Source organism: Acinetobacter sp. UBA1297 (assembly GCF_002307755.1).
GTDB lineage: Bacteria > Pseudomonadota > Gammaproteobacteria > Pseudomonadales > Moraxellaceae > Acinetobacter > Acinetobacter radioresistens.
Genome location: NZ_DBUF01000016.1, coordinates 12,376 through 70,046, shown reverse-complemented (window position 1 = coordinate 70,046; position 57,671 = coordinate 12,376). Strand labels below are relative to the sequence as shown.

The following is a 57,671-nucleotide window of genomic DNA, read 5'->3' as shown; positions in this document are numbered from 1 at the left end:
GGCCTGCTCAATAATAGTTGAAAGCTGAGTCATGATATTCCTTCCTGAAAAAATTTATGAGAGTTTACACTATTTGTGTATAAAAACAGCCAAAAACTAGCAAACTTTTCATCTATAAAGGTCTCTGGTATGGGTAAAGTAAATATGAAGCTTTTTAGAAATATTTTTACAAAAAAACATGTAAAAACAAGAAAAAACGTTAAATGTATCAAAAAATAACAGAAACCACGTAATTTGTGTCTAAAAACCCACTTAGGTTTTATCTAACATACAAGACACGAAACAATTATAGATTAAAAAACAAACTCTTCTGAGGAGATTAATAATGAAAGCTTTAAGAGTTTTAGCGACCGCTACAGTTTTAAGTGCTATTGCAGGTTCTGCATTGGCAGCTGATGAAATAATTGTCACTGAAGAAGGGGTTTCAACGTTCTCTTTCTTTAAACCAGCTTCAGTACGTGCAGAAGTTGGTACTACTGGTTACGGTGGCGCGATTTCATATAATGCCAATCCATATGTTGGTGTAACTTTAGGTTACAACGGTGGAGATATCTCTTGGTCAGATGACTTATCTGTAAATGGCTCAGATTATGACATCGATATGGATAACAATAATGTTTACTTAAATGCTGAGATTCGTCCTTGGGCAAACTGGTTCTATATGGCTGCTGGGGTAGCTTATGTAGATAATGATTACGACTTGGATCGACGCATAGGTGCTAGTGAAGGCTTCACTGTAAATGGAACTGATTTTGTTGCTGGTACTAGTGGTGCACGGATTAATGGTCAACTTTCTTATAAAAATAATTTAGCACCGTATGTAGGTATCGGTTTCTCTCCAGCAATTACTAACCGTTGGGGCGTATTTGGTGAAATCGGTGCATTTTATAATGGTAACCCAAATGTCAACTTGACAGCTTCTGGTACAGCTATCACTACTGAGCCTGGTACTGACTTTGCTACAGCAGTTGAACGTGAAGAACGTGATATTGAAAATGATAACAAATATGAATGGTTACCAGTAGCTAAACTGGGTGTAAGCTTCCGCTTCTAATCCAGTCAGCAATAAAAAAACGGACTAAGGTCCGTTTTTTTATTGCTTTTATAATTATTCAATCAAATTTAAAAATTGTCTTAAAAACTTACTCTTCTGGATAGGCCACTTTCTTGAGTGCTTTTATGTCAGCTTCAGGTGAACACAACGAAATAAACTCGTAACCATAACCACGTAACAAATGTCCCTTACGAACTGCTAACCAAGTGGTATTTAAACCAAAAATATCAGTTTGAATTTGTTTTAAGCGATAGTCGCGTTCCGCATCATAAGCGACGTTATTAACGATGCCTACCCCCATACCGAGTTCTACATAAGTTTTAATAACATCTGCATCAAGTGCAGACATTACTATATCAACTTCAATATTGGCTGCTTCAAAAGCCTTGTCAATTTTAGAGCGTCCAGTAAACCCGCCATGATAAGTAATGATTGGATAGTTAGCCAGATCTTCTAGACGAATATTTTCTAGTTGGGTTAAGGGATGATGCTGTGGAGTAATAATGCTGTGTTCCCATGTATAATATGGAACACTGGCCAGATTTTCTTCTGTTGTCAATGATTCTGTAGCAATACCAATATCAGCTTCCCCCTGTAAGAGCATTTCTGAGATCTCTACCGGACTGGCTTGTTGCAGGATGAGATGAACTTTGGGAAAAGCTTTTTTAAACTGGTTAACAATTGGTGGGAGAACATAACGCGCTTGGGTATGAGTGGTAGCAATAGTAAGTGTACCTTCATCAACTTTGTTGAAATCATCAGCCAACCGCTTGATATTTTCTGCATCGACCAGCATACGCTCAACAATATTCAAAAGAGATTGGCCAGGTTCTGTCAGACCTAGCAGACGCTTACCTTTACGAATAAAAAGCTGTACTCCCAGTTCATCTTCAAGATCTTTAATATGTTTGCTAACACCTGACTGTGATGTATAGAGTGCCGCTGAGGCTTCAGTCAGGTTAAAATTCTGTCTTACCGTTTCCCGAATAATTCTAAGTTGCTGAAAGTTCATCTGGATTACCTCAAAAAAGAGTGGGGCATATACAGCCCCTTTATTATATTTACGCGACCTGATCTTCAAACAGGTGTAGGGCAGAAGCACTGATCCATACATTCTGCTGTGCCCTGAACTGATGCTGTTTTACTTCTTCTGGTGAAAGCGTGATTTCAATCAGATTACCATTGCGGTCCTGCAATTCTGCTACAACATTACCAGCAATCCAGATTTCACGCAGAAATGTTGCCTGAATCGTATTATCTTGCGGTTGAGCGTGAATACGTAATTCATCAGGACGGGCAAACGCAACAACTTTTCCCTGCGCAATTTCTACACTATGAGGGAGCTGGATACGGTCTTGTCCAATCTGGATAATGCCTTGCTGATATTGCCCTTCAAAACGGTTGGCCTGACCCAAGAAGTCAAATACAAATGGCGTAGCTGGTTTCTCATAGACTTCCCGAGGTGAACCAATCTGTTCAATATTACCTTTATTCATCACCACGATTTGATCAGCAACTTCAAGCGCTTCTTCCTGATCATGGGTAACAAAGATGGAAGTGATATGAAGTTCGTCATGTAAAGTTCGTAACCAGCGACGTAACTCTTTACGAACTTTCGCGTCAAGCGCACCGAAAGGCTCATCTAGCAATAAAACTCGCGGTTCTACTGCAAGCGCACGCGCTAAAGCAATACGCTGACGTTGTCCACCTGAAAGTTGGGCTGGATAACGGTCTGCCAGAAATCCTAATTGCACCAGATCTAACAGGCGGGTTACCCGTCTTTTAATTTCAGCTTCCGATGGTCGCGTACTGCGGGGACGTACACGCAAGCCAAAAGCAATATTGTCAAATACGCTCATATGTCTAAATAGCGCATAATGCTGAAATACAAAGCCTACCTGGCGTTCACGAACATGTACATCGGTCGCATCGCTACCTTCTAGCAGAACCTGTCCGCCGTCTGCCGATTCAAGACCGGCAATAATCCGGAGTAAAGTTGTTTTACCACAACCTGAAGGGCCAAGCAGGGCAACCAGTTGACCTTCAGGAAAATCGAGTGAAATATTTTTTAGTGCATGGAATGCACCAAAGTGTTTTTCAATATTTTTAACTTGAATACTCATGGGGTCATTCCTTAAGAGGTGGTTGAATCATCATTACGCTTAGCTTGTTTTTCCTGCCCGAGTTCCACCCAGGTTTTCAGGATTAATGTCACAATTGCCAGTAATGCCAGTAGTGATGACACAGCAAAAGCGGCACTGAAGGTATATTCGTTATAAAGAATTTCGACATGCAGGGGTAATGTATTGGTTTCCCCACGGATATGACCAGATACAACTGAAACTGCGCCAAATTCACCCATAGCTCGTGCATTACATAAAATTACGCCATAGAGCAGGCCCCATTTAATATTGGGTAAAGTCACTTTCCAGAAGGTCTGCCAGCCAGATGCGCCCAGTACAATTGCAGCTTCTTCCTCTTCATTACCTTGTGACTCCATTAATGGGATCAGTTCACGTGCTACAAATGGCACAGTAATAAATATTGTGGCTAAAACAATCGCAGGAGTGGCATACAAAATTTTAATATCATTATCTATCAGCCATTCTCCCAGCCAGCCTTGAGATCCAAAAATTAGGACCAGCATCATACCGGCAATAACAGGCGAAACCGAAAAGGGCAGATCAATAATGGTGGTCAGAATAGACTTGCCTCTAAAGTTAAATTTGGCTACACACCATGCAGCAGCTACGCCAAAGACTACATTAAGAGGTACTGCAATCGCTGCTGTCAATAAAGTCAGTTTGACTGCAGATAAAGTATCCGGATGGACCAGCGCCTGAAAGTAAACCCCGACACCCTGCTTAAAAGCTTCAACGAATACCAGAATAAGAGGAAGAACCAGACAGCTTAGAAAAAATAGCAGACCGATAGTGAGTAATAGATAGCGTACCCAAGCTGCTTCCCGGGTCGCATCGCGTGACTGCAGTTTTTCTGCCAGTGCATTACTATTGGTGGTTAAACTCATCTTGCGGTTCTCCCGGTACGACGGCTGGCCCAGGCCTGCAACAGATTAATCAGAAATAAAATCGCAAATGAAATTAAGAGCATAACCACAGCAATAGTGGTCGCAGCCGCATAATCATACTCTTCTAGCCGTGAAATAATCATAAGGGGAGCAATCTCGGTTTCAAAAGGCTGATTGCCTGCAATAAAAATTACAGAGCCGTATTCGCCCACTCCCCGAGCAAAAGCAAGTGCAAAACCGGTTAAAAGAGCTGGAAATAGAATAGGTAAGATAATTTTAGTAATAGTCTGAAAACGGGTTGCACCTAATGCCGAAGCCGCTTCTTCCAGTTCAGTTTCTACATCGCTTAAAACAGGTTGTACCGTGCGCACGACAAAAGGCAGACCAATAAAAATCAGTGCCAGTGTAATCCCGATAGGGGTATAAGCGACCTGAATGCCTAAAGGCTCCAAATACTGTCCAATCCAGCCAGTGGGTGCATAAAGAGAAGTTAAGGCAATACCTGCAACTGCAGTAGGTAGCGCAAAAGGCAGATCGATCAAGGCATCTACCAGCCGTTTTCCTGGAAAACTGTAACGTACCAGACACCAAGCCAGTAGTAATCCAAAAACAACATTAATAAAAGCGGCCAGCAATGCAGTCGTAAAACTGAGCTGCAGAGATTTTAAAATACGCTCTGAACTCAGAATTTCCCATAAACCATCCCAGCCAATACCTAGCGACTTGATAAATACCGCAGAAAGAGGGATCAGAACAATTAAAGACAGATAAGCAAGGGTAAAGCCTAAAGAAAGACCAAATCCTGGCAGCACTCGGGAACGCTGCAACATGTTAACTCCTCAAAAGAGAGTATGCCCACTTAAAATAAGCAGGTGAAATAAAACTGAAAAAACTGCTCAAGCATATTCATGAGCCTTTAAATTGCAAATCTGAAAAACAACTCAGTATTATCAGTAATATTGATATTTAAGCTGTTTTTCTCTGCAATTAAAAAATCGAAAATCTCCGGAAAAGGCCCGAAGCCGGAAGCTACATTAATATGACCTACTTTACCCAAGCTAACCGGTTTTAGATTCCAGGCATTAGCAAAAAACTGGGCATCTTCAAGCTTAAACCACGGATCATTGTCACTGATGATTAGCTGGGCCGGGACACGGATTTTTAGATTCTGAAAATATTCTGCATAGTTATATTGACTGTTCCGTGCAAAACCGGCCTCACCAAAACGTTCAGGATTAGCTGGAGCGACCAGTACCAGATTTTTGATTCTGTGTGCCAGCTCCGGATATTCGGCAAGTGCGGCGATGCTGGTCAGACAGCCAAAGCTATGCGCTACAATCTGGAGAGATTCCTGATGCAAACTTACAGTTTTCACAAACTGCGCAATCCATTCCTGAAGTATTGGCATATTCCAGTCTGTTTGCTGTACACGGGAACAGGACCTGAGCTGTCTTTGTAACCAGGATTGCCAGTGTTCATATTCACTGCCACCTACGCCCGGTACAATTACTGTATGTATTGAACTCATGTCTGATCCCCCGGTTTACACAGAACTCTACTTTTGACTGTTATTGATTTTTACAATCTGGTCAAATACACCGCCATTTTCGAAATGCTGCTTTTGTACCTTATTCCAGCCACCAAATTCCTGATCAATTGTGACCAGCTTCAGCGGTTTAAAAGTACTACTATATTTTTTCAGGACTGCCTCATTACGTGGTCGGTAATAATTACGGGCAACCAGATCCTGTGCATAAGGTGAATACAAGAAGTTTAGATAACCTTTTGCAACATTCAGATTCCCTTTTTTGGCTGCATTTTTTTCTACAATCGCTACAGGCGGTTCAGCCAGAATAGATAAAGAGGGCGTAATAATTTCAAACTTGCCAGGCTGTTCACGTACTGCCAGAAAGGCTTCGTTTTCCCAAGCCAGCAGCACATCACCAATACCACGTTCAGCAAACGTTGTAGTAGCTCCACGTGCGCCAGAGTCAAGCACTTTGGTATTTTTATAAATCTGGCGAACAAACTCCTGTGCCTTGGCATCATTACCCCCTGGCTGGTGCTTTGCCCATGCCCAGGCTGCCAGATAATTCCAGCGCGCGCCTCCAGATGTTTTAGGGTTTGGAGTAATAATTCCTACTCCCGGTTTTACCAGGTCACCCCAGTCTTTTATTCCTTTCGGATTGCCTTTACGTACCAGAAATACAATAGTTGAAGTATAAGGTGTCGAATTCTGTGGTAATTTTTTCTGCCAGTCAGCAGGTAATAATTTTGCTTTTTCAGCAATTACATCGATATCAGCAGCAAGTGCCAAAGTCACCACATCAGCTTCCAGTCCATCAATCACCGAGCGTGCCTGCTTACCTGAACCGCCATGAGACTGGCGTAAATTCAGGTCTTGACCGGTACGTTGTTTCCAGTAAGCACCAAACTGCTTATTTACCTGATCATAAAGCTCACGCGTTGGATCATAAGACACATTGAGAAAATCTTTAGCTGCAAAGCTTGCAGTAGAGGCCGAAAGTAATGCTGCAATTATTCCAATTTTTACTTTTGAAAATTTCATATTTTATCCCCAATATTTTGCATAAGCATAAAAACATGAAAGCAGAATAGCGCCAGTCTTTATCCATAAAAAATAATAAAAAACGAATTCATTATGAAAAATAAAGAAAAAGAAAATATACTTCTGTTTCTAAACTAAGTTGCAGAATCAACTGGATACTTCATATCGATGCTGTTTTTCAAGAATGCTGAGAAAATAGAAAATGTTCCTATTGAAGACCGGGCTTTTCAGTATGGGGATGGCTGTTTTACGACAGTCCGACTGCGGAATAACCAGATAGAGCTGCAAGATTTACATTGGGCTCGGCTGAGGAATAGTTGTGAGCGTTTATATCTTGACGCTGATTTTGACCTGATTGATAAAACACTTGAACAGCTACAAAATCATTATCCGGTATTAAATGGTACTTTAAAAATACTGATCAGTCGCGGGACGGGGCAGCGGGGTTATAGTTTGCCTGAACATCCGGCCGATATTTATATACTGTTTTATCCTAAAGCCAGTGAAGTGATTAGACCGCAGCTGATCCGAAGTGGTGTGCTGAATCAGGCTATGGGTTTATGTATGCCGAGTCTGGTAGGTATTAAATCTTTGAATCGTCTGGAGCAGGTGCTACTTAAAAAGGAAGCCGAAATGCAGGGTTGGGATGAGGCACTGGTCACCGATGTGCAGGGAAGTGTTGTTGAAGGCGTGAGCAGTAATTGCTTCGTTTTTCAAAACAATACATGGTTTACACCGGAACTTCGCTATAATGGCGTCCACGGTGTGATGCGGGCGACAATCCTGTCACGCATGCAGCGGAAAAATATCGTCTGCGAGCAGCGTTTCATTGACATGGAAAATATTGGGCATTTTCAGAGCCTGTTTTTCTGTAATGCATTAAGCCCCATGAAAATTGTTACTCAACTTGGACAGCGGAGCCTGGATTCCCAGCCTTGTCTGGATTTATTCCGTATTTTGCAACTGGATCAGATTAGCTAGTTTATGCCGAAACCTCACTCAACTCCGAAAAAAAAGAATGCTAAACCTACGTTCCCTGCTGTAATGATGATTATTGCAGGCCTGTTCATACTTGGCTTGGTGGTGCTCTGGTCAAGCCTATTTAAAAATTATCCGGTAAATGGGCCGAAACAAATGCTGGCAATTAATCCGGGAGACACCTACTCAGGCTTTATTGACCAGCTGGCTGAAGATGACAAAATCAGTTTTTCAATTATTTTAAAGCTTTACCAGAAACTAGTCATCCATGACACATTAAAGGCTGGTGTATATGAAATCCAAAAAGGCATGAGTGTTCGGCAAGTACTTGAACTGATCTCGAACGCTGAAAATGCCCAGATGAACCGGATTTTAGTGATTGAAGGCACGACCTTTAAGCAGTTACTTGAAAATCTGAAAAAGGACCAGCTGGTTACTCATACTATTACTCATTTACCAGAACAGCAGCTATTAAAGGAATTGAATATTCCTTACAGCCATCCGGAAGGGCTATTTTCACCAGACACTTACTTTTTTGCAAAAGGTGAAACCGACCGCAAGATTCTAACCCATCTCTATACACGCCAGATGAAAGCACTGGATGAGGCATGGCAAAACCGGGCCAGTGGTCTACCGTATAAAGATAAATATGAAGCACTGATCATGGCTTCTATTATTGAAAAAGAGACCAGCATTGATAGTGAACTGCAACAGGTTTCCGGAGTATTTGTGCGCCGCCTGAAAATGGGAATGCGCTTACAGACTGACCCGACCGTAATTTATGGTATGGGGGATAACTATAAAGGTAATATCACCCGAAAGGATCTGCGTACACCAACACCTTATAATACCTATACAATTTCTGGTTTGCCGCCAACGCCAATAGCTTTGCCAAGTAAAAAAGCGATTGAGGCAGCAATGCATCCAGATAATTCAAATAATATTTACTTTGTTGCCACCGGCAATGGGGGGCATAAATTTAGCGCCAGCCTCGAAGAACATAATCGTGCAGTACAGCAATATCTATCTGTACTGCGAGCTAAAAATTAGGAGAGTAGGATGTTTATCAGTTTCGAAGGTACAGAAGGCGTAGGAAAAACTACTCTAATCCGTGAAATTTATGCACATTATGAGCAAAAGGGCGCCGGGATCATACTCACTCGTGAACCGGGTGGAACACCTTTAGCTGAACAGATTCGCGCACTGTTACTCTCTGTTAGTCATGATGAAAAGATGAGTGATGATACCGAGCTTCTGCTGATGTATGCAGCAAGAGCACAACATTTACAACAGATCATTTTACCTGCGCTTCAGGCCGGTAAAACGGTTTTGTGTGACCGTTTTACCGATGCCAGTTTTGCCTATCAATGTGCTGGACGTGGTCTGAATGAAAATAAACTGGCGCTTCTCAACCAGTCTTTTGTTTCTCGTATGCCAGATATTACATTATGGCTAGATGCACCGGTTGAGCTGGGAATGTCTCGTGCCCGTGAGCGTGGTGCACTAGACCGTTTTGAACAAGAAAAGGTCAGTTTTTTTGAAAAAGTGCGCGCAGGTTACACTAGATTATGGCAACAACATCCGGAACGGATTAAGCGCCTTGATGCTACACAAGCACCAGAAAAGGTACTTGAACAGGCGTTGGAACAGATTGGAAAACTGGCCTGAATTAAAGGCCAGTTTTAGAAAAGGATTGGATTAACCAAGTGCTGGTTCGACTTCCTCATTAACCCGTGGTTGACTAACTTTGAAATCTGGTGGCATTAGGATGGTTTTTCGAAGTTCAGGCGCCAGCTCCGGATAATCCAGCGTATAGTGCAAACCACGCGATTCTTTACGTTCCATCGCGCAGCGTACAATCATCTCGGAAACCAGTACCAGATTACGCAGCTCAATCAGGTTTTTACTGACCTGATAATCTTCATAATATTCAGTGATTTCCCGTTTAAGCATCTCAATTCGATGCAATGCACGCTTGAGGCGTTTACTGGTACGGACAATACCAACGTAATTCCACATGGTCTGACGCAGTTCGTCCCAGTTTTGCAGTATTACAACATCTTCGTCTGCATCGGTAACCTGCGAGTCGTCCCATTCAGGCACAGCAGGCAAGCTAACTTCAGGGTTAAACTGGCTCTGGATATGCTGGGCTGCACTCATGCCATAAACAAAACACTCTAGCAGGGAGTTACTTGCCATTCGGTTCGCACCATGCAGACCGGTATAGGACGTTTCCCCAATGGCATATAGGCCAGAAATATCGGTCTGGCTATACTCATCCACAATCACGCCGCCGCAAGTATAATGCGCAGCTGGCACCACGGGAATCATATCTTTGGTAATATCAATACCCAGTTCAAGCAGACGGGTATATAAGGTCGGGAAGTGTTCTTTTACAAATTCAGCCGGTTTATGGGTAATGTCCAGCCACACATGACGAATACCCAGCCGCTTGATTTCAAAATCTATGGCACGAGCCACAATGTCTCGAGGGGCCAACTCGGCACGCTCATCAAAACGCAGCATAAAACGTTCACCCTCTGGCAGACGCAAATAAGCACCTTCACCACGCATGGCTTCTGTAATCAGGAAAGAGCGGGCTTGAGGGTGATACAGACAGGTTGGATGGAACTGGTTGAATTCCATATTGGCCACACGGCAGCCAGCACGGTACGCCATGGCAATTCCGTCACCGGTTGCAATATCAGGGTTAGATGTATACAGGTAGGCTTTCATAGCTCCTCCGCAGGCCAGTGCGGTAAATGGGGCTAAAAAAGTATGGACTTTGCCAGTCTTTTCATTAAGTGCGTAAAGGCCGAAGGCCCGATTTTTTTGCTCATCTATTCCTAATTTTTCGGTAGTAATCAGGTCAATTGCAATATAGTTTTCAAATATGGTCAGATTTTTCTGTTCTCGGGCACGCTGCACCAGTGTCGTTGAAATCGCTTTGCCGGTTGCATCGGCAGCATGAATAATCCGGCGCTGAGAGTGTCCGCCTTCACGGGTAAGATGCAGTTGTTCGGCATCATCCAGCGTAAACTGTACGCCATGTTTGAGCAGAAAATCGACTGAAGGTTTACCACCTTCTACAGTATGTTTAACCGCGTCCAGCTCGCATAACTGGGCGCCTGCAATCATGGTGTCATCAATATGCTGTTGAATAGAGTCAGTTTCATCCAGAACTGCGGCTACGCCACCCTGTGCATAATATGTGCTGGCTTCTGTCAGGGGAGCTTTAGCTAAAACAGCAATGTTATAATGGTGAGGTAATGATAATGCCAGGCTTAATCCGGCTCCACCGCTACCTATAATAATGACGTCAAACTGATGAGTTGTATTTAAACTGCTCATATTCATCGGCTATTTGATAGAAATTCGATCATCAGACCGTTTTTTGCCTAAGAATGCAAGACTTAAAACGCTCAGGTTTAACCAGAATTTCCAATTAAATTTAAATTTTGTAACGTTTTGGCTAAAACCTTGTTTTAAATTATTCATCAAACATATTATTAATCAAAATTAAAAAACCGTTCAGCTAAAAAATTATCATTTAACTGCAGTATGTGAGTTGTGCTTCATGAAAAATCGCTTATTACAAAAAGGAATGTACGCTGCTGTTTTTACTATGGCAGCGGTACAGACACAGGCGGCTTCTACAGTCGATTTCTCTAATCTGGTTGAGCAGGTCAGTCCGGCTGTTGTGAGTGTAAATGTTGTCAAGAAAATGACACAGGAAGAGCTGTTACAGCAGCAGGTACCGGAGTTATTACGCCGCTTTTTTGGCAATCAGGTGATTATTCCGCAGCAGCAAGTACCGCAAGAAAAAACCGGCTACGGCAGTGCCTTCTTTATTAGTAAAGATGGTTATCTGCTGACCAATCATCACGTAGTTGAAAATGCCTCACGTATTAGCATCACCTTGAATGATCGTCGTGAGATTGATGCTACTGTAGTTGGAAGTGATGAACGAACTGATGTGGCTTTACTTAAAGTTAATGGCTCAAGCTTTCCAGCTCTACGAATTGGCAATGTAGATCAGCTCAAGGTTGGTGAACCGGTGTTGGCAATTGGCTCGCCATTTGGTTTTGATTATTCTGCGTCAGCGGGAATTGTCAGTGCTAAATCCCGAAGTATGATGGGAGAAACCTCTGTACCATTCATTCAGACAGATGTTGCGCTTAATCCCGGTAATTCTGGAGGGCCACTATTTAACCAGCGTGGTGAAGTTGTGGGTGTGAATTCACGTATTTTTAGTGGAACAGGCGGCTATATGGGCCTGTCTTTTTCCATACCAATTGATGTCGCAATGGATGTCGCTGAGCAATTAAAGAGTAATGGCAAAGTGATCCGCTCTTATTTGGGGGTAATGCTGCAAGATATCGACCGTAATCTGGCAGAAGCGTATAAATTGCCTAAACCGGAAGGTTCACTTATTACCCAGGTCGCACCAAATTCTCCCGCGGCCAGAGCAGGACTAAAAGCTGGTGACATCATCTTGCAAATTAACGGGATGGCGATCTCCCGTACTTCAGATCTGTTGAATTATCTCAACCGTCAGGCTCCAAATCAGAGTATTCGCTTGCAGGTATTACGTGACGAGAAATTGAGTAATATTACTGCTATGCTCACTACGGCACCAGATAATACGCCAGCAAAAACCAATACACCTGTACAAAGTAAAGGACCTGTTTTAGGTATAGCTATTCGCAATCTGACCGAGGCTGAAAGCAGGCAGTTGGGTGTTGATGGCGGAGTATATATTCAGGAAGTTATGCGAGGGGGGCTGGCAGCACAATCCCGCTTGATGCCAGAAGACATCATTACTCAAATTAATAATACGCCTGTGCGAAACAGCGATGAGTTTGTAAATGCAGTAAGTAAGCTGAAAAAGAATACGGTAGCCCGGGTTGCGCTGATCCGTCAGGGGCAACGCGCCATCTTGGGCCTGCGGATCCAGTAACAAACTATATCAACTTTTAAAGCCATCCTGCAGGATGGCTTTTTATTTAAGTACCATTAGCCGGATGATGCCTTTACACTAGATGTTTTATGTGAGTTGATGCAAGACAGGAAAAAATTGCACGTGAATACATTTTTTGATTTAAACATTCAGGTTCAGCCAGAGCATATTGATAGTTTGGGACATGTAAACAACGTCGTATATGTCGCATGGATGCAACAGGTGGCGGAAGCACATATTGAGGCACTTGGACTGGGGCTGAAACAGTATCAGGAACTTAAACATGCCATGGTCGCAGTTGAGCATCAGGTACAATACCGTAAAGCTGCATTTGAGGGGGAAGAACTGATACTACGTACCTGGCTCTATAATATTAATGCATTGTACTCATACCGTCAGTACGCCTTTTACCGTCCACAAGACCAAACCCTGCTGTTTACCGGTCAGACCAAATGGGCATGTATCGAAATAGCAACGGGTCGCCCAAAACGTATGTCGCCCACTTTTACTCAGGCTTACCAGCCAATTTCAGCAGAGATAAACCCGATGGATTTCTCGACAATCTAAAATGGTCGATATGGTTTTTCCGGGTTTTGCTGATTTACAGCTCAAAGCAAAAGAGCATGATTTATGGATACTTTAAAAATTCCATCTGTTATAATCGCTCGCAATTTCCCGAAACAGCTTTTGCTATGTACCTTAAATTTTGTACATAGCCGTATACATTTTTCAAGGTAGCCCATGGCGCAAGCTAAAAAATCTGTTGATATCAAAAACATTCGTAACTTTTCGATTATTGCGCATATTGACCATGGCAAGTCGACCCTGGCAGATCGATTCATTCAAATGTGTGGTGGATTGCAAGACCGTGAAATGCAGGCACAAGTGCTTGACTCAATGGAGCTTGAACGTGAACGCGGTATTACTATTAAAGCCGCTTCTGTAACACTTTATTATACGCATCCGAATGGTCAGGAATATCAGCTCAACTTTATTGATACCCCAGGGCACGTTGACTTTTCTTATGAAGTCTCACGGTCACTGGCAGCCTGTGAAGGTGCTCTACTGGTAGTTGATGCAGCACAGGGTGTTGAGGCACAGTCAGTTGCCAACTGTTATACCGCAATCGAACAGGGCCTTGAAGTTCTGCCAATTCTTAACAAGATTGACCTGCCACAGGCTGAGCCTGAACGCGTCATTCACGAGATTGAGGAAATTATCGGGATTGAAGCGACTCATGCACCGACTTGCTCTGCAAAAACCGGTATGGGTGTGGATAAAGTTCTGGAAACACTGGTTGAGGTTATTCCGGCGCCAGAGGGTGACCGTGATGCACCTTTACAGGCTCTGATTGTTGACTCATGGTTTGATAATTATTTGGGAGTAGTTTCCCTGGTTCGTATCAAGCAGGGGCGTGTGCGCAAAGGCGATAAAATGCTGGTGAAATCAACAGGCCAGACTCATATTATTACCTCTGTGGGTATTTTTAATCCAAAACATACTGAAACCGGAATGCTCGAAGCAGGCGAAGTAGGTTTTATTATTGCCGGTATTAAAGATATTTTTGGTGCTCCTGTTGGTGATACCATTACTCTGGCCTCTACGCCAGAAGTAGGTACGCTGCCGGGCTTCAAAAAGGTAAAACCTCAGGTATATGCGGGTTTATTTCCGATTGACGCCAGTGATTTTGAGCCTTTCCGTGAAGCATTGCACAAGCTTCAGATTAATGACTCGGCACTATTTTTCGAACCTGAAAGTTCTGATGCGTTAGGATTCGGTTTCCGCTGTGGCTTCTTGGGAATGCTGCATATGGAAATCGTTCAGGAACGGCTGGAACGCGAATATGATCTGGATTTGATCACTTCTGCCCCTACAGTAGTTTATGAAGCATTAACTAAAGCGGGTGATACGATTTATATCGACAGCCCGTCAAAAATGCCTGATGGTTCTACTGTTGAAGATTTGCGTGAGCCAATTGCAGAATGTCATATCTTGGTGCCACAGGAATATCTGGGTAATGTTATGACGCTGTGTATTGAGCGTCGTGGCGTTCAAAAAGACATGAAATTCTTGGGTAATCAGGTCTCTATTACTTTTGAAATTCCAATGGCAGAAGTCGTGATGGACTTTTTTGACCGCTTGAAGTCCTGTTCACGTGGTTTTGCATCACTAGATTATAACTTTGTCCGTTTTGAAAGCTCCTCACTGGTAAAAGTAGATGTGCTGATTAATGGTGAGAAAGTTGATGCTCTGGCAATGATCTGCCATCGTAATGATGCGCGTCACCGTGGTATTGCTCTGGTCGAAAAAATGAAAGATCTGATTCCGCGTCAAATGTTTGATGTAGCGATTCAGGCAGCTATTGGTGCACAAATTATTGCCCGTTCTACTGTAAAAGCCATGCGTAAAAACGTCTTGGCGAAATGTTATGGTGGTGACGTGTCACGTAAGAAAAAACTCCTGTCTAAGCAGAAAGAAGGTAAGAAACGCATGAAGCAGGTGGGTAGTGTTGAGATCCCTCAGGAAGCGTTCCTTGCAGTCTTAAAAGTAGAAAGATAATAATAAGAGGTCATCTAGCTCATGGATTTTGATTTTAACTTGATCCTCGTTCCAGTCACTGTCATTTTTTTCCTGGTGTGGCTGCTCGATAAACTTGTTTTCAAGCAACGCAAAACGAGGGGCCGTGGCAATGAAAATTTTATCATTACCTGGGCTTATGACTTCTGGCCAGTACTAGCTATCGTGCTTGTACTGCGCTCCTTCTTTTATGAACCTTTTAATATTCCGTCAGACTCTATGGTACCAACCCTGGAAACCGGAGACTTTATTCTGGTCAACAAGTATCAGTATGGAATGCGTCTGCCGATTATAAATAAAAAATTCATTGATATTGGTGAACCTGAACGTGGTGATGTGGTGGTATTCCGTTATCCACCGCAGCCAAGTATTAGCTATATTAAACGTGTAGTCGGCTTACCGGGTGATCATATTGTATATGACCATGGACAGCTGAGTATTAATGGACAGCCAGTTAAAAAGGTTCCGGTTGAGTTCAGCCGTGAAAAGGATATTCAGGACACGCCAGCTTCGATCTATCATAAAGAAACTTTGGGCAAACATACTTTTACCATGCGTGAGCTTGAAGGGGTAAATGTTGCGCGTCAGGCTCCATTTATTAACTATGTTGAAAATGGAAAATACTCGGGTGAAGATGGTCTTTACTGGGAAGTCAAAGTTCCAGAAGGTCATTATTTCGCTATGGGAGATAACCGTGACCAGAGTGCAGACAGCCGCTTTTGGGGGTTTGTGCCTGAAGAAAATCTGGCCGGTCGAGCAGTTTATATCTGGATGCATAAGGAACCCGGCTTCAAGATACCAAGCTTTGCACGTAACGGTAAAATTGATTAACCATTTGGGTGGGTAATAACAATGCGTAATGCTCAGCAAGGCACTTCTTATATTACAATTCTATTTGCGATTATTGTCTTTGCAATGGTGGTAAAGGCTGTAGTAGCCATATGGCCAGCATATTGGGATAACCGTGTGATTAACAGCCAGATTGAAGAGTTATTAAAAGACAGTCCAGCAGATATAACGCCAGCAAAATTTACCCAGCAGATGGATCAGCGTTTGGACATGAACAATATTGATGACTTGCAGTTCAAAGATATTGCCCAAGTTTCAAATGATCAGGGTTTACATGTAAATACCCGCTATGAAGTGAGAAAACCTTTCTTGCTTAATATTGATTTAGTACTAAAGTTCGAGAAGAGTTTTGATCAAAGGTCACTCTAAGGTAAGTGATTTTCGCTTACCCAGCCGTATCGGCTATCAGTTCAAGCAGCCTGAGTTATTGCAGCTTGCCCTGACCCACCGGTCGGTTAGTCACAAATATAATTATGAACGTCTGGAGTTTTTAGGCGATTCACTATTAGGCATGATTATCGCCAACTATTTGTATCATGCGTATCCTTTTGAAAATGAAGGCCGGCTGACCCGCATGCGTGCTACTCTGGTCAGGCAGGAAGCATTAGGCAAGATTGCAAACGATTTGAAACTTAGTCAGTGTTTAATATTAAGTACAGGTGAATTAAAATCGGGAGGACACCACCGTGAATCGATTCTGGCCGATACTGTAGAAGCCATTATCGGGGCAATTTATATTGACTGTGGTGAGCTCAAGATTTTACAAGACATCGTACTGAAGTGGTATGGTCCATATTTAAACAATATTGAGCCAACCGACCAGTTAAAAGACCCGAAATCCCGGTTACAGGAATATCTGCAAGCCCGTAAAAAACCTCTCCCTGTTTATGAGGTGGTCGATATTCAAGGGGATGCACCGAACCAGCATTTTAAAGTGGAGTGTTCGGTCGACAGCCTGCCTAAATTTATCGGAGAAGGGTCAAGTCGTCGCTTTGCTGAGCAAGCAGCAGCAGCGGAAATTTTAAAGTTATTGGAGCAATAGACTGCATGTCGATCCAGCCAGATCAAAACAGTACAGATCAAGAGTCAAACACACCGGACAATAACCTAATTGACCAGTTCTTTAGTTCACAGGGTGTGACTATACCTGCTGATTTTAAGAGTGGGTTTGTGGCTATTGTCGGACGTCCGAATGTCGGTAAATCAACTTTGATGAACCACCTGTTGGGACAAAAACTCTCTATTACTTCCCGTAAGCCCCAGACAACACGACATAAAATTATTGGTATTGATAGCCGTGAAAAGTCACAGGCCGTTTATGTAGATACTCCGGGAATGCATAAGAAAGAAGTGCGTGCCATCAATAAGATGATGAACCGTGCAGCACATTCAGCCCTACGTGATGTAAATCTGGTTCTATTTGTGGTAGATGCCCATAAGTGGACACAAAATGATGACTTGGTGCTTGAGAAGCTGAAAAATGCTGAAATGCCAGTCATTCTGGTTATCAACAAGATTGATACTATTGAAGAAAAAAGGACATTGCTTCCTTTGATTCAAGAACGTACTAAACTCATGAATTTCGTGGAAATTGTACCAGTTTCTGCATTGCGTGGTGCAAATCTGGAACATCTGCGCGATACAATTGACAAGTATTTACCTTTCCAACCGCCGCTATACTCATTTGACCAGATTACTGACCGTTCAGAGCGATTCCTGGCATCAGAAGTAATTCGTGAAAAAATTATGCGACAGCTTGGTGAAGAGCTTCCATATGACCTGACTGTTCAGATTGAATCTTTTAAAACTGAGGAGCCGGCATTAAATGAGAAGACTGGCCGGATGAAAGCTGCCTGTACCTATATCGATGCCACCATTTTTGTTGACCGTCCTGGACAAAAAGCCATCGTGATTGGTGAAAAAGGTGCTAAGCTGAAAAAAATCGGGATGGATGCCCGTATTGATATGGAAAAAATGTTCGAACAGAAGATCATGCTGACGTTGTGGGTAAAAGTGAAAGGTGGCTGGTCTGATGATGAACGCGCGCTCAAGAGCTTGGGATATAGTGATATCTAAGGCTTAAGCTTTTTGCAGGAGTTCCGTAGTGATCAAGACAATGGCAATGCTGATAAGCATTCTAATGCTGCAAGGCTGTATTCATAAGATTGTTACGGTTCCTGTAAAGGTGGCTTATAAAACCACGAAAGGGGTAGTCAAGGGGACTGCGGCAGTGGTGGGTGCAGTTATCCCTGATGGGGATGATAAAGATCAGGCATCAGATCGGGACTAGCTCAACCCTATGCGCAATGAAGCTTTGCATGGTTACCTGATCCATTATCGTAAATATCGTGAGAAGAGTCATCTTGTCTATTTATTTACTGAGGAATATGGCCGGATTGATGGAATTTTACGTCAGGTTCCCCCGCCACAGTATCAACCTTTAGCACTTCAGGCTTCTGGTAAAGGTGAACTCAAAAATTTCAGTAAACTTGAAATTGTAAATCAGCCTATTTTCTTTTACGGTGATGCATTCTTCTCTGGCTTTTATTTAAACGAATTATTACTTCGGTTATGTCCGCTTGAAGAGGCGATGCCACAGACTTATCAGCAGTATCAGTTGACATTAGTCAAGTTACAGCAACTGGCAGTAAATACACAGCCCGGGCTGCTATTAAGACAAATTTTACGCCAGTTTGAACATATTTTGCTTGAAGAGCTTGGTTATGCTATCGATTTCTCGGTAGATGCCCATCAGCAGCCAGTTGAACCGGAACGACATTACCATTTTCAGATCCAGGAAGGTTTTATACCTGTACAAAAAGCCAGTTCAGCTACCTTGGCTGGCCAGAGCCTTCTCACAATGCTGGACTATGAAAAAGGTGCAGATTTCTCCCAGCCACAGTTACAGCTATTATCTCGACTTTATCGCCAGATGATTACATCTTTACTGGGTGACCGGCCATTGAAGAGCCGCCAGTTATGGATTCAAAATACTCATTCTCAATCTTAATCAGGAATTTATTATGGCTGCATTGCTTGGTGTAAACATAGATCACGTTGCTACTTTAAGACAAGCACGAGGCACCGTTTATCCGGACCCGGTGAATGCGGCACTGATTTGTGAACAGGCCGGTGCAGAGGGTATTACCCTGCATTTACGTGAAGACCGCCGTCATATTCAGGATGGTGATGTACGCCGTATGCGTCCAGCTTTGAAAACTCGTATGAATCTTGAGATTGCCGTAACTGATGAAATGGTTGAGTTTGCTAAAGAAATCCGTCCACAGCATGTTTGCTTTGTACCGGAGAAACGACAGGAACTGACCACAGAAGGCGGTCTGGATGTAGTGACTAATTTTGAAAAAGTTAAAGCAGCAACTCAGGCATTATTACAAGTTGGTTGTGATGTTTCTCTCTTTATTGATGCCGATCTGGCACAGATTGACGCGGCTATTGCCTGTGGTGCACCTACCATCGAAATTCATACCGGTGCTTATGCAGATGCCCATAATGAAGCAGAACAACAGGCAGAGCTTGAACGTATTATTAAGGGAACTGAATATGCCTCAGGTAAAGGCCTAGTGGTAAATGCAGGACATGGTTTAAACATTGACAACGTGATGCCAATTGCAGCAATTCCACAGATCCATGAATTAAATATTGGACATTCGATTATTGCAGATAGTCTTTTTATTGGACTGGCACAAGCTGTACAGCAAATGAAAGCAGCAATTAAGGCAGCACGTTAATTATGTCCACTTTAAACTATGATGAACTGATGCAGCCAGTAAAAGCTTTTCTCGGTTGTGAAACCCCGAAAGCCTGGCTGGATGAAGCACTGAATAATTTAGAACTACTGATGCAGGACCATGCCAACTGTGAAAAAAAAGCAGCTGGTACAGCAATGAACCTGATGTTCCGTTACAGCTTTTTTACCGACTTGCAAGTCAAGCTGGCACAGTTAGTTCGTGAAGAGATGCTGCATTATGAACAGGTACTTGAGTTTATGGCTAAACGTGGTCAAGAATGGAAGGCGGTCAGTGCTGGGCGTTATGCGGCCGGCTTGCGCAAAGAAATTCGTACTTATGAGCCAGAAGCTTTAATTGATGTACTGATTATTGGGGCCTTTGTAGAGGCGCGTTCTTGCGAGCGGTTTCATGCACTTGCACCACTGGTTGATGAAGAGTTAGGGCGTTACTATCGCTATCTGCTTAAATCTGAGTCTCGACACTTCGAGGATTATCTTGCTTTGGCGCTCGACGTGGCCAAGACAGCAAAACTTAAAAATGCTCAAGAAGATATCCAGACACGCATTGAACATATACGGAAAATTGAAAAAGCTCTGATTTTAAGTTCAGATGATCTTTTCAGGTTCCACAGTGGTGTTCCGGCTAAAACAGCAGCTTAACCCCGAGTGGTGATAAGAAATCCTTCTTTATGAAGGATTTTTTTAGTTTGAAAAATAGTAGTTATTAAAAAACAGACAATAAAAAGCCCACTTTAATGCTGTGGGCTTTTATATATTTGGCTCTCCCACCTGGGCTCGAACCAGGGACCTGCGGATTAACAGTCCGTCGCTCTACCGACTGAGCTATGGGAGAATCTGAATGCGATTATAGAGGGATTTTAAAGTGGGTCAAGCTTAAATTGTCATATTTCTGATGCTGGAATCCCATATGCTTTTTATTTAGTCAAATATTGAAATAAAACAGAAAAAAGCTTTACAGTGCGAATCAACTGTTGCTAGATTAATAACAGAACAGAGCGCTTGAGTAAAACCAAGCAGTGTGGATTTAAACCAACTTGCCAGCACTAAAATGGCTAAACAGGAGAAGGCGAATGAATACGCTATCTATTTCTCAGATTTTCTCTCATTTTTCTTTATATCAGAAAAATTATCTTTCTATTATTCAAGATGCTGAACAGTATTTTACGCCGGTAACAGAAGCCTTTATTGAGCTTTGGCCAGCTGGTAGACATCAACTTTACTTAGGTGATCTGCTACAACTCTGGTTGAGTGAAAAGTGGTTAATAGAAAAAACCCATTCCTCAATTTTAGATACTCTTTCAGCAACACCGCAACAGATTCAGCAGCTGAAGAAAGATCAGTATATTTATCAAATCACAGGCAGCAACTTATCTGGTCGGAATCAGGCAAAAGTCTGGTCAGCTTCACAGCAAGATGTAGCCTCAGTGTCGTTAGACAGTGCCTTTAAGTTTTACTGTATTTATAAGGGAATGACCCGTCCGCAGAAGCACCATATAAATCCGGGTAAATTTCTGAAATCAGCAATTTAGAGAGATCCTGAAAATTCTAAGATAATAATTAACTTTATAGCTGGCTTATGAAGATAAAAACGCTTAAAGAGAGCATTACTTTAATACTTTGAAGGCGTAAAGCTAGGTTAGAGTTTGCTGAAAAACAGGCTTGCTCGATTCAGGATTTTTAATCTGGAGCAAGCCGGAGAAGAATAACTGCTAATTACGGAGAATCATGCAAGTGGCTGTTGCAAAAGCATAAAGTTTTCCTTCTTCATCAAAAATTTTTCCTTCAGCAATACCAAGGTTCTTGCTGAGATTGATGAGGGTACCTGTGGCTTGTAATTCTTTATTTTTAGGGATTGGACGGCACATTTTAATATTTAAATCTATAGTTCCATATCCTGCACCTGCTTCCAGCATACTGTGAACTGCACAGCCTGTAACAGAATCCAGAACAGTTGCTGCAAAGCCTCCATGTACACCACCTAACGGGTTCAGATGCCGCTCATCTGCTTTCACCTTGAAGGTAACAGTACCCTGGGTGACTTCTACAGACTGCATGGGCATGGTTTTGCCAATGCTGGCTGAGGGCAATACCCCATCACGTATTGCTGTGAGCAGTTCAAGACCGGTCATTTGTTTGGGATCTTTCATTTTTCTTCCTGTTCTATTATTAATTTATAAAGTTCTAAAAAGGAACTTGTTGTTAACTTAGCGGATCGATTAAATTAAAGTCAATAAATTTTTATATGTTAGACAGAAATGAAATGGTCTGAAACCCAGCAGCAGAATTGTCCTGTAGCACAAACACTTGCCATGATTGGTGACCGTTGGACTTTATTAATTATTCGTGATGCATTTTTAGGACTGTCCCGTTTTGAACAGTTTCAAAAATCATTGGGAATTACCCGACATGTACTTGCAGAGCGTTTAAAACGTTTGGTTGAAGAAGGCATACTGGAAAAACAAAGTTATATAGACCGCCAGCAACGTTTTGAGTACGTGCTGACTGCCAAAGGTAGGGACTTAAAACCTATTTTAATGGCAATCGTCGAGTGGGGTGTGCAGTGGACAGATGCAGAAAAACCAAAATTTTATTTGAAAAAAGAAATATTGGAAGAGTTAAAATAGACAGTGAATCCGAGCTAAAAAAGCCTGCTATTTAAGCAGGCTTTTCTAATTACAGGATTTATTTGGCAGCTTTTTCAGCCTCAACAGAAGCAACAGCTGCATTTACACCTTCAATGGAGTCTGCTGCTTTTTTAATACGTGCCAGAGCATCTACCAGTACTTCATCAGCAGTAGCATAAGAAATACGCATAAAACCTCCCAGACCAAATGCATCACCTGGAACTACTGCAACACCAGTTTCTTCCAGTAACCATTCAGAGAATTCTGTGCAAGATTTAAGACCTTTAGCACGAATAAGAGGTTTAATGTTGGCATAGGCATAAAAAGCACCATCTGCAGGCAAACAAGAAATACCATTGATTTCATTAAGACCATTTACAACAAGGTCATGGCGGCGTTTAAATGCTTCAATCATTGGTTCAAGTACATCTTGCGGGCCATTAAGTGCAGCTTCTGCAGCAACCTGTGAAATTGAGGTCGGGTTAGAAGTTGACTGAGACTGGATCTTTTTCATTGCCCCAATCAGCTTGGCAGGACCTGCTGCATAACCAATACGCCAGCCAGTCATTGCATAAGCTTTAGATACGCCATTTAATACGATGGTGCGGTCATATAAATCTGGCGCAACAGTTGCGATATTATAAAATTCATCATCCCACCGGATCGGTTCATACATATCATCAGATGCAATATAAACTTCCGGATATTTGCGAAGGACCTCAGCTAGAGCTTCCAGTTCAGCTTTGGTATAAATCATACCTGTAGGGTTGGAAGGGCTATTTAATACCACCAGACGGGTTTTGTCAGTAATTGCAGCTTCCAGCTGTTCAGGCGTAATTTTAAAACGCTGCTCTTCACCGCATTTCACAATAACAGGTACACCTTCGGCAATAATCACCATATCTGGATAACTGACCCAGTAAGGTGCAGGAATAATTACTTCATCACCTTTATTTAAAAGTGCGAGTGCAAGGTTAAAAAATGACTGTTTACCACCGCAAGAGACCAGAATCTGGTTTGGTTGGTAATCCAGATTATTGTCACGTTTAAACTTGGCAATAATTGCTTTTTTTAGGCCTGGCGTACCGTCAACAGCGGTATATTTAGTAAAACCATTATTGATCGCTGTAATAGCAGCGTCTTTGATGTGTTGTGGTGTATCAAAATCAGGTTCACCTGCGCCCAAACCAATCACATTCTTTCCAGCAGCTTTTAACTCAGCCGCTTTATTGGTTACAGCAAGCGTTGGGGACGGTTTGATGGCATTTACACGATCAGAGAGACGTACGTCCACGGCAATATTCCTTCTTATGGGGATTAAAAATAAAAAGCAATATTATCTTAGCGTAAAAACTGCTTAAAGGGCGTGTAAAAATTACTATATCAGTAAAAAAATGAAAAAGATGGAATCACCTCATGATGAAGCTACAAAAAATCCCGGAATGTCTGTTCGATTTGAACGGAAAAGCACGTTACAATATGGATTGTTTTATTTTGAGTTAGTGTATGAGCCGAAACAAAAAGCCACTGGTCAAGCTCCCGTTTCCAGTGCCGGCAGCCGATCATCCGGAGCAGGTTGCTGTGCATAACCAGGTTCGCCCTAAAGCTGAAAACTATGCCGACCGTACATGGGCTCCGCCACGTGGCACTCGGCGCTCTATGGGTAAGCGTTAGTTATAAAAACAGGTAGATTGCCTGTTTTTATAACCCCACACAGTTTAATTTATAGCGTGCTGTTTTGGTAATAATGTTGTTTTTTCTGATACATCTGCTGATCAGCACGTTTTAATAAAGCTTCTATGCTTTCATTTTCCTTACTCGTAGCACATCCCATGGAAATACTGATAGGTTGGCTGGCATAATACTGGTTATCAATCTTGAACAGTTCTTCAATAGTTTGCGTTACAGTCAGTGTTTCAGCTTCTGTAGCTGTAGGCAAGAGAATGACGAACTCATCACCTCCAATGCGTGATGCAGTATAACGGGTGTTTTCAATCGCCTGATTAAGTACGTTTCCGACTCTGCGCAATAGCCCATCACCAATATCATGACCTAAGGTGTCATTAATTTCCTTTAAACTGTTCATGTCTATAAAAATACAGGAAACAGGACGCAAACGGCTACGTTCAAGACGTTTGACTTCCTCAGAAAAGAAGGCCCGGTTGCAGAGCTGAGTCAGCACATCATGCCTGCCCAGATATTCCAGATAATTTTCAGCCTTTTTACGTGCGCTGATATCGGTTAAAGCGACCTGCACCATTCCCCAGTCTTCTTCATAACCGGGAAATACGGTAAATTGCAAAATAACATAACGGACACTGCCATCAAGCGCATAATTAACTGCTTCACGCTGGTGATGCAGATTACCATTCCAGAGTTCAATCAGCTGTTCACGGAAGGTCTGCTGCATCTCGTCAGCAAAAATCTGATCAGTATTTTTTAATAAACTCTCTTTATCTGGCGCTTTAAACAGGTCCAGTGTTGCCTGATTTACGTCGATAATCACAATATCATCGATACACTGGTTAACGAACTCACTATGAACATCTAAAAAGGTATGGAAATCCTGAATATTTAGCTGTTTTAGCTGATCAAAACGCTGTTTGATGCGACTGAAATCTTCTACCCATAAAGAAGTCGGTGAGTAGATAAATAATGATTCGGCAAGAATACGGTTCTTTTCTTCCTGACGTCGGGCATTTTCGTAGTGGGTAATATCTTCTGTGGTTAGAAGCAGGCGTGAAAGATCATGTTCATAACCAGGTAAAACGATAGCTCTTAACTGAATATCTAAACGTTTACCAGTTAGGGTATAATTTACAGCAGTACTAAAAAATTCGGTTTCTCCCTGCCATAGTGCTACTAGTTCCTGAATGTGGGTTTGATACATGTCCTGCTGAAAAATATTTGCAGTATGTTTAATCAGATCTTGCTGGCTGTCTGCTTCAAAAACTTCTAAAGTTTTGGGATTGACCCGAATGACCTTGATTTTATGAGCACAGTTGCGTACCCGTTCTACATCTTCTTTAAGAAATGCAGCCAGATCATTTATACCTTCTGAACGCCAGACATCAAACTGTTTTTTGATTTCACTATAATCTTCAAGCCACATGGGAATTGGAGACAGATCAAATATTGAAGAATCAAACAGTTCCATGCTTATATCCACATTTTAGGTGACTGGCGAGAGTATAGGGGTAAACAGATTTTTTTAGAACAAATAAGCCGATGAAAATAAGTGGTTATCTGGATAACAGATATTTTTGAAGCTGTAATTACTGAGCTGAATAAGTTAATAATCTAAAAACCTGTCATATTTTACTTTTAATATTTCTAGTTTCAGCCCAGTAATTTATAAATATATAATAAAATTAAAGTTTAAGCTTTGGCAAGCCGATTGACCGGATGCTCAATTTCAATTTCTCCTTCCCAAAGGCGAATAAAATCCTGTTCATTAAAATCATAAAGTTCCATCAATGCGATGATGACACCAGTAAACACCAAGGCTCCTTCAGTGTTTTCCGGGAAATCATAAATTTTACCATTAAATTTAGATAAAATATCACTGATCTCATGTTCGCGGCCACGTCCATAGCGGTCACGTGGATACATATCTTCATTAAGTACAATCAGGGCAACGGCTTTTTCAGCTTTTTTCAACCGGGTTTTGTCTAAGGCCGCCTCAAACGAGTCACTACCATGATTAAAATAGAAAATGACCTCATCATTAATAAATTGTCTTACCATATCTCGGGTTAGGGTCGGAAACTGTTTTAAAGCATTTCGTTCTACATAAGGCTTAAAAGATTCAGGAAGTATCACATTTTTTGAAATACCCTTAAAAAATGGAGCAATATCTGAAACTTTGTAGCCTGCAATACCACAACCCAAGGCGGTAATAAAATATTTCATTTTAGGGTGGTTACGGGTATAAACCTTGAAATCCTCTACATAATGCTCAATCTGGCTAAGTGGCATTTGCTGAATATGCTCGTTTAAAGTGGGGATAGCATAACTTTGCCCCGCCCAACCTCGACCCACACCTTTTACTGCTCCAAAATACTGGTGGGCTACCCGGGCAGCGCCATCACTGTGTTCGCCTGCCAGATTACTGCCAAATACAAATACAGTATCTTCAGGCAAAGCTTTGATAATACTTTCATCGTGATATTGGTAGACCATATTAACCAGACTTTTTAGAGAAGTGTGTTGTCATGTTGCCGCTGAAAATGCATAGGGTCAAGTGAAATCTTGAGCGCTTTGAAGTGTAACCAAAACATAGCAAAAAGCTATCAGGAAACGCTTAAACATAAAAGAGTTAGTGCCCGAATTCTGTTAAAATATACAGGTCAATCATGAGCAGAGAAGAGTATCAGTGAGCGAGAGCCGTCCTTTTGAATTGGTTACACAGTATGCGCCTGCCGGAGACCAGCCACAGGCTATTGAGAAACTGGTTAAAGGCATCCAGCAAGGGTATAAAAGTCAACTGTTACTTGGGGTGACGGGTTCAGGTAAGACCTATACTATGGCGAATGTTATTGCACAAACCCAGCGGCCCACCATTGTAATGGCACATAATAAGACTTTAGCTGCCCAGCTCTATGGCGAATTTAAAGCTTTTTTCCCCAATAATGCCGTTGAATACTTCGTCAGTTATTATGACTATTATCAACCAGAAGCTTATGTTCCGTCCTCTGATACCTTTATTGAAAAAGATGCGGCAATTAATGACCACATTGACCAGATGCGGTTGTCTGCTACCCGTTCTTTACTAGAACGTCGTGATGCTATTATCGTTGCTTCGGTCTCTGCTATTTATGGCTTGGGTGATCCTGAAGCCTATATGAAAATGCTACTGCATATTGTTCAGGGAGACCGTGTTGGCCGTGACGATATTATCCGCCGTCTTGTAGAGATGCAATATACCCGTAACGAGCTTGAGTTTGTGCGTGGTACCTATCGGATCCGCGGTGAAATTATGGATATTTTTCCGGCAGAGTCAGAACAGAATGCGATCCGTATTGAACTATTTGATGACGAAGTAGATTCAATACGCTGGTTTGACCCTTTAACTGGCAAAATGCTGCGCAAGGTACCCCGTGTAACAATTTACCCGAAAAGTCATTATGTGACACCAAAAGATAATCTGGTTCGTGCAATTGATACTATTCGTGACGAGCTAAAAGACCAGCTTAAATTCTTTCGCGAACACGATAAACTGCTTGAAGCCCAGCGTATCGAACAACGTACCCGGTATGATCTGGAAATGATGCAACAGCTGGGTTATACCAACGGTATCGAAAACTATTCACGCCATTTATCTGGACGTCGTCCGGGTGATGCACCTCCGACTCTGTTTGACTATGTACCTGATGATGCTCTGCTGATTATTGATGAATCACATGTTACTGTACCGCAAATTGGAGCCATGTATAAAGGTGACCGTTCCCGTAAAGAGAACCTGGTAAATTATGGCTTCCGTTTGCCTAGTGCGCTGGATAACCGGCCCATGAAATTTGAGGAATGGGAGCGGATTATACCCACTACGGTCTTTGTGAGTGCCACACCTGCCCGTTATGAACTGGAAAAGTCAGAACAGGTAGTAGAGCAGGTAGTACGGCCAACCGGACTGATTGATCCGGAAATTGAAATACGTCCAGTACTAACTCAGGTCGATGATGTCCTATCAGAAATCAACATACGTAAAAATTTAAATGAGCGTGTACTGGTGACCACTCTTACTAAACGTATGGCTGAAGATTTAACTGCTTATTTGAAAGAATACGGAGTAAAGGTAGCCTATCTTCATTCAGATATCGATACTGTGGAGCGCGTAAAAATTATTCATGAACTTCGTACCGGGGTGTTTGATGTATTGGTCGGCATTAACCTGTTACGAGAAGGCCTAGATATGCCAGAAGTATCCCTTGTCGCGATTCTGGATGCAGATAAGGAAGGTTTTTTGCGTTCCGAGCGTTCACTCATTCAGACCATTGGTCGCGCCGCACGTAATATTAAGGGCAAGGCAATCTTATATGCTGACCGCATTACGGACTCTATGCAAAAAGCAATTGATGAAACAGAGCGTCGCCGCAACAAACAGATTGAATTTAATGAATTGCATGGAATTATTCCGCGTAGTGCAGTGCGTCAGGTCATTAAAGAAATTGATACTGGAGAAGTATTAGCTGAGGACGAGATTGATGAGAAAATCACCGCGCAGGCACTTTCTCTGACAGCCGATGAACGGCATATTTTAGCTGATCCAAAACTTCTAAGTAAGCATATGGCGAAGCTGGAAAAAGAAATGCTTAAAGCTTCTAAAGAGTTACAGTTTGAACAGGCAGCCCGTCTTCGTGATGAAATTCTGCGGCTAAAAGCCCAAATGTTACAATAGTGGCAGGCTGAAAGTTTTTCGCAGCAAATTCATAACATAACACTACAAAGAGTGCAAAAAGAACGAGTTAAGTTAGATTATTCTGTGAAATAACTCTTTCATTTCTACGAGGTTTCATGTGCTATGACTAAAAATATATCAAAAGCAGGTTGGCAATTAACAAAGATTGCAGTAGGGGGAGCATTGCTAACTGGTCTTGCTGTCGGGACAATGGCATATGCGCAAAGTAAAACCATGCCTGTGGTTGAGCGAGTTGAACTGGATAAGTATCTGGGTGTATGGTACGAAGTAGCCCGAAAACCTATGTACTTTCAGCGAAAATGTGCGCGTGATGTTACAGCTACCTATACTTTAAATGAAAATGGCAACATAACAGTAGATAATCGCTGTTATACCCAAGAAGGTAAAATGATGCGTTCACTAGGTGAAGCATATGTGATTAACCCTCCATTTAACAGTAAACTTGAAGTCAGTTTCTTGCCAGAGGCAATTCGTTGGTTACCCTTAGGTCGAGGCGATTATTGGATCTTGAAGCTTGATGACAATTACCAGACAGTACTGGTAGGGGAACCTTCTCGCAAGTACTTGTGGGTACTGTCACGTACACCACAGGTTAAACAGGATGTGGTAAATGAATACCTGAATTATGCTTCTTCATTGGGTTATAAGCTTGATGATATTATTCATACTCAACATACGAATAAATAATAGATTTGTCTTGATCTTCTGAGTCTTAGAAAACATGTTTAAGCATGATTTTTAAATAAATAGATGAATTTTCCATTTATCTTTTCTGCTCCTTTATAATGCAAGATTAAAAAATAGAGGGGCAGTAGAAAGTGTTTAAAGGCGTTGTGCTATCCGTTACAGCATCAGTCACCTTCGGGGTTCTCTATTTTTTTACAACCTTTCTTGCTCCTCTTAATAGTGAGCAAACCTTTGCTTGGCGTATGCTATCAACTTTGCCATTTCTGACATTTTTTATGTATTGGAGTGGTGATTTTAAATATATTTCTGCTATTTGGCAGCGGCTTAAAGCCAAACCTCAATTTATTCTAATGTTATTGGTTAGCTCCATTTTATGTACTTCCCAGTTATGGCTCTTTCTGTGGGGTCCAATGAATGGACGAGGCTTACAGGTTTCATTGGGCTATTTCTTATTACCACTGGTCATGGTGCTGATAGGGTGTATTTTATTTAAAGAAAAGTTGTCAAGATTTCAGGTAGTAGCAGTGGCACTGGCAGCTATAGGTGTTGGCCATGAAATCTGGCGAATCGGCGGTATAGCTTGGGAAACAGCCTATGTCGCCGTAGCCTATCCCTTTTACTTCTTTTTGCGAAAAAAAATTCATACAGATCATCTGGGAGGCTTCTGGTGGGATATTGTATTAATTCTTCCGGTTGCAATTTATTTGAGCAGCATTGGTCTACATAGTTACAGCCAGTTTCTTGCTTATCCCCACCTATTCCCGGCGATAGCAGGTCTGGGAGCCTTAAGTGCATTAGGCTTGGGCAGTTATATTTTGGCAAGCCGTTATTTGCCTATGGTAATTTTTGGCTTGCTCAGCTATCTGGAACCTGTACTGCTAGCCTTGGCTTCAGTTGCCTTGGGCGAAGCAATCTCAGGCGATGAATGGCTGACCTATATTCCTATCTGGTGTGCAGTATTGGTGTTAGTAGTAGAAGGAAGCTTACATTTATACCGACAGCAAAAAAATAAACAGGATCTGGTACGTAATCTGCAATCTTACCAGACCCGTTTAAAAGATGACTAGCTAGAGTCTTGAGTAAGAACTACATGATTTGCTAAGTGATTTTATTCACCCAATTTAAGTATTCATATCTCTAGAATTCTGAACAGATAAGCCTGTAAGATAATTTTGTAAAAAATTAGCGATATTTTATGAAATTATAAGCAATATATTGGAAAATATGACCAGCCCTTTCAGCTTTTGTTTCATTCTTGCCGATAATTCCATTACAATTATCGGGTTTTGAAATTCACGCCTAGATACATTATTAATTAGAGGACGTATTTGTGAGCAAAGACACTATCATCGCCCTGCACGCAGAACACCAAGGTCGCTGGAAAAACCGTGAAGAAATTGCGGAACGGATGATTGCGCTGATTGGCCAGTTATACCGTGAAAAAAATATTGTCACTTCTGTTTATGGCCGTTCTTTAGTTAACCGTTCAGTAATCCAGATTTTAAAAGCCCATCGTCGTACCCGCGTAATGGATGTAGAGCTTTCTGTTGTTCATACTTTTCCAATCCTTGAGGCATTGGTAAAAATCGACAATATCGGTTCTGCTGAGATTGATCTGGGTAAACTGGCTGTTGAATATAAGGAACAGGGGGGTGATGTTGACTCTTTTGTAAAAGAGGCTGTCAAGTCACTAGAAGGTAACCCTGCTTCTGCACAGCCTAAAGATGTTGTACTTTATGGCTTTGGCCGTATTGGCCGTATTCTGGCGCGTCTGATTATCAGCCAGTCTGGTCTGGGCCGTGGTCTGAGCTTAAAAGCAATTGTAGTACGTAAAAGTGCAGATGGTGATCTGGCGAAACGTGCTTCTTTGTTGCGTCGTGACTCAATCCATGGTTCATTTGCGGGCACCATCTCAATTGATGAAGAAAATGAAGCAATCATTGCCAATGGTAACTATATCAAAGTGATCTACGCTTCTAGCCCGGCTGAAGTAGACTATACTGAATATGGTATTGAAAATGCTTTAGTTATTGATAATACAGGCAAATGGCGTGATGCAGAGGGCTTGGCTCAGCATCTGAATTGCCCAGGTGCTGCACGTGTTATTTTAACTGCACCTGGTAAAGGTGAAATGAAAAATGTCGTGTACGGCGTAAATCAGGCAGATATTCTGGATGAAGACAAAATCATCTCTGCTGCTAGTTGTACTACTAATGCGATTACTCCGGTTCTTAAAGTACTGGATGAAAAATATAAAGTTATTAATGGTCATGTTGAAACAGTACACTCATTTACCAATGACCAGAACCTGATTGATAACTACCATAAAGCTGACCGCCGTGGCCGTGCAGCAACACTTAACATGGTAATTACTGAAACTGGAGCTGCTAAGGCTGTTGCTAAGGCATTGCCTCAGCTTAAAGGTAAGTTAACCGGTAATTCAGTACGTGTGCCAACACCAAACGTATCACTGGCAATTCTTAACCTGACTCTGGACCAAGAAGTTGATCGTGAAGAAGTGAACGAATTTATTCGTCAAATTTCAATCAACTCTAACTTGCAGGGCCAGATTGGCTATACCAACTCTACTGAAGTGGTATCGAGCGATTTCATCGGTTCACGTACCGCAGGGGTATTTGATGCACAGGCAACAATTACTTCTGGCAACCGTTTGACTGCTTATGTATGGTATGACAATGAAGTTGGCTATAGCTGTCAGGTATTACGTATTGCTGAGCAGATGGGTGGCGTAAGTTACCCTAAGATTCCTGCTGAAACTAATGCATAAGTCATAAGTATTTTAAAAAAACCTGGGTTCACCCGGGTTTTTTTATATCTGTACAAAAAAACTGCTGAACAACACATAGAAATTTATAACAATGTTGATGAGTAAAAAAATAATATGTTGTTAAGGAAGATATTTTGCAAATAAAGACCATGCTAAGTGGAATAGCCTTTATTCTACTCGCGACCCTGTGCGGGGTGCTGATTGCCATTTGGGCATTTAAACATTTCAAGATCAACATTCCCTTACAAAATCAGGCAGTTGATATTGAATTACAGGAACCCTTGCAAGCACGAGTTAAAATTCATGAGGCCCTAGATGTGAATGTCAAAGGAAAAGTGAATGCCAGTATACCGATTCATGAACAGCTTGATATTCCACTATCTCAGACTTTAAATCCACGGGTATATTTTGATAATGAAGTACCTATCAATACTGTTATACCGGTAAAAGAAACACTTAAGGTGAAACAGGAACTGCCTATTGATACCAAGGTCAAAGTCAGAATTCTGGGCAAAGATGTAACGTTACCGCTCAAAGGTAATATTCCTATTGATCTTGATGTGCCGATTGATATTAAAGTGCCTTTAAACCAGAAAGTACATTTAAAATTTACGGCTCCAGTCAAAACGGTGATTCGTGAAAATCTGAATATTCCATTGAATACAACATTGAATACGAGTATTCCCATTCAAGGTAGACTCAGTGTTCCAGTCAATGCGCCACTTTCTGCTTCGGTTGATGTCAAGAATATTCTGCCGGTAAAGATACGTAAGGGAGAGCTTTCAATACCCCTTGAACATATAGCACTTAAGCGGGTCACGGCTGAACCGGCCAGTTCGCAAGCTCCCACCTTAAAATAGGAGAAGTTAAGGATGAATATCAGTAACTTCTCGTTAAAAGTTTGGCTGGCCAGTTTTATTTTAGTGAGTAGCTTAATTGCGCTAGTGTTCTGGCTGTATTTAAATGTGCAGGCTTCTCTACAGGTGAGCTCGACCCAGACCGATATTACTTTACCCCATTCTCTAGGTACCCGTATTCATGTAGGAGAATATCTGACTGCACAGACTATAGGGCGAATCAGTTCATCAATTGATCTTGATCACCACTTGGTTTTACCATTGGATGGCAAATATCTGGCAGATTTAAAATTTAATGTGACCACTCCTGTATCGGTACAAATTAAATATTCGACCATGCTCAAAATTAATCAGGTGATGCCCGTCGAAACGACTACAGATTTGATCTATAAAAACAAACTACTTCCAAAATTTCCTTTAAAACTCGATGTACCGGTAAATATTGATGTTCCATTTGAACTGAACCGGACTTATGAATTGCCCATCCAGATTGCATTTAATGGCCCGGTGTATTTCGAGTTTAACCAACAACCGATTAATGTGCATGTAAAGCATCAGCTTAATCCTTCTTTAGAACTGAATGATCCGATTAATATTCCTAAGATCGCTAACTTCGAAGCCACCATGTATAACGTTGAGCGTAATACCAAAGCCAATCTGGATATGAAAATGCTACTGCCGTTAAGTTATATTCAATATCAATAGAACAATTAAAAGTGGAATTAAATTATTTAGGTTGCTTATTTAAAACTAAGCGAGTTGCTGATTTAAAGCTATAAAAACCCTATAGAAAAACCGTCAAACTTTATAAGCATTTATGAAGCTTGCAAATACCGGCTTATAATAAACAATTGCTATATTTTCTATTCGAGAATTTAGTAAAAATATGGCAGAATAGGCGGTTTTAAGAGTTTTTAGAGGATTGGCATATGCGCTTTGTTGATGAAGCAGTCATTACCGTAGAGGCTGGCGACGGTGGCAATGGCGTAGCCAGTTTTCGCCGTGAGAAATTTGTACCTTTTGGTGGACCGGACGGTGGTGACGGTGGCCGTGGGGGAAGCATTTATATCCAGGCGGATGACAATACCAGTACGCTGGTCGACTATCGTTATACCCGTAAGTTCCGTGCTGAACGTGGCAAGAACGGAGCAGGTGCAAACTGTACCGGACGTGGTGGTGAAGACGTTGTTTTATATGTTCCTGTAGGAACGACTGTAGTGGATACAGAATCAGGCGATATTATTGGTGATCTGGTTGAAAGTGGCCAGAGAGTACTAGTTGCCGGTGGTGGTGAAGGTGGGCTGGGAAATACTCATTTTAAGTCATCAACCAACCGTGCTCCACGTAAATGTACAACTGGTGTAAAAGGGGAGTATCGTGAGATCCGTCTGGAGCTTAAAGTACTGGCTGATGTAGGACTGCTGGGGATGCCGAATGCTGGTAAGTCGACCTTTATTCGTGCTGTTTCTGCAGCTAAACCTAAGGTAGCAGACTATCCATTTACCACTATGGTGCCAAATCTGGGTGTCGTTGATGCTGATCGTCACCGTTCATTTGTAATGGCTGATATTCCTGGTCTGATCGAAGGCGCGGCAGAAGGCGCAGGCTTGGGTATCCGCTTCCTGAAACATTTGGCACGTACCCGTATTTTATTACACATCGTCGATGTGCAGCCGATTGACGGTTCAGACCCGGTACATAATGCCAAAGCAATTTTACGTGAACTTGAAAAGTTCTCACCAACACTGGCACAGTTACCTGTGGTTCTGGTTCTCAACAAACTCGACCAGTTACCAGAGGATAGCCGTGAAGAATGGTGTGAACATATTCTGAATGAATTGAACTGGGATGGCCCGGTATTTAAGACTTCAGGTCTGCTAAGCGAAGGAACAAAAGATGTTGTTTATTATCTGATGGACCAGATTGAGCAGCAACGTGAACGTGAAATTGAAGACCCTGAATATGCAGCTCAGGTTAAGGCATTCCGTGAACAGCTTGAAGCTGAAACACGTGAGCAAACCATCGCCGCCAAAGAAGCCTATCGTGCAATGCGTCGTGCGCAACGTCTTGCAGATCATGAGGATGATGAGGACTTCGATGATGACGATGATGAAGTGGAAGTAATCTACGTACGTTAAGTAGAACTGAGGACATGATGATAGAAGTGGTAGATGGGCAGCGACAGCTCAAAGCTTGTAAACGTATCGTTGTAAAAATCGGCTCATCTTTACTCACAGCAAATGGTCAGGGACTGGATCTTAATGCAATTTCGCATTGGGCTAATCAGATTGCTGACCTGCATAAAGCCGGACATGAAATTATATTGGTATCTTCCGGTGCTGTGGCAGAGGGGATGGTGCGCATGAAATTGAGCAGTCGACCCACAGATTTACCCAGTCTTCAGGCATGTGCTGCCATTGGCCAGATGGGATTAATTCAAACCTGGTCCAGTGTATTGGAAAAGCATGGGATTCAAACTGCACAGGTACTTTTAACTCACGATGATCTGGCAGACCGCAGACGTTATTTAAACTCATGTGATGCATTACAGCATCTGATTGACTGGCAAGTAGTGCCAGTCATTAATGAAAACGATACAGTCTCGACGGATGAAATCCGCTTTGGCGATAATGATACACTTGCTGCAATGGTGGCAGGACAAGTACATGCTGACCTGTTAATTATTCTGACAGACCAGCAAGGTATGTTCGACTCAGATCCGCGTTCCAACCCGCAAGCTAAACTACTTTCTACAGTGCGTGCACTCGATGATAGTCTGTTTGAAATGGCAGGCGGTGGCGGCGTACTTGGCCGAGGCGGTATGGTCACTAAAGTTCGTGCTGCACGTTTGGCCGCAAGATCAGGTTGTCCTACCCTGATTGCCAGTGGTGAAAGTGACAACGTACTTTCACGTCTGATGAGCGGTGAAATGCTGGGGACTTTATTTGCCACTGATAAAGATCGCATGACTGCGCATCAACAGTGGCTGGCTGCCCATTTACAGACCGCCGGGCGGCTTGTGATCGATGATGGTGCGATAGAAGCTATTCGTGAAAAACACCGTAGTCTGTTACCTGTGGGTGTTCGTGCCGTGGAAGGCCATTTTAATCGTGGTGATGTTGTGGAGTGTGTAGATAGCCGGGGCAAACGAATTGCAGTAGGCCGAGTGAATTTCAGTTCGCGCTCTGCGGAAATTGTAAAAGGTCTATCTTCCAATAAAGTTTATCAAGTTCTTGGTGAAGCACGCTCTCTAGAAATGATTCATCGCAATCATATGGCGATTTACTGAGATTCTTGTATTAATAAAAAAGCTCGCTCAGGCGAGCTTTTTTATAGGCGCTAATGCAGGCAGTTCAGCATCTTCTCCAACCATATAGCAGTAATCAGCCAGACTAAACATTTCTAGGTCTTCATAACTGTTCCCATACGCATAAACAGACTGGTAATCGGTTAATGTATATTTTTCTTGTATCCTTAACTTTTTCTGCTCGCAACTGCAATCTGGACTGCTATAAAATCCGCTCAATTTGCCCTGATGTACTTCAGTTTCAGTGCAAATCAGGTCTACTCCAAGCAGCCTGCAAAAAGGTTCAAGATAAAGATCGATTGAAGCTGATACAATAACAACATCGTCACCTTGTGCTTGATGTTGTCTCAGACGCCTTAACAATTCAGGATTAAGCTGGTGTACTAACAAGTGTGCATACTGTTCTGCCATTGAATGTATATTTTTGGCATTACTATCTTTAAACATGGCCGAAAACAATTTGGGGCGCATCTGGTGGGCAGGGTATAGCTTGAGATAATAGGCCTGAATCCAAGGGAGAATTTTCAGGCCTTGACGCATGATATGTCGTTTAGAGAGCGTATAAAAGATAAAGCCAGTAAAGCTGTCACTACGGCACAATGTACCGTCAAAATCAAATAGCGCAAGGTTTATAGCTTGATACGTTTGGCGCGTTGCATGCATGTCTGATATCGTCCATTGACGCGTGTGGCAAACCAGTTGGTATTATAGTCACGGCTTAATTTTGGTCCGGAAATGACTACTTCTGGCATAATGGCATAAATTGGTTCTTTACCTGTTTTTTCCTGGTAGAGTTTCTTTACTGCAAGGTAAGTTTGAGTATCTTCAAAGTCTTGCTCTTTTTCCTCCTTTAAATCAGAGCGAATCTGGCGTGGTGTAATCAGAACATTGTTTGCAGCAAAGACCGCAATCAGCTCACGTTCAGACTGGCTTTTGTTTGAACGGATGCTACCGTCTTTATTATAAAGTAGCAGGTCACCATCTAGGTCTAGCTCTGCTTCAGTCAAGTCATTAAGCATACTCTGAAAGGCTGCATTACGGCTCGAATAGCGTCCAGAGTTATAATCTGCAAAGCGGTAGAGCGGCTTGTCATAATCAGCAGGGTACATCATCAAACGATGAATCCCATAATATAGGCCGCCATTTTGGGTATACAGGTCGCTACGCAATTCAGCCATATTCATACCAGAACGCTTATGCTCTTTGGCATAACCGATATGAACCTGCATTGAACCTAAGGTTGTAATCGGATTTAAACGTTCAGAAACATCTTGTCCTACCAGACGGGCGGCTCCGGTTAGAGCACTTACATGATAGTGTTTACTAAAATGATTAAACATTTCACGGTAGAGTTCATCCAGTTCACGTTCTGTTTTAACCTTGCGCATTCTGCTCAGGTAGTTATCATCCGGAGAAGGCTGAGTCTTCAGCATATTCTTAAAATATCCGGCCAGTGTTACACCCAGTTTATCTTCAAGACGCTGATCAACTTCACGTATAGCTTTTTCACCCAAACCCGGTACTTGCGGGTCAGCAACAAAGTTAGATTCTTGATCGACTACTGCAATAATTGTACAGATATTTTCCTTGGTTTTAGGTATTTCCAACTGGTCAGTAATCTCATATAAGTCACCAGCCCAAGAGCCACGGTTTTGTACACGAGTAGGAATAAGCCGTTTAATCTGCTCTTCTTTTAATTCTGGCTCATCATTTTTAGACCACCACGAGCCTTCGCCGCAGGCAATCAGACTGAGTGACAGAACAAGAACACTTAAGGATTTAACGGCGGTTGTACAGCGTAAATTTTTTTTCATGACAATGAAGACAGATGAGTACAGGGATAAGCACCTAAGGCGAGTGAAGTATACTATGTCGCTAATAAAATGTACGAATATATATGTATATTAGAGAAGCCCGTTTAAAAAATAATTCTATATCCCTGTACATATTATTAAGCAACAGAGAATTGATGAATAAGATTCAATAATTCTAGTTGGCATGACCCTTGCTTTTAAAAAGATGAATATTCAACTTTTTAAATTTAGGGAAATAGGATGTATAAACCGCTTACTTTATCACTGGCTATATTGTCAGCTTTACTAGGCTCTACTTCAACTTTTGCAGAAGAGTTTAAAGTTCTTAAACAGATAAGTAATCAGCCGGGACTTTTAACGCAGGGAAAGTATAAAGATCAATATTATATACCCAGTACTTTAAAAACTATTCAATGGGGTTATCTGCCTAATAAAGATTCCCGACCAGTTCTAAGTGTGCCTACCGATAGTACTGTTGTTTTTGATACTGTTTCCCATGAAGGCCTGCTCGAAGATCAGGGGCGTAATGCAGAAAAATATTTTCGTTCCCAAGGTGTAAAGCCAGAATATATTCTAGATGAAGCAAAGATAATTACGCAGTCTGCTTTAAAACATGATTTTAGTAAAGATGGACCACATATTGTGACGGGGCCTATTGAAATACAGGGTGCAATGCCGGGTGACATATTAAAGGTAGAAGTACTCAATGTTGAACCACGAGTTCCTTATGGGGTAATTTCTAACCGTCATGGTAAAGGCACTCTGGTAGGAGAGTTCCCTAAAAAAACAGTACAGGAAGGTGCTTCCCACTTACACCCTGAACGTTACGGCAATGTATCAGTTTTTACACCTATTGAGAAAAATGCTCAGGGAGAATATGAAGGTGTACTAAAAACACAACAGGGCAAGTCGATTCGTTTCCCTCTTGCACCATTTATGGGAATTATGGGCGTGGCTGCTAATACCAGTGAACCAGTAAATTCGATTCCACCTGCCTTCTTTGGTGGGAATATTGATATTAACGAGTTAGGTAAAGGCTCGACTGTTTATTATCCGGTACAGGTTCCTGGCGCACTTTTCTATACTGGTGATAGCCATTTCGTTCAGGGCGATGGTGAGGTCGCTTTAACGGCACTTGAAGGTTCAGCACGTGCTACATTGAAATTTACACTGCTAAAAGCTGGAAAGGACAAAATTCCTGGTAAGGAGATTAAACATGTACTTGCTGAAAATGATCAATTCTGGATTACACCAGGATTAGATGAAGACCTTGATATAGCCATGAAAAAATCCACCCGCGAAGCTATCCGGTTCTTAAATCAGGAATATGGTATTGATGAAGCACTTGCTTATGCTTATTTAAGTGCTGCTACTGATTTTGAAGTTTCACAAGTAGTAGACCGGACTAAAGGAATTCACGCTATGATTCGAAAAGCTGATTTCAAAGAATTTAATCAGCCAGAAAAAAGCAGATAAATGGGAGAAGAGAGAAAATATCGATGAGGATATTTTCTCTTGCTCTTAAAGAAGTATAGGGATACTTAAACTGAACTGACTAGTCTAATAATATGTTATGACTCTACATTTTTTATTATAAAAATATACATTCAGTCTTTAAGTGTCACTTTTATTTAATCAAATGATTATTCAGGTTGCCTAAGTAATTATAGGGGCTCAGCCCTTACATTTCTCGACCATCCTCTTACAGACCAAGCTTAATAGGGGGTATTAAATGACTTATAAAGCGATTTAAAAAGTAGAGGAATCAAAATGAAGAATATTTACGCAGTTCTTATACTTTCTTTAACTGGTACGTCATTTACGTCTTCTGTTATTGCTGCTTCTACCGCGGATCGACCTGCACCAGAAGCCATTGCTGCAGCTGAAGCCCAAAAAGCTGCTTTAGACTATCAATATGAACAAGAGCACAAATCACCAGCCTCTTTAGATTAGACAATACAGGGCTTTATAAGATATAAGCTGTGAACTTTAAAGCCCTGCTTTCAAAAACAGTTTTATTATAACTATATTAAACCTGTTCAAATTATATAATATTTATATTTTCTAAATAATAAAAATTTACTCTCTATTTTATTATAAATAAATCTAATGACTCATAAAAGCTATAGCAGTTATACATAAAACCTTTCATCTCATTATAAAAAAGTAATTACAATTTACTAAAAGTGTGCATAATAATTTTATCTTTAGTTGAAAAGGTTCACTTATATGGATCCATCGCCGTGTCGATCAAAAATTATTTTTAATCAGCCTCGTTTATCCGGAGGTCTAAACTAATGGAATTTTTATTAGATCCGGGCATATGGGTGGGTTTACTTACCCTGATTGTTTTAGAAATTGTTCTAGGTATTGATAACCTGGTTTTTATTGCCATTTTGGCTGACAAGCTCCCTCCTGAAAAACGGGACAAAGCCCGTGTAATAGGTCTTTCTTTAGCCCTAGTAATGCGTTTGGGCTTATTATTTGCTATCTCTTGGTTAGTCACTTTGACTCAACCGCTTATTACTGTCTTTGACTGGACTTTCTCCGGTCGGGATCTGATTCTTTTATTCGGTGGTCTGTTCCTGCTTTATAAAGCAGTCAGTGAATTACATGAACGGATGGAAGGTAAAACTGAAGTTAAAGTTACTACAAATGTAGCTTATGCAAGTTTTACTGCGGTTGTAGCCCAGATTGTTATACTCGACGCTGTATTCTCTTTAGATTCGGTGATTACTGCAATTGGAATGGTTGACAATATTTATGTCATGATGGCCGCCATGATTGTCGCTATGGCAGTAATGTTGCTGGCTTCCAAACCATTAACTGAATTTGTAAACCGTCATCCGACCGTTATTATCCTGTGTTTAAGCTTCCTGCTCTTGATTGGTATTAGCCTGATTGCTGAAGGATTTGGTTTCCATATTCCTAAAGGCTATATTTATTCAGGTATAGGTGTTGCAATTCTTATTGAGATATTTAATCAGTTTACTTCGCGAAATGCAGCAAAGCATGAGGCAAAAATTCCTCTGCGTCATCGTACAGCAAACTCGATTTTAAAACTGATGGGTGGACGTGTAGAAACTGTGGCTGATGCACAATCTACAGAAGCGCAAGATGCATTTGTAGATGAAGAGCGCTATATGATTGGTGGAGTACTGACACTTGCCGAACGCTCAGTAGCCTCAATTATGACTCCCCGTAACCAGATTTCCTGGGTAAACCTTGAGGATTCACCTGAACAGATTCGTGAACAGGTATTATCTGTTCCTCATAGCCTGTTTCCTGTATGCCGTGGTAGCCTTGATAAAGTAATCAGCGTGATACGTGCCAAGGAACTGCTAGATGTACTTGAAGATGAAGTCCAGCTAAAAGCCTTGTTAAAACAGCAACGTCCAATCTACATTTTTGAAAAAATGAAAGTGATTGATGCGATTAATACTTTGCGTACTTCCAAAGGCTCGCTAGTATTGGTTAATGATGAGTTTGGTAATATCCAGGGGCTTATTTCACCACTAGATGTATTTGAGGCAATTGCAGGCGAGTTTCCAGATGCCGATGAACAGCTTGACCTGGTAAAAATTGATGAAAGCACTTGGAAAGCTGCTGGAAGTCTGGATTTGTATCAGCTAGAACTGGAGCTTGGCATGCTAGACCTGGTAGAAGATGATGCAGACTATGTGAGTGTAGCTGGTCTGATTTTAGATAAAATTCAGGATAAGATCACAGTCGGTACTCAACTAGATTTCCGGGGTGTACATTTTGAAGTGACAGAACTGGAAGGTAACCGAATCAAGACTGTTCAGATTACACATCATTCATAATCTGGTCTTTTAAAAAGAGCTTCTTTAAGAAGCTCTTTTTTATCTTAACGTATTAATATATAAGTCTAAATTTAAACAGAGAAGAGCAAGCATCGTTTAAATAACTGGAATAGCCTGTTATATACTGGTTTATATAAACCATACTTTATGGACCACGAACACAGTTACGACCTTCACGTTTAGCTTGATAAAGATAGTGATCAGCAATTTTGAAAACTTCTTCAGTGCTTTTGGAGCTCTCTGGCCAGTATGCGATACCAATAGAAATAGTTACCGGGCCAGACAGGTTGGTAATATTCGATTCTATTTTTTTTCTTAAACGTTCAGCACTGTTATAGACTGCTTTTTTATCAATGGTGGGCATGAGTACAGCGAACTCTTCTCCTCCACAACGACAGCAAATATCATCTTTACGAAAATTGGCTCTTAAATGACCGGCAATTTGTTTTAAAACTATATCACCTTGAATATGGCCATAAGTATCATTAATTTTTTTAAAATAGTCGACATCAATCAGGAGAATAGAAAAAGGTGTATGGTTATCTACCATTTCTTTAATAAAGATATCGATACCCCTGCGATTGTACAAGCCAGTGAGAGGATCAGAATTAACATGATGATTCATTTCTGAAATTTTCTTACTAAAATTTTGTGCACTTAAAAGTAAAGATAGTTTGAATTTCTGTACTTCATAATACCAAGGGCTAATCGCTTGAATTTTCTGTTCTATTTCTGGCTGGTTAAGACGACTCGCCATTTTAGCCAAGTGATTCAAGGGGGAAGAAATGAATAGTGAAAGTTTCCAGATCACCAAAAAGATCAATAGATAAAATAATAGGATAACAACTGATACTTTATAAATTACTGAATTTGCCTGTTTAAGTAACTCTCTGGTTGGCTGTTGAGAAACCACAATCCAGTTGGTAGTAGAAATACGAGCGAAACCTGCTAAATTTTCTATTCCTCGACTGTTAATGAGCTCTACTCGCCCTCTATTGATTTGGTTCATATAAGAGAGGGCAGTATTGTTAGTCATAATGCTACCTATTCTCGCGGAATCGGGATGAAAGATAATCTGTCTGCTTTGATCGATCACATACATATAATTTTTTTTATAACCGTATTCGCTGGCAAGAAGGTCACTGATAATATTTTTTTCATTTAAATTGATAACAACCCCCATATAGCCCTGATAAATATTTTGCTTGTTGAAGATTGGTTGAGCTATAAAAATAATTAAATTGTGCCTGATAGAATAATAAGGTTGAGAAATATAGGGTTGTTTACTCTGTGCTAGATGCTTGAAGTTTAGAAGATCCTGATTTGTCAGTTGACCGCTATCAAAACTGGCCGGACTAAAATTAAGAATATTTCCTCGACGGTCACCAATGATTACCGCATTAAAATAATGAGCTTGATTCTTCAGGCGATCGACTTCATATTGCCGTAATTTATTATTATCAAAAGAATGACTAACGGCTAAAGTACTATGCTTGAGTTCAGATAAAAGATTTCTAAAATAGTTGTCAGTACTATTCGCGATCTTAAAAGCATATTCATAGTTCAAGGCAAGTGAATCATTTATTAATTCTTTTTTAGCAATATAGTGACCAATGAGTAAGGAGATAATAAATAAAGAAGAAACAGCAAATATGGTAAGAATAAGGATTAGTTTTCTTAAGTTAAGGTTAAGGGCATGAATAAAGCTAATATGTGACATGGTGCATGAAATCTATATCAACAGTGAAATATTCTATCTTATTTTGTATGTTCTTGGTTAATATTTGTTCTTTTTATTTTTAGATATGGGTTAGTTAACCAAGTTAAAAGATATTAAAATTAGATAAATTAATAAAAAAATTCTATTTTAGAACTCAACCTTATGACATTTTATATATTTTTAATATATTAAAAAATAATAAATAATTTTTTTAACTATTTATAATAAGTCTATAGTTTTTAATCACTTAATAGTTCCAATAAAAATTTATTCATTATGATGAAGTTTAATTTGTATTTTGATACATATTTTTATTATTTAAGTTAAAGCAAAACAGCCACTTATGCTAAGCTAAATATAAATAATAGATGAGGATAACTATATGAAAAATATACCAAATGGAACCCAAGTCATTCATCATCTAAATTATGAAGAACAAGTATTTTATAAAGAAGAGAATGGAAACTTACTATTTTGGAATGAGAGTAAATGGGAAAAAGCCCTGATAGAAAGTATTGAGATGATGATCATTAAAGATTTTGAATTAACTGATCTAAGAAACTAAAAGACTATCCTGAAGGGGACGTTTTAAGATAGATCAATTTATAGCTGTAGCCCTGCCAATACAGGTGATTGAGCAGGATTTATTATTTCTAATGTACTGAATTTATTTAATTTATCTGAAACTCAAGTTAAGTTAACCTATATTCTAGCTCAGGTAGACTTTTATAAAAGATATTAGCTAAACTTTTGATTATATAATAATATTCTTCAAGCTAAATGTGGTATTTGAATTTTAAAAACTCAACAAATTAAAAAATGGATATTCTTTCTGTAAATAATTAAACTAGTTGGTCCGCTATTTGATCTGTTCTAATTTGGGCTTTAGCTTAAAATATCTCTGACTACTTTTTCTCTCCTGTACTGTAATTTTATTAAGCCTAGCTTGTTCAAGGTATAAGTTGGGGGAGCTAAGCAGGCCATTAATTAAGTGTTATCAGGTTTTAAAGTAGATCTAAAGATGAATAGCTTAGTAAATAAGTTGAAAGTGAGGTTGGAAATTTGAGTCAAAATACCGTAATCAGAGAGCTATTTGATCGGCCAATCGAACAAAAAATTTGGGTCGCGCCAATGGCAGGGGTGACAGATCGACCATTTAGAACCTTATGTAAATACTTTGGTGCAGGCCATGCTGTTAGCGAAATGATGACAGCTGATAAGACACTGAGGATGAGTAAAAAGAGTTTATATCGGGCTAATTTTGATGGTGAATTAGCTCCAATTTCTGCCCAGATAGCAGGATCTGATCCAGAACAACTGGCTGAAGCAGCACGTTATCAGATTGCTAATGGTGCTCAGATTATTGATATTAATATGGGATGTCCGGCAAAAAAAGTTTGTAATAAACTTGCAGGCTCTGCTTTATTACAGGATGAAGAACTGGTTGCGCGTATTTTAGATACCGTAGTTGCCGCAGTTGATGTGCCAGTTACCCTTAAAACTCGTTTGGGGTATTTAAATGGTCAAGAAAATATTCTGCGTGTGGCGAAGCGGGCAGAAGAGGCTGGTATTGCGGCACTGGCTTTACACGGTCGGACTCGTGAAGACATGTATTTAAATCATGCACGTTATGATTTGATTCGTGAAGTTAAAAAAATTATTCATATCCCAGTAATTGCTAATGGCGATATCGATAGTCCTGAAAAAGCCAAATTTGTATTGGAACATACAGGCGCCGATGCGATCATGATTGGGCGTGCAGCACAGGGGCGTCCATGGATATTTCGAGAAATTGCCCATTATTTAAATACTGGAGAATACCTAAAAGCCCCTGATATTGAAGAGGTAAAACATGTATTACTTGGGCATTTAAGTGAGCTCTATGAATTTTATGGGGAGTATTCTGGCTGCCGTATTGCCCGTAAACATATAGCTTGGTATACCAAGGGCTTATATGCCAGCAATGAGTTCCGTCAGAAAATGTATCAAGTAGAAAGTACGTTAGAGCAGGCAAAAGTAGTAGAAGCTTATTTTAACCAGTTATTGGCCCAAGGACGTTTAATGAGTGATGTACAGCAAGAAACTGTTAACCTGCTTGATCCTTAAGCCAAAAAGAGGCTAGGCATGAATATTGTATTGCTCTAGCCTCCGGTTAAAAACTGTTAATCTGAATTTGAATGAGTGGCCTGATTAATTTCAAGATTTAGCAGGTTAATCAGGTCAACAGCATTTAGCTGTCGAATCTGGGCAACATTACTGCCGGCCCAGAATGCCCCATACTCATAATGACCCTGTTTGGATGCAATTTGATGCAGCTGTTTTGCAATATCATAAACATATGGATAGGCGGGTAGACTTGGCCGCTTAACCAGATCAACTTCGGTATGCCATGCATTAATCAGGCCGCGTGCCGGGCGTCCTGAAATAGTTGAGGTAATTTGAGTAAGAGGCCGGTTAAATAAAGCTTCACGATAGGCTGCATTGGCATTTGAGCTTGGACATTGCACGAAAGCAGTTCCTAACTGTACAGCTTGAGCTCCAAGTGCAAGACATTGCTGTGCCTGGCGGCCGTTCATGATTCCGCCCGCTGCTACGACTGGTAAATCAAGATATTGTAAAATTAAGCGTACCAAGTCAGTCGTTTTAATGGCGCTGTCACGATGCGGGTTAAAGCAGCCACGATGTCCACCGGCCTCTACCCCTTGAGCAATAATGACATCAATCCCTGCTTCTGCAATTGCTTTTGCTTCCGCCAGATTGGTTGCAGAAACCATGGTTAAAATCTTTGCTTTTTTAAGTGCTTCAATTTGATGTGGGTGTGGAATACCAAAATGAAAACTGACGGCTGCTGGGCAAGTCTCTAAAACAAGATTGAGATAATCATCTGAGTCCTTAAAGCTTGGATAGATATTTTTTAACTCGTTAGGTGCAGAGGCATCAAATTTTCTAAAGTGCGGTTCTAGATATTCAATCCATTCTTGTGCAGTATCCTGATCCAGTATTTTAGAGCGATGACAAAAAAAATTAAGCTGAAAGGGCTGTCGGGTTAGCTGTTGTGTTTTTAAAATCTGTTCACGTGCCTGCTCAACTGTATTGGCTCCTAGGCCTAATGAGCCCAAAGCTCCGGCATTAGAGACTTCAGCCGCCAGCTCGGGTGTACTTACACCTGCCATAGGCGCCAAGAAAATAGAGTGTTTCAAGCTAAGTCTTTCGATCAGATTCATATTCTTATTACCTAAATTTTATTTTAAGATTTACGTCAAACGCTCGAGAGATGCAACCAATATCCAATATTTTGTTAATAAATAACGTAATTTCAGGCATGATTGATTTCCTAAGGCTTTTTTATATGAAGGCAGAGCAAGCCATAAACTTGAGTTTCTCTATCATTACCAGATCGATTATATTCAAACTAAAATAGCCTAAGTTAAATTGATTTAACGACATGCCTTGTCGCAAAGAAATAAATGCAGGCTTTGCAGACGCAACAGACTAGTATAATTAATGATTATCTCTATATACATGGATGATCAGGTCTATGTCTGAACGTATTCGCGAGAAACTGCAAATTCTGGCTGATGCTGCCAAATATGATGTATCCTGCTCATCAAGTGGCAGTAATCGAAAAAATAAGGATAAAGGTCTCGGAAATACCGGTTCCGGGATCTGTCATAGCTATACTGAAGACGGTCGTTGTGTCTCTCTGCTTAAAGTCTTATTTTCAAATATCTGTATTTACGACTGTGCTTACTGTGTTTCAAGGCGTTCAAATGATGTGAAGCGTGCTGCCTTTACTGTGCAGGAAGTCGTAGATCTTACTATTAATTTTTATCGTCGTAACTATATTGAAGGCCTGTTCTTAAGTTCAGGGATTTTTAAATCGGCTGACCATACTATGGAACGCATGTTGCAGGTGGTTAAAAAGCTTCGGTTAGAAGAAAATTTTAATGGATATATACACTTAAAGACTATTCCAGGAGCTTCACCTGAACTGATTACAGAAGCTGGACTATATGCTGACCGGATGAGTATTAATCTGGAAATGCCAACAGCAGATGGACTACAAAAGTTTGCACCTGAGAAAAGTCACAGTGAGGTGCAGAAAGATCTGGGAATTGTCCGTGACCGGCTTATCCAGTTTAAGGATGAGCGTAAAATTATTAAAACAGTACCCAAATTTGTTCCGGCAGGTCAAACCACACAAATGGTTGTCGGGGCGCATCATGAAACTGATCAGGACGTGATTTTAATGGCAGACCGCCATTATAAAGAGTTTAAACTGAAGCGTGTCTATTATTCTGGTTATATTCCAATTAACTCTGAAGATCGGGCTTTACCTGCCATTGGATCAGCACCACCATTATTACGTGAAAACCGGTTATACCAGACTGACTGGCTCATGCGCTTTTATGAGTTCGATGCTCATGAACTGGTTGATGACGAACATCCGAACCTTGAACTGGATGTAGACCCAAAATTGGCTTGGGCACTACGTCATCCTGAACAGTTTCCGGTAGATATTAATACGGCTGAATATAGAATGATCTTGCGCGTACCGGGTATTGGCGTACGTTCTGCGAGAAAGGTTATCCAGGCGCGGCGCTTTGGAAGTATTCATATTGATCAGCTTAAACGCATGGGGGTTGCCTATAATCGGGCTCAGCACTTTATTCGCTGTGCAGATACACCCAAATTTATCAAAGAAATGCTGCCGAGCCAGATCAGGCAGCAGATTCTGCTGGCTGGCCAGTCCAAATATAATGCACAGCTCCCTCCACAATTAGGACTAGGCTTTTAAGTGGCCCAGTATGTTTTTGATGGCAGTATGACCGGACTGCTAAGCTGTGTTTTCCGGGCTTTTCAATTTAAAGAGTTTGCAGTAAAAATTAGTATACAAGGGCGCTTCCAGTCGGGACTGTTTGATGAGGTGATTCATGTAAGTGCAAATGATGAACATGCACAACGTGTATGGAATGCTTTAAAAATTAAAGTTGAATATACGAGCCTGAAAAATTTTTATTACACTTTTTTATCTGAACAGGAACAGGCATTTCAGCAGCTCTTTGAATTTTGTATATATGTATTTCAGTCTGCTTTACCCGTAGACTACAACTATGGTCATGCTGCGGTATTGGGTCTTTCCCAATGGACCAAGCAGGTAGGGCGTGAGAAGCACCGCATGGAAGCTTTTGTCCGTTTCAAAAAAGCCAAGAATGGTCTTTTCATTGCGCTGGTACGGCCAGACTTTAATGTATTGCCTCTTATTGAACGGCATTTTAAGGACCGTTATCAGGACCAGTCTTGGCTGATTTATGATGAGAAAAGGAATTATGGAATTTACTATGATTTAAAACAGGTCCATCAGGTGCATATGCAGGTAGAACAAGTGGACCAGACATTACATACTGGGTTTAGTCAGAAATTTACAGTGGAACTGGATGATGATGAATTGCTTTATGACCAGCTCTGGAAAGACTATTTTTGTGCTATTAATATTGAAGCTCGACGTAATATAAAACTGCATATACAGTATGTCCCTAAACGTTATTGGCGTTATATGAATGAGAAAATATTGTCCGAAGACTCATTTTTGCAAAAGAGATGAGAAAAATTTCATAATCGAATAAAGTAACGCACAGTATTAAGCTTAGAGTTAATGATGAAATTCTTCCATGTTGTTTTAATTTCTTTATCTCTTGTTTTGCTGGGAGCATGCGCAGAAAAACGGCCTGATGATTTCCATAGTACGCCAGCTGATTATCGGGTAAATAGTGCAGTAGAACTGCAAACCAAAATAGATCATCTTAACCAGGAACTGCAGCAACAATTCTTAACTTTCAAATCTCAATATCCTGATGCGTTTTCTGATCCCAAGGCTGAGCTGGATGTTCATAATTTGCATACATTAAACGAGCATCTGGTGAGCCGGTTTGCGTTGAAGAATGCAAAAAATGGTTACTGCAACATGATGAACAGTTATTTTGTAAAGATGTTTCAAATTGGACACCAGAATCTCAATCTGGTTGAACATCTTAAACTTGAACATCTACCTGCTCATGAAAATCTGAAAGAAATTTTTGCTCAACCCGAAAATTTCTATCAGTTTATTATTAATCGTTATACCAGCTATCGACAAGTGCAAGAGACCATGAATTATGGCTGTAACCTAAAAGGTGCTCTCGAGCCGTAAATAAAAAACCCATCATATCGATGGGTTTTTTATTTAGCAGCTGGTCAATTTTTCTGGTTGGGGTGCTTCGTCTGGAAAGAAGACAGGACGTAGTTTTACACCAATAGTATTACCTAAGAAGGCAAAGATCAGCCATAACCATCCATGTAAACTACCTGAAGCAATCCCACTGAAATAGGCACCAATGTTGCAGCCATATGCCAAGCGGGCACCATAGCCCAGTAAGATACCGCCCAGAACTGCAGCCAGCAGTGAACGACGCGGTATGTTGAAGTTAGGAGCAAACTTACCGGCCAGACTCGCAGCCAGCAACGCACCCAGCATGATACCGAAGTTCATCATGGAGGTTACATCAAACCAGAGTGGTTCAGTAAGGGCTTTAGCATTGGCAGGTTGTTGCCAATATGCCCATGAGGCGACATCTATACCACCCAGACTAGCTGCTTTGGCAGCCCATACAGCTAAAGCCGAGGTTACTCCCCAAGGCCTGCCAGCTAAAGCCAGTGTTGCAAAGTTCAGTAAGGTCAATAAAATCCCGCCCCAAACCAGTGGCCAGGGGCCACGCAAAAAGCGTCTCCAGCCAAGCTCGGATGAGGTAGAGCCGATTTCTAATGCACCATGGCGCTTTTTCTCAAAATAAACAGTTGTCAGCGCGATGACTGCAAAGAGAGCAAAGTTTAAAAGTAAAGCAGGCATTACCCCCAAACTTTTAACAACAGAGACAGGCGCCAAGTGCGGCAGGTTAAACCACCAGTCCAGATGCAAGGTTGCCAACAGGGAACCCAGACAGAAAAATATCAGGGTAACCACCATGCGGGCACTACCACCACCGACCGTATAAAGCGTTCCAGATGCGCAACCACCCCCTAATTGCATGCCTATACCAAAAATAAAAGCACCAATCACAACCGAAGTGGAAAGTGGAGACACAAAACCGGTTACCGGCTGACCAAACAGCTGGCCAGCTCCTAAAGCAGGAAAAAACAGTAATACAGCCAGAGCCAGCATGATCATTTGCGCACGCAAACCACGACCTCGACGCTCCTTGATAAAAACGCGCCAGCTGGAAGTGAAGCCAAAGGATGCATGGTAGAGTGTCATCCCTAATGCTCCACCAATGAGAAGCAGCAGGGCTTGATTCAAGCCAACAATCTGGTATGCACTCATTGCGCCAATTAACAGCAGCAGCAAAGCGACCCAGACCGTAACTTGAGAACGATTGGATTTTTCAGCAACAAGATTCATGGGAGAAAAATAATACGAAGAGAATGAGTCTATTTTAACTTATTTTGACGCCTTAATTATTATGTAAATCTATAAAATATATAATATATAACTGAGAATAAGTGATAAGTTATAGTAGTTAAACTGATACAAAAGTCTGAACTAAAAACAGAAATTTTAATTATTTCTCTCTGTATGCAAACCTGGAAATAAATAAACAATACACATAGTTTAAATATCACATCAATATCAGAAAAGATAAAATATATTAAAGATAAAAAAATGGACTATAGATGTATTAAATAATGAAGGAAAAGAAAATGGATATTATTCCAGCCGAGCAGGCAAAACTATGGACTTTAGAAGCGGGTCTGACTATGACGGTAGTACGAGACAAGCTTAATGATCTGATTGAACAGGCAGCCAGACAGGGGAATACTGTTATATTCATGATTTTACCTAAATACATTGCACTTGAAGACATACATGCTCTCTCAGCAGAGCTGCATGAAATAGGTTATCAGGTCAGGTTCGGACTCGAAGAGAGCTATTATTATTTCAATATCCATTGGCATTAAAACTAAAACAGGCTCCTAAAGAGCCTGCCTTTTAAATCAAAGATTTTTAGACCGATGTCATGCCACCTTCATGCTTGACTTCAAGATGTTCAGGCAGATGTGGATTGGTTAATGCAAAGGCTTCTTTTAACTGCATATCAAAGTTATCTGTAAGCATACTGTCAAAACGCTTGGCATTATAACGGATAAGCTGTTCAGCTTCTTCATCAGTAATAAAGCCCTTGCTGACCGCATCTTCTACATGCTCTTCAAAAGTTAAACCGACAAACTGTCCCTTGGATTCAGCTTTTTTAAATCTGTCCCAAAGCGGTTCAATCTGTAGCAGCATTTTAAAGGTAGATTCCAGTCGGCCATTTACATCATCTTCTCGGACATTATAGTAAACATGAGCTTTTAGTTGTTCGCGGAAGGGATTTTCCATCATAATCCACTGAGCCACCTGTTGTTTGAGCTTATCATTTGGTTTGGCTACAGGACGACCAAAGGGAAAGCAGACCATTTTAACCAGCCCGGCTGCTGCAGGCACTGGGAAATTGGCAAATAGTCCATCAAAAGCCTCTTGTATCTGATAAAACGCTTTTTCCAGAGCCAGTTGTGCATGATCCTGTTCAGCTTCAGTCCTATTGCCACGTTCATAATATTTTAAAATAGAAGTCGCAATGAATAGATAGGAGTGGATATCAGCCAGACGGCCAGACAGCATTTCTTTGCGTTTGATATCACCAGCAAGTAAACCCAAAGACATATCGGCAGTTAAGGCAAAGCAGGCACTAAAACGGTTAACCAGCTTATAGTACGGTAGAGTAAAATCATCGGCTGTAAAAGCTGCACGTGAAGAACCCCCTGTAAATGCGTAGGCCAATGCCCGTGCACCCCGGTTTAAGGTATAGCCTAAGTGATGATAAAGCATTTCATTAAACTTGTTTAAGGCACCAGTCTTATCTGGAGATTGCAACAGCTGTAATTCTTCAAATAGATAAGGATGGCAACGCATTGAGCCTTGTCCAAATATCATTAGGGAGCGGGTTAGAATATTTGCCCCCTCTACAGTGATGGATACAGGAACTGCCTGATACTGTAGAGCCAAAAAGTTGCGTGGTCCAAGTTGAATTGCACGACCACCGACTACGTCCATGCCATGATTGACCACTTTACGCATGGTTTCTGTTGCATAATGTTTTGCCATTGCCGTCATGACAGCTGGCGTGCCACCCTGGTTCAAACCACAGGTGACCATATAACGGAAAGCTTCCAGCATATAGGCATCACTGGCAATATCACTCGTCGCTTCCTGTACACCTTCAAACTTCCCGACTGAAAGTTTAAACTGCTGACGAATGCGGGCAAAAGCACCGACAGTCAGGTAACACATTTCACCTGCTGCGGTAGAGAGGGCAGGCAAGGAAATACCACGGCCAACTCCCAAGCATTCCATCAGCATGCGCCAGCCTTTACCTGCATTTTTGGGTCCGCCGATAATCCAGTCAATTGGGATGAATACATCCTTACCATCGACTGTACCATTCATAAAAGGTGAGCCCGGATAATGGCGCGGTCCAATTTCTATACCGGGATGGCTGGCTGGAATCAGGGCACAGGTAATTCCATATTCATTTTTGTTTTTATCACCAAGCAATCCGTCTGGATCAAACAGTTTAAAAGCCAGACCGACCACAGTTGCAATGGGTGCTAGAGTAATCCAGCGTTTGGAAAAATTCATTTTTAAGCCGAGTACCTGCTCACCGTCATACTGGCCATAGCAAACTACACCGGTATCGGGGATAGCACCGGCATCAGAACCTGCTTCCGGGCTGGTCAGACCAAAACATGGAATTTCAGTACCATTAGCTAACCCTGGTAAATAACGTTCCTTCTGCTCTTCAGTGCCGTAGTGCATTAACAGTTCACCTGGCCCAAGTGAGTTAGGTACCATACAGCTTACTGCCGCCGTCATGGAGCGTGAAGCAATTTTGCTCATAATCCGGCTTTGTGCAAAAGCCGTAAATTCCAGACCACCATAAATTTTAGGTATAATTAGACCTAAAAAGCCTTTCTCTTTAATAAACTGCCAAACGTGTTCTGGCAGGTCTTTATCATGATGATGAATTTGCCATTCATCTAGCATGTCACAAAGTTGTTCGACTTCATGGTCAAGGAAAGATTGTTCTTCTTCAGATAGATGCGGATAAGGATAACGGTCAAACTGATCCCAGTCTGGCGCGCCCATAAACAGTTCTTTTTCCCACCAGCTGGTACCAGCTTCTAATGCTTCGCGTTCGGTTGTGCTAATACTCGGCATCGCATTACTTAAACGGTCAAAAGCCGGACGTGTGATGAGGTTCATACGTAATGAATCAACAAGTAACACTAGGCTAAGTAGAATTAGCGGTATCCCCAAAATTAAGGACCATGGACTGATCACAGCTGTAATAATGACAGCTCCGGTCATTGTTATGGCACCCATAACTCTGGATAACCCATAAAAAAATATGGCCCATATAGTAATCAGCTGTAGCAAAATGCTCAGAATAAATAACATAAAATCACTCCTCTAAATCATTACATCTGATATGTAAAAACGACCAGCAGGAATCAACAGTTACGAAGGCATCATTTTTCTGTTTATATCACTTGAGGTTTTTTCAGTGAGTCAGTGCAATTATTTTTAATTAGATTAAAATATTTAACCTGCTGTATTAATCCTTTTAAAGCTATATAAACTCAACCATAAATAGTTAAATTTTTGTCACTATAAGTATAAAAATACCTCTCAATAAAAGACTATATAATTGATAGAAATGTATTTATTTGGTGGTTTGGTAACTATAAAACCTTAAGATATATTTGAAATGAAGTTACATAAAATATGTTAGAGCCATACAGAGACTGACACTTTATGTGATGAATAATTTTTGAACATATTATAGAAATAAATATAGATCAAAAAATAGGAGAACTATTATGTCACGTGGAGACAAGTCAGCTTACACAGAAAAACAGAAACGGCAGGCTCAGCATATTGAAGAAAGTGAAAAAGAGCGTGGGCATTCAGAGGATGAGGCAGAACGGATTGCTTGGGCTACCGTAAATAAACAGGACGGTGGTGGCAAAAAGAAATCGGATTAACAGCCAACACATTATAAAATTAGTAAAAAGGCCCTCACTAGAGGGCCTTTTAAAAGCTTAAAATAATTAGGCTTCAATCGTTTGAACTGCAATTTTTTTTGCTGGATCGGTTTTACGACGCACTTCAGGAACCGGTTCACCATAATACTGGCGATCTGCAAAATAGCTTGAACGTACCATAGGTGCTGACCAGATATTTCTAAAGCCAAGCTTACGGCCATGTTCAGCATAACGCTCAAATTCTTCTGGCGTGACAAATCGGTCAATCGGTGCATGCTGTTTGGAAGGCTGTAGATACTGACCAATAGTGACATAATCTACATCATGCGCACGAAGGTCATCTAGAAGAGCAATTACTTCCTCTTCTTTTTCACCAATACCCACCATTAGCCCACATTTAGTTGGAATATCAGGGCAGTATTCTTTAAACATTTTTAACAGATTTAAAGAGTGCTGATAATCTGAACCCGGGCGCATTGCCTTATATAAACGTGGCACAGTTTCAATATTATGGTTAAACACATCCGGCGGGCATTCAGTCATAATACGTAGTGCAATATCCAGACGGCCACGAAAATCTGGAACCAGAATTTCAAGTAACGTATTTGGGCTAAGCTGACGTGCTTCTTTAATACAGTCAACAAAATGCTGTGCGCCGCCATCAAGTAAGTCATCACGGTCGACTGAGGTGATAACTGCATATTTTAGACCCAAATTTGCAATTGTTTCTGCCATATGGCGTGGCTCATCTGCATCTAATGCATTTGGACGGCCGTGAGCAACATCACAAAATGGACAGCGTCGGGTACAAATGTCACCCATAATCATAAAGGTTGCTGTACCACCACCAAAGCATTCTGGCAGGTTCGGGCAGGCAGCCTCTTCACATACAGTATGCAGTTTTTGTGAACGTAAAGTTGTTTTGATACGTTGAACTTCTTCTGGTGCAGTCATCTTCACCCGGATCCAGTCCGGTTTACGAGGCACTTCAACCGTAGGTACAACTTTTACAGGTATTCTAGCGACCTTTTCTGCGCCACGAAGTTTAATACCCTGTTCTGGTTTACGGTTTTCAGACATATTCAACTTTTCCACTGTTTGAGGAGAGATCAGATTGACAGGCTTCTTATTATAACGGACTTAGCTTTAAATAGGAAAAAAACGCTATTCATTTAAAAAATGTAGCTATCACATAATATAGGTGGGGGAAATACAGCAAATTCATCAGGATTACGTCATAATATAGGCAAGATAAGAGATAACGTTTTCATGTAAGGAGCTTTGAATGCCACGTAAGAAAGAGGTCGTTAGTGGGAATTTCGTTAAATATGATGCGGTAGTTCTCGGTTCTGGACCTGCGGGCGAAGGCGCGGCAATGAAGCTGGCGAAAGCAGGTAAGCGTGTAGCTATTGTTGATATGCGTGAGCAGCTCGGTGGTAACTGTACGCATGTCGGTACTATTCCAAGCAAAGCTTTACGTCAAACTGTATCGAGTATTATCCGTTATCAGCGTGATCCGATGTTTAAAAAAGTGGGAGACTGGAAACAGTTCACCATGAAACAAGTACTACGCAATGCACACAAAGTGATTCAGCAACAGGTCGATACCCATTCACGCTTTTATGACCGTAATAAAATTGATATTTATCATGGACGTGCCTATATACAGGACAAAAATACAGTTTTAATCTTCAGCGATGACGGTATTAAGGAAACGCTGGTATTCAAACAACTGGTGATCGCAACAGGTAGCCGCCCGTATCATCCGGCTGGACTCGATTTTAATCATCCACGCGTATTTGATTCAGATAAAATTCTGGATCTTGATTTTGCTATTCAAAAAATCATTATTTATGGTGCTGGTGTAATTGGTTGTGAATATGCCTCTATTTTTATTGGTCTGGATCATAAAGTTGACCTGATCAATACACAGCATAAACTGCTCAGTTACTTGGATGATGAAATTGCCGATGCATTATCTTACCATTTGCGTGAACAAGGCGTACTGATCCGTCATAATGAACAGATTGATTATCTGGAAACTTATGATGATCACGTGGTATTGCACCTGCAGAGTGGCAAGAAAATCAAGGCAGATGCTATTTTATGGTGTAATGGCCGTTCCGGTAATACAGATGGACTCGGCCTGGAAAATGTTGGCCTTACACCAAATAGCCGCGGACAGCTTGCGGTCAATGATCAGTACCAGACTGAAGTTGAAAATATTTATGCTGCGGGCGATGTGGTAGGCTGGCCATCACTGGCTTCAGCAGCATACGACCAAGGGCGTTGTGCTGGTGCCAATATGAGTGGTGAGCTCAATGTAAAACCGGTAAAAGATATTCCAACCGGTATTTATACCATTCCAGAAATTTCTTTCTTCGGCAAAACCGAGCAGGAACTCACTGAAGAGAAAATTCCTTATGAAGTCGGGCAGGCTTCTTTTCGTCATCTGGCACGTGCACAGATTACTGGTGACACTGTCGGTGAACTAAAACTTCTATTTCATCGTGACACTCTGGAGCTTTTAGGAGTCCACTGTTTCGGTAATAATGCTTCTGAAATTATTCACATTGGTCAGGCAGTCATGCAAAGTCCAAACAACACTTTAAAGTATTTTATAGAAACAACATTTAACTACCCGACTATGGCGGAAGCTTATCGTGTAGCTGCATTAAATGGTCTTAACCGTTTATTCTAAAATGTTGTATATAAAAACGCCCATCAACT

The 57,671-nt window shown here is 41.2% G+C and carries 55 protein-coding genes, 1 tRNA gene and 1 pseudogene (1 of these 57 running past the window's edge); 37 read left to right on the top strand and 20 right to left on the bottom strand.

The window, feature by feature from the left end; genetic code table 11:
* Positions 1–33 carry the beginning of a 2,3,4,5-tetrahydropyridine-2,6-dicarboxylate N-succinyltransferase gene (gene dapD, locus B3R63_RS07590; protein ID WP_119878884.1) on the bottom strand. The gene continues 789 nt to the left of window position 1, outside the view, so the window shows 33 of its 822 coding nt (coding positions 1–33); it begins with the start codon at positions 31–33; the stop codon falls past the left edge of the window.
* A gap of 292 nt (positions 34–325) precedes the next feature.
* Here dapD and carO point away from each other — a divergent pair, with 292 nt between their 5' ends.
* Positions 326–1,054: an ornithine uptake porin CarO gene (gene carO / locus B3R63_RS07585; protein WP_005019341.1), complete on the top strand. Its 729-nt coding sequence runs from the start codon at positions 326–328 to the stop codon at positions 1,052–1,054.
* Between the two features lie 88 nt (positions 1,055–1,142).
* On the opposite strand, the gene B3R63_RS07580 is transcribed toward carO, so the two are convergent.
* From B3R63_RS07580 to B3R63_RS07555, 6 genes are all read right to left on the bottom strand, one after another.
* Positions 1,143–2,066 carry a CysB family HTH-type transcriptional regulator gene (locus B3R63_RS07580; protein ID WP_005019342.1) on the bottom strand — a complete coding sequence of 308 codons (924 nt, stop codon included), beginning with the start codon at positions 2,064–2,066 and terminating at the stop codon, positions 1,143–1,145.
* Between the two features lie 49 nt (positions 2,067–2,115).
* Complete coding sequence (locus tag B3R63_RS07575; protein ID WP_286729521.1) at positions 2,116–3,177, bottom strand: sulfate/molybdate ABC transporter ATP-binding protein; 1,062 nt, start codon at positions 3,175–3,177, stop codon at positions 2,116–2,118.
* Between the two features lie 11 nt (positions 3,178–3,188).
* A complete protein-coding gene (cysW, locus tag B3R63_RS07570; RefSeq protein ID WP_286729520.1) occupies positions 3,189–4,082 on the bottom strand; it encodes a sulfate ABC transporter permease subunit CysW in 894 nt (297 codons plus the stop codon).
* Positions 4,079–4,912 (bottom strand): sulfate ABC transporter permease subunit CysT, encoded by an 834-nt coding sequence (gene cysT / locus B3R63_RS07565; RefSeq protein WP_005019345.1) that lies wholly within the window; start codon positions 4,910–4,912, stop codon positions 4,079–4,081. The genes cysW and cysT overlap by 4 nt, the downstream gene beginning before the upstream one ends.
* 86 nt (positions 4,913–4,998) lie before the next feature.
* A complete protein-coding gene (locus B3R63_RS07560) occupies positions 4,999–5,610 on the bottom strand; it encodes an RBBP9/YdeN family alpha/beta hydrolase (RefSeq protein ID WP_005406538.1) in 612 nt (203 codons plus the stop codon).
* Between the two features lie 27 nt (positions 5,611–5,637).
* The gene (locus B3R63_RS07555; protein WP_005027021.1) at positions 5,638–6,651 is read right to left on the bottom strand and encodes a sulfate ABC transporter substrate-binding protein; all 1,014 of its coding nucleotides are present in this window, start codon (positions 6,649–6,651) and stop codon (positions 5,638–5,640) included.
* Positions 6,652–6,819: 168 nt separating this feature from the next.
* Between B3R63_RS07555 and pabC the strand changes: the two genes are divergently transcribed.
* The 3 genes from pabC to tmk are packed head-to-tail and all read left to right on the top strand — an operon-like array spanning position 6,820 to position 9,297.
* A complete protein-coding gene (pabC, locus tag B3R63_RS07550; protein ID WP_286729516.1) occupies positions 6,820–7,632 on the top strand; it encodes an aminodeoxychorismate lyase in 813 nt (270 codons plus the stop codon).
* Positions 7,633–7,635: 3 nt separating this feature from the next.
* Positions 7,636–8,679, top strand: coding sequence for an endolytic transglycosylase MltG (gene mltG, locus B3R63_RS07545; RefSeq protein WP_286729513.1), 1,044 nt, complete (start codon positions 7,636–7,638; stop codon positions 8,677–8,679).
* A 9-nt stretch (positions 8,680–8,688) separates the two neighbouring features.
* Positions 8,689–9,297 carry a dTMP kinase gene (gene tmk, locus B3R63_RS07540; RefSeq protein WP_286729511.1) on the top strand — a complete coding sequence of 203 codons (609 nt, stop codon included), beginning with the start codon at positions 8,689–8,691 and terminating at the stop codon, positions 9,295–9,297.
* Between the two features lie 30 nt (positions 9,298–9,327).
* Here the strand turns inward: tmk and nadB are convergent, their stop codons facing one another.
* Positions 9,328–10,986 carry an L-aspartate oxidase gene (nadB, locus tag B3R63_RS07535; RefSeq protein ID WP_286729510.1) on the bottom strand — a complete coding sequence of 553 codons (1,659 nt, stop codon included), beginning with the start codon at positions 10,984–10,986 and terminating at the stop codon, positions 9,328–9,330.
* Positions 10,987–11,206: 220 nt separating this feature from the next.
* Between nadB and B3R63_RS07530 the strand changes: the two genes are divergently transcribed.
* The 11 genes from B3R63_RS07530 to B3R63_RS07480 all read left to right on the top strand — a co-directional run bounded on the left by B3R63_RS07530 (position 11,207) and on the right by B3R63_RS07480 (position 20,423).
* The gene (locus B3R63_RS07530; RefSeq protein ID WP_286729508.1) at positions 11,207–12,589 is read left to right on the top strand and encodes a Do family serine endopeptidase; all 1,383 of its coding nucleotides are present in this window, start codon (positions 11,207–11,209) and stop codon (positions 12,587–12,589) included.
* A gap of 123 nt (positions 12,590–12,712) precedes the next feature.
* Entirely contained in the window at positions 12,713–13,156 is a 444-nt protein-coding gene (locus B3R63_RS07525; protein ID WP_286729506.1) for an acyl-CoA thioesterase, read from the top strand.
* Between the two features lie 174 nt (positions 13,157–13,330).
* The gene (gene lepA, locus B3R63_RS07520) at positions 13,331–15,148 is read left to right on the top strand and encodes a translation elongation factor 4 (protein WP_005019363.1); all 1,818 of its coding nucleotides are present in this window, start codon (positions 13,331–13,333) and stop codon (positions 15,146–15,148) included.
* A 21-nt stretch (positions 15,149–15,169) separates the two neighbouring features.
* Positions 15,170–15,997, top strand: coding sequence for a signal peptidase I (gene lepB, locus B3R63_RS07515; RefSeq protein WP_005019366.1), 828 nt, complete (start codon positions 15,170–15,172; stop codon positions 15,995–15,997).
* A 21-nt stretch (positions 15,998–16,018) separates the two neighbouring features.
* Entirely contained in the window at positions 16,019–16,384 is a 366-nt protein-coding gene (locus tag B3R63_RS07510) for a DUF4845 domain-containing protein (RefSeq protein WP_005027002.1), read from the top strand.
* The gene (gene rnc, locus B3R63_RS07505; RefSeq protein ID WP_005019370.1) at positions 16,365–17,057 is read left to right on the top strand and encodes a ribonuclease III; all 693 of its coding nucleotides are present in this window, start codon (positions 16,365–16,367) and stop codon (positions 17,055–17,057) included. Before B3R63_RS07510 ends, rnc begins: the two co-directional genes overlap by 20 nt.
* A 5-nt stretch (positions 17,058–17,062) precedes the next feature.
* Positions 17,063–18,091 carry a GTPase Era gene (gene era / locus B3R63_RS07500; protein ID WP_005019371.1) on the top strand — a complete coding sequence of 343 codons (1,029 nt, stop codon included), beginning with the start codon at positions 17,063–17,065 and terminating at the stop codon, positions 18,089–18,091.
* 40 nt (positions 18,092–18,131) lie between these two features.
* Positions 18,132–18,305 (top strand): NF038104 family lipoprotein, encoded by a 174-nt coding sequence (locus B3R63_RS07495; protein WP_414630837.1) that lies wholly within the window; start codon positions 18,132–18,134, stop codon positions 18,303–18,305.
* A gap of 9 nt (positions 18,306–18,314) precedes the next feature.
* Positions 18,315–19,025: a DNA repair protein RecO gene (gene recO, locus B3R63_RS07490; protein WP_111281740.1), complete on the top strand. Its 711-nt coding sequence runs from the start codon at positions 18,315–18,317 to the stop codon at positions 19,023–19,025.
* Between the two features lie 13 nt (positions 19,026–19,038).
* Complete coding sequence (gene pdxJ / locus B3R63_RS07485; protein WP_286729498.1) at positions 19,039–19,764, top strand: pyridoxine 5'-phosphate synthase; 726 nt, start codon at positions 19,039–19,041, stop codon at positions 19,762–19,764.
* A 2-nt stretch (positions 19,765–19,766) separates the two neighbouring features.
* The gene (locus tag B3R63_RS07480; protein ID WP_286729497.1) at positions 19,767–20,423 is read left to right on the top strand and encodes a tRNA-(ms[2]io[6]A)-hydroxylase; all 657 of its coding nucleotides are present in this window, start codon (positions 19,767–19,769) and stop codon (positions 20,421–20,423) included.
* A 117-nt stretch (positions 20,424–20,540) separates the two neighbouring features.
* Here the strand turns inward: B3R63_RS07480 and B3R63_RS07475 are convergent.
* Positions 20,541–20,616 (bottom strand) — tRNA-Asn (locus tag B3R63_RS07475).
* A 238-nt stretch (positions 20,617–20,854) separates the two neighbouring features.
* Between B3R63_RS07475 and B3R63_RS07470 the strand changes: the two genes are divergently transcribed.
* Positions 20,855–21,313 (top strand): hypothetical protein, encoded by a 459-nt coding sequence (locus B3R63_RS07470; protein WP_106438772.1) that lies wholly within the window; start codon positions 20,855–20,857, stop codon positions 21,311–21,313.
* A 180-nt stretch (positions 21,314–21,493) separates the two neighbouring features.
* Here the strand turns inward: B3R63_RS07470 and B3R63_RS07465 are convergent, their stop codons facing one another.
* Positions 21,494–21,931 (bottom strand): PaaI family thioesterase, encoded by a 438-nt coding sequence (locus B3R63_RS07465; protein ID WP_265761188.1) that lies wholly within the window; start codon positions 21,929–21,931, stop codon positions 21,494–21,496.
* 108 nt (positions 21,932–22,039) lie between these two features.
* On the opposite strand from B3R63_RS07465, the pseudogene B3R63_RS07460 reads away from it, so the two are divergent.
* Positions 22,040–22,354, top strand: a pseudogene (locus tag B3R63_RS07460) (winged helix-turn-helix transcriptional regulator); the annotation flags it as partial.
* Positions 22,355–22,466: 112 nt separating this feature from the next.
* On the opposite strand, the gene B3R63_RS07455 reads toward B3R63_RS07460, so the two are convergent.
* Complete coding sequence (locus B3R63_RS07455) at positions 22,467–23,702, bottom strand: pyridoxal phosphate-dependent aminotransferase (RefSeq protein ID WP_005406545.1); 1,236 nt, start codon at positions 23,700–23,702, stop codon at positions 22,467–22,469.
* Between the two features lie 212 nt (positions 23,703–23,914).
* Here B3R63_RS07455 and B3R63_RS07450 point away from each other — a divergent pair, with 212 nt between their 5' ends.
* Entirely contained in the window at positions 23,915–24,082 is a 168-nt protein-coding gene (locus B3R63_RS07450; protein WP_248133833.1) for a hypothetical protein, read from the top strand.
* Positions 24,083–24,131: 49 nt separating this feature from the next.
* On the opposite strand, the gene B3R63_RS07445 is transcribed toward B3R63_RS07450, so the two are convergent.
* Positions 24,132–25,565, bottom strand: coding sequence for a sensor domain-containing diguanylate cyclase (locus B3R63_RS07445; RefSeq protein ID WP_005406814.1), 1,434 nt, complete (start codon positions 25,563–25,565; stop codon positions 24,132–24,134).
* Between the two features lie 221 nt (positions 25,566–25,786).
* Positions 25,787–26,590 (bottom strand): A1S_2505 family phage non-structural protein, encoded by an 804-nt coding sequence (locus tag B3R63_RS07440; RefSeq protein WP_248122037.1) that lies wholly within the window; start codon positions 26,588–26,590, stop codon positions 25,787–25,789.
* A gap of 193 nt (positions 26,591–26,783) precedes the next feature.
* On the opposite strand from B3R63_RS07440, the gene uvrB reads away from it, so the two are divergent.
* From uvrB to proB, 8 genes are all read left to right on the top strand, one after another.
* A complete protein-coding gene (uvrB, locus tag B3R63_RS07435; protein WP_005019389.1) occupies positions 26,784–28,805 on the top strand; it encodes an excinuclease ABC subunit UvrB in 2,022 nt (673 codons plus the stop codon).
* Positions 28,806–28,928: 123 nt separating this feature from the next.
* Positions 28,929–29,513, top strand: coding sequence for a lipocalin family protein (locus tag B3R63_RS07430; RefSeq protein ID WP_265768659.1), 585 nt, complete (start codon positions 28,929–28,931; stop codon positions 29,511–29,513).
* A 131-nt stretch (positions 29,514–29,644) separates the two neighbouring features.
* Entirely contained in the window at positions 29,645–30,580 is a 936-nt protein-coding gene (gene rarD, locus B3R63_RS07425) for an EamA family transporter RarD (protein WP_286729487.1), read from the top strand.
* 263 nt (positions 30,581–30,843) lie between these two features.
* On the top strand, positions 30,844–32,301 hold the full coding sequence (locus tag B3R63_RS07420; RefSeq protein ID WP_005019394.1) for a glyceraldehyde-3-phosphate dehydrogenase: 1,458 nt from the start codon (positions 30,844–30,846) through the stop codon (positions 32,299–32,301).
* 149 nt (positions 32,302–32,450) lie between these two features.
* A complete protein-coding gene (locus tag B3R63_RS07415; RefSeq protein WP_171063941.1) occupies positions 32,451–33,161 on the top strand; it encodes an MFS transporter in 711 nt (236 codons plus the stop codon).
* Positions 33,162–33,173: 12 nt separating this feature from the next.
* Positions 33,174–33,863 carry a hypothetical protein gene (locus tag B3R63_RS07410; RefSeq protein ID WP_034683868.1) on the top strand — a complete coding sequence of 230 codons (690 nt, stop codon included), beginning with the start codon at positions 33,174–33,176 and terminating at the stop codon, positions 33,861–33,863.
* A gap of 224 nt (positions 33,864–34,087) precedes the next feature.
* Positions 34,088–35,296 (top strand): Obg family GTPase CgtA, encoded by a 1,209-nt coding sequence (gene cgtA, locus B3R63_RS07405; protein WP_111281724.1) that lies wholly within the window; start codon positions 34,088–34,090, stop codon positions 35,294–35,296.
* A gap of 17 nt (positions 35,297–35,313) precedes the next feature.
* Positions 35,314–36,447, top strand: coding sequence for a glutamate 5-kinase (gene proB, locus B3R63_RS07400; protein WP_005019402.1), 1,134 nt, complete (start codon positions 35,314–35,316; stop codon positions 36,445–36,447).
* 27 nt (positions 36,448–36,474) lie between these two features.
* Here proB and B3R63_RS07395 read toward each other — a convergent pair whose 3' ends face one another.
* Together B3R63_RS07395 and B3R63_RS07390 are read right to left on the bottom strand one after the other, a co-directional pair.
* Positions 36,475–37,128: an HAD family hydrolase gene (locus B3R63_RS07395; protein WP_265768657.1), complete on the bottom strand. Its 654-nt coding sequence runs from the start codon at positions 37,126–37,128 to the stop codon at positions 36,475–36,477.
* A complete protein-coding gene (locus tag B3R63_RS07390) occupies positions 37,095–38,279 on the bottom strand; it encodes a DUF1615 family protein (protein ID WP_286729481.1) in 1,185 nt (394 codons plus the stop codon). The genes B3R63_RS07395 and B3R63_RS07390 overlap by 34 nt, the downstream gene beginning before the upstream one ends.
* Before the next feature lie 240 nt (positions 38,280–38,519).
* On the opposite strand from B3R63_RS07390, the gene B3R63_RS07385 reads away from it, so the two are divergent.
* From B3R63_RS07385 to B3R63_RS07375, 3 genes are all read left to right on the top strand, one after another.
* Complete coding sequence (locus B3R63_RS07385; protein WP_248087411.1) at positions 38,520–39,755, top strand: acetamidase/formamidase family protein; 1,236 nt, start codon at positions 38,520–38,522, stop codon at positions 39,753–39,755.
* A gap of 294 nt (positions 39,756–40,049) precedes the next feature.
* The gene (locus B3R63_RS07380; protein ID WP_286729479.1) at positions 40,050–40,232 is read left to right on the top strand and encodes a hypothetical protein; all 183 of its coding nucleotides are present in this window, start codon (positions 40,050–40,052) and stop codon (positions 40,230–40,232) included.
* Between the two features lie 344 nt (positions 40,233–40,576).
* The gene (locus B3R63_RS07375; protein ID WP_286729476.1) at positions 40,577–42,103 is read left to right on the top strand and encodes a TerC family protein; all 1,527 of its coding nucleotides are present in this window, start codon (positions 40,577–40,579) and stop codon (positions 42,101–42,103) included.
* A gap of 145 nt (positions 42,104–42,248) precedes the next feature.
* On the opposite strand, the gene B3R63_RS07370 is transcribed toward B3R63_RS07375, so the two are convergent.
* Complete coding sequence (locus tag B3R63_RS07370; RefSeq protein ID WP_286729475.1) at positions 42,249–43,823, bottom strand: sensor domain-containing diguanylate cyclase; 1,575 nt, start codon at positions 43,821–43,823, stop codon at positions 42,249–42,251.
* Positions 43,824–44,205: 382 nt separating this feature from the next.
* Here B3R63_RS07370 and B3R63_RS07365 point away from each other — a divergent pair, with 382 nt between their 5' ends.
* Positions 44,206–44,388: a hypothetical protein gene (locus B3R63_RS07365; protein WP_005019410.1), complete on the top strand. Its 183-nt coding sequence runs from the start codon at positions 44,206–44,208 to the stop codon at positions 44,386–44,388.
* 539 nt (positions 44,389–44,927) lie between these two features.
* On the top strand, positions 44,928–45,929 hold the full coding sequence (gene dusB, locus B3R63_RS07360; RefSeq protein WP_034429019.1) for a tRNA dihydrouridine synthase DusB: 1,002 nt from the start codon (positions 44,928–44,930) through the stop codon (positions 45,927–45,929).
* Positions 45,930–45,985: 56 nt separating this feature from the next.
* Here the strand turns inward: dusB and B3R63_RS07355 are convergent, their stop codons facing one another.
* On the bottom strand, positions 45,986–47,047 hold the full coding sequence (locus B3R63_RS07355) for an NAD(P)H-dependent flavin oxidoreductase (protein WP_005406528.1): 1,062 nt from the start codon (positions 47,045–47,047) through the stop codon (positions 45,986–45,988).
* Positions 47,048–47,361: 314 nt separating this feature from the next.
* On the opposite strand from B3R63_RS07355, the gene B3R63_RS07350 reads away from it, so the two are divergent.
* Genes B3R63_RS07350 through B3R63_RS07340 form a run of 3 tightly spaced genes read left to right on the top strand, consistent with a single transcriptional unit; the run spans position 47,362 to position 50,013 of the window.
* Positions 47,362–48,621 carry a putative DNA modification/repair radical SAM protein gene (locus B3R63_RS07350; protein WP_286729470.1) on the top strand — a complete coding sequence of 420 codons (1,260 nt, stop codon included), beginning with the start codon at positions 47,362–47,364 and terminating at the stop codon, positions 48,619–48,621.
* Positions 48,622–49,428, top strand: a complete 807-nt coding sequence (locus B3R63_RS07345) for a TIGR03915 family putative DNA repair protein (RefSeq protein WP_248131339.1) — start codon at positions 48,622–48,624, stop codon at positions 49,426–49,428.
* A gap of 54 nt (positions 49,429–49,482) precedes the next feature.
* Positions 49,483–50,013, top strand: coding sequence for a hypothetical protein (locus tag B3R63_RS07340; protein ID WP_005026949.1), 531 nt, complete (start codon positions 49,483–49,485; stop codon positions 50,011–50,013).
* A gap of 33 nt (positions 50,014–50,046) precedes the next feature.
* On the opposite strand, the gene B3R63_RS07335 is transcribed toward B3R63_RS07340, so the two are convergent.
* On the bottom strand, positions 50,047–51,258 hold the full coding sequence (locus B3R63_RS07335) for a YeeE/YedE family protein (RefSeq protein ID WP_286729466.1): 1,212 nt from the start codon (positions 51,256–51,258) through the stop codon (positions 50,047–50,049).
* Positions 51,259–51,557: 299 nt separating this feature from the next.
* Here B3R63_RS07335 and B3R63_RS07330 point away from each other — a divergent pair, with 299 nt between their 5' ends.
* Positions 51,558–51,815 carry a hypothetical protein gene (locus B3R63_RS07330; RefSeq protein ID WP_005026946.1) on the top strand — a complete coding sequence of 86 codons (258 nt, stop codon included), beginning with the start codon at positions 51,558–51,560 and terminating at the stop codon, positions 51,813–51,815.
* Positions 51,816–51,861: 46 nt separating this feature from the next.
* On the opposite strand, the gene B3R63_RS07325 is transcribed toward B3R63_RS07330, so the two are convergent.
* Positions 51,862–54,354, bottom strand: coding sequence for an acyl-CoA dehydrogenase (locus B3R63_RS07325; RefSeq protein ID WP_286729464.1), 2,493 nt, complete (start codon positions 54,352–54,354; stop codon positions 51,862–51,864).
* A 422-nt stretch (positions 54,355–54,776) separates the two neighbouring features.
* Between B3R63_RS07325 and B3R63_RS07320 the strand changes: the two genes are divergently transcribed.
* Positions 54,777–54,941 carry a hypothetical protein gene (locus B3R63_RS07320; RefSeq protein ID WP_005019422.1) on the top strand — a complete coding sequence of 55 codons (165 nt, stop codon included), beginning with the start codon at positions 54,777–54,779 and terminating at the stop codon, positions 54,939–54,941.
* A 66-nt stretch (positions 54,942–55,007) separates the two neighbouring features.
* Here B3R63_RS07320 and lipA read toward each other — a convergent pair whose 3' ends face one another.
* A complete protein-coding gene (gene lipA / locus B3R63_RS07315; protein WP_005019423.1) occupies positions 55,008–56,021 on the bottom strand; it encodes a lipoyl synthase in 1,014 nt (337 codons plus the stop codon).
* A gap of 205 nt (positions 56,022–56,226) precedes the next feature.
* Here lipA and sthA point away from each other — a divergent pair, with 205 nt between their 5' ends.
* Complete coding sequence (gene sthA / locus B3R63_RS07310; protein ID WP_005019425.1) at positions 56,227–57,642, top strand: Si-specific NAD(P)(+) transhydrogenase; 1,416 nt, start codon at positions 56,227–56,229, stop codon at positions 57,640–57,642.
* Positions 57,643–57,671: the final 29 nt, after the last annotated feature.

Excerpts from the sequence above, each read along its gene's own strand:
- lepA (WP_005019363.1), top strand. The coding sequence starts at position 13,331 with ATGGCGCAAGCTAAAAAATCTGTTGATATCAAAAACATTCGTAACTTT.
- nadB (WP_286729510.1), bottom strand. The coding sequence starts at position 10,986 with ATGAATATGAGCAGTTTAAATACAACTCATCAGTTTGACGTCATTATT.
- pdxJ (WP_286729498.1), top strand. The coding sequence starts at position 19,039 with ATGGCTGCATTGCTTGGTGTAAACATAGATCACGTTGCTACTTTAAGA.
- B3R63_RS07580 (WP_005019342.1), bottom strand. The coding sequence starts at position 2,066 with ATGAACTTTCAGCAACTTAGAATTATTCGGGAAACGGTAAGACAGAAT.
- B3R63_RS07510 (WP_005027002.1), top strand. The coding sequence starts at position 16,019 with ATGCGTAATGCTCAGCAAGGCACTTCTTATATTACAATTCTATTTGCG.
- B3R63_RS07350 (WP_286729470.1), top strand. The coding sequence starts at position 47,362 with ATGTCTGAACGTATTCGCGAGAAACTGCAAATTCTGGCTGATGCTGCC.
- carO (WP_005019341.1), top strand. The coding sequence starts at position 326 with ATGAAAGCTTTAAGAGTTTTAGCGACCGCTACAGTTTTAAGTGCTATT.
- B3R63_RS07340 (WP_005026949.1), top strand. The coding sequence starts at position 49,483 with ATGAAATTCTTCCATGTTGTTTTAATTTCTTTATCTCTTGTTTTGCTG.
- B3R63_RS07465 (WP_265761188.1), bottom strand. The coding sequence starts at position 21,931 with ATGAAAGATCCCAAACAAATGACCGGTCTTGAACTGCTCACAGCAATA.
- B3R63_RS07470 (WP_106438772.1), top strand. The coding sequence starts at position 20,855 with ATGAATACGCTATCTATTTCTCAGATTTTCTCTCATTTTTCTTTATAT.
- B3R63_RS07380 (WP_286729479.1), top strand. The coding sequence starts at position 40,050 with ATGAAGAATATTTACGCAGTTCTTATACTTTCTTTAACTGGTACGTCA.
- B3R63_RS07440 (WP_248122037.1), bottom strand. The coding sequence starts at position 26,590 with ATGGTCTACCAATATCACGATGAAAGTATTATCAAAGCTTTGCCTGAA.
- tmk (WP_286729511.1), top strand. The coding sequence starts at position 8,689 with ATGTTTATCAGTTTCGAAGGTACAGAAGGCGTAGGAAAAACTACTCTA.
- B3R63_RS07430 (WP_265768659.1), top strand. The coding sequence starts at position 28,929 with ATGACTAAAAATATATCAAAAGCAGGTTGGCAATTAACAAAGATTGCA.
- mltG (WP_286729513.1), top strand. The coding sequence starts at position 7,636 with ATGCCGAAACCTCACTCAACTCCGAAAAAAAAGAATGCTAAACCTACG.
- cgtA (WP_111281724.1), top strand. The coding sequence starts at position 34,088 with ATGCGCTTTGTTGATGAAGCAGTCATTACCGTAGAGGCTGGCGACGGT.
- B3R63_RS07370 (WP_286729475.1), bottom strand. The coding sequence starts at position 43,823 with ATGTCACATATTAGCTTTATTCATGCCCTTAACCTTAACTTAAGAAAA.
- B3R63_RS07335 (WP_286729466.1), bottom strand. The coding sequence starts at position 51,258 with ATGAATCTTGTTGCTGAAAAATCCAATCGTTCTCAAGTTACGGTCTGG.
- lepB (WP_005019366.1), top strand. The coding sequence starts at position 15,170 with ATGGATTTTGATTTTAACTTGATCCTCGTTCCAGTCACTGTCATTTTT.
- B3R63_RS07480 (WP_286729497.1), top strand. The coding sequence starts at position 19,767 with ATGTCCACTTTAAACTATGATGAACTGATGCAGCCAGTAAAAGCTTTT.
- B3R63_RS07555 (WP_005027021.1), bottom strand. The coding sequence starts at position 6,651 with ATGAAATTTTCAAAAGTAAAAATTGGAATAATTGCAGCATTACTTTCG.
- B3R63_RS07325 (WP_286729464.1), bottom strand. The coding sequence starts at position 54,354 with ATGTTATTTATTCTGAGCATTTTGCTACAGCTGATTACTATATGGGCC.
- B3R63_RS07330 (WP_005026946.1), top strand. The coding sequence starts at position 51,558 with ATGGATATTATTCCAGCCGAGCAGGCAAAACTATGGACTTTAGAAGCG.
- B3R63_RS07450 (WP_248133833.1), top strand. The coding sequence starts at position 23,915 with ATGAGCCGAAACAAAAAGCCACTGGTCAAGCTCCCGTTTCCAGTGCCG.
- B3R63_RS07365 (WP_005019410.1), top strand. The coding sequence starts at position 44,206 with ATGAAAAATATACCAAATGGAACCCAAGTCATTCATCATCTAAATTAT.
- B3R63_RS07560 (WP_005406538.1), bottom strand. The coding sequence starts at position 5,610 with ATGAGTTCAATACATACAGTAATTGTACCGGGCGTAGGTGGCAGTGAA.
- pabC (WP_286729516.1), top strand. The coding sequence starts at position 6,820 with ATGCTGTTTTTCAAGAATGCTGAGAAAATAGAAAATGTTCCTATTGAA.
- era (WP_005019371.1), top strand. The coding sequence starts at position 17,063 with ATGTCGATCCAGCCAGATCAAAACAGTACAGATCAAGAGTCAAACACA.
- B3R63_RS07385 (WP_248087411.1), top strand. The coding sequence starts at position 38,520 with ATGTATAAACCGCTTACTTTATCACTGGCTATATTGTCAGCTTTACTA.
- B3R63_RS07415 (WP_171063941.1), top strand. The coding sequence starts at position 32,451 with ATGCTAAGTGGAATAGCCTTTATTCTACTCGCGACCCTGTGCGGGGTG.
- proB (WP_005019402.1), top strand. The coding sequence starts at position 35,314 with ATGATAGAAGTGGTAGATGGGCAGCGACAGCTCAAAGCTTGTAAACGT.
- cysT (WP_005019345.1), bottom strand. The coding sequence starts at position 4,912 with ATGTTGCAGCGTTCCCGAGTGCTGCCAGGATTTGGTCTTTCTTTAGGC.
- B3R63_RS07530 (WP_286729508.1), top strand. The coding sequence starts at position 11,207 with ATGAAAAATCGCTTATTACAAAAAGGAATGTACGCTGCTGTTTTTACT.
- B3R63_RS07390 (WP_286729481.1), bottom strand. The coding sequence starts at position 38,279 with ATGAAAAAAAATTTACGCTGTACAACCGCCGTTAAATCCTTAAGTGTT.
- B3R63_RS07375 (WP_286729476.1), top strand. The coding sequence starts at position 40,577 with ATGGAATTTTTATTAGATCCGGGCATATGGGTGGGTTTACTTACCCTG.
- B3R63_RS07575 (WP_286729521.1), bottom strand. The coding sequence starts at position 3,177 with ATGAGTATTCAAGTTAAAAATATTGAAAAACACTTTGGTGCATTCCAT.
- B3R63_RS07320 (WP_005019422.1), top strand. The coding sequence starts at position 54,777 with ATGTCACGTGGAGACAAGTCAGCTTACACAGAAAAACAGAAACGGCAG.
- B3R63_RS07445 (WP_005406814.1), bottom strand. The coding sequence starts at position 25,565 with ATGGAACTGTTTGATTCTTCAATATTTGATCTGTCTCCAATTCCCATG.
- recO (WP_111281740.1), top strand. The coding sequence starts at position 18,315 with ATGCGCAATGAAGCTTTGCATGGTTACCTGATCCATTATCGTAAATAT.
- cysW (WP_286729520.1), bottom strand. The coding sequence starts at position 4,082 with ATGAGTTTAACCACCAATAGTAATGCACTGGCAGAAAAACTGCAGTCA.
- B3R63_RS07410 (WP_034683868.1), top strand. The coding sequence starts at position 33,174 with ATGAATATCAGTAACTTCTCGTTAAAAGTTTGGCTGGCCAGTTTTATT.
- sthA (WP_005019425.1), top strand. The coding sequence starts at position 56,227 with ATGCCACGTAAGAAAGAGGTCGTTAGTGGGAATTTCGTTAAATATGAT.
- lipA (WP_005019423.1), bottom strand. The coding sequence starts at position 56,021 with ATGTCTGAAAACCGTAAACCAGAACAGGGTATTAAACTTCGTGGCGCA.
- B3R63_RS07395 (WP_265768657.1), bottom strand. The coding sequence starts at position 37,128 with ATGCATGCAACGCGCCAAACGTATCAAGCTATAAACCTTGCGCTATTT.
- B3R63_RS07355 (WP_005406528.1), bottom strand. The coding sequence starts at position 47,047 with ATGAATCTGATCGAAAGACTTAGCTTGAAACACTCTATTTTCTTGGCG.
- B3R63_RS07495 (WP_414630837.1), top strand. The coding sequence starts at position 18,132 with ATGGCAATGCTGATAAGCATTCTAATGCTGCAAGGCTGTATTCATAAG.